Origin of the sequence: Kocuria rosea (genome assembly GCF_023715525.1) — a bacterium.
GTDB classification, from domain to species: Bacteria; Actinomycetota; Actinomycetes; order Actinomycetales; family Micrococcaceae; genus Kocuria; species Kocuria rosea_A.
Genome location: NZ_JAMBOG010000021.1, coordinates 1 through 57671 on the forward strand (window position 1 = coordinate 1; position 57671 = coordinate 57671).

The following is a 57671-nucleotide window of genomic DNA, read 5'->3' on the forward strand; positions in this document are numbered from 1 at the left end:
GGACATCGAGGGCCTCCTCGTCGGATGCGGAACCTAGACACTTCCACTCCAACGCAGGAGGCCCTCCTCATGCATCAACCAGCGCAGATAAGTCGCCGCACCTCAACCAACCACCCTGGGCAGTACAGCTAGTGCTCCGGCGGCCACATCCGGGGCATCACACCAGTAGGCGGCTCGTCCCCATCGCCCCACGGCACCTTGGGCGGAGTACTCCAGTCCCTGGGAGACTGGAAGTCGACGGTGCCGCCGTAGAACCCGACCCACATGATGTCGACGGTGCCGCCGGAGAATGTGGCTGCCGTGAAGTCGACGGTGCCGCCGGAGAACCCGGGACCCAAAAATTCGACGGTGCCGCCAGAGAAGGTGGCGCTCGTGAAGTCGACGGTGCTGCCGTCGAATCGAGCACCTTTGAAGCTGACGGTGCTGCCGTCAAATAGGACACCTTCGAAGCTGACGGTGCCACTGAAGAATCGGGCGCCCCCGAAGTGGACGATGCCGCCGGAGAACGTGGCGCCCGGGAATTGGATGGTGCCGCCGGAGCTGGAGAACGTGGCGCCCGGGAAGATAGTGCCACCCCGGAACTCAACGGTGCCACCGGAGAACGTCGCGGACACGAAGTAGACGGCGCCGCCGGAGAACGTGGCGCCCTGGAATTGGACGGTGCCGCCGGAGAACTCGGCACTCCCGAAGTCGACGGTGCCACCGGAGAACTGGGCACACGTGAAATCGACGGTGCCGCCGGAGAACGTGGCGCCCTGGAAGTCGACGGTGCCGCCGGAGAACGTGGCGCCCCGGAAGTCGAGGGTGCCGCCGGAGAACGTGGCGCCCCGGAAGTCGACGGTGCCCCCGACGAACCGAGCGCCTAGAAAGCCGGCGTGACCGGTAAAGACAGCTTGGCTGAAGTCGCCGTAGTCAAAGACAGCATGGGTGAAGTCCAGCTTCAGGTCGGACCAGCTGACCTTCGCGTCCTTGCGCAGGTGCTGGGTGATGGCGCTGATGATGGTTTCCCTGGTGTGCCGGTCGTGCGGACGGAAGAGGGTGCGCTCTTCCTCGACCTCACCGGTTTCAATTTGCATGGTCCGCTTGCGTTTGATGCTCTCCAACGCCTCTGGCTCGTGACCTGTCGGAGCAGGGGCGTAGGGCAAGCGGATGTAGGCGCAGAGCACGTCAACGCACTGCTGTCGCCGGTCTCGCCCCTCGGTGTCCGCCAGCCCGGCCAAGGCATAAATTCCGGCAGCCTGGACAGTGGGGTTCGGGTCCCCGAGCAACCGCGAGGCATCGGCCAACCGTTCCAGAAACCGGCCTTGTTCAGCGCTGTGCTGGCGACGGTAGGCCACAACGACGCCGATGACACCGACCGCCCCGGCGAGGATGAACAGCACCATCCGCATGACGGAGAACTCGGTCGTCTCGGAGTCGCCCAGTTCCCACGGAGGCTTGTCGACCAGCACTCGCGCTAGCCCAAACCACAGGGCCACGGCGAACACCGAGAGCACTGCTATCGCCAGCGCCGAGGCGGTGAAGAGGCTGGTGGGGTGCTCCTGGCGCCACCGGGAAAACCGCGTCGTCAGACGGCGCCGAGACACGTTGTCGCCACACCCTTGCCGCAAATCCTCGGTGCCGTTTCCTGAAGCTTCCATATCGCCATTCAAGTTCACCGTGGTCCCTGCCGGGGGTGCCGAGGCCCAGGTCACCCCATGTTTCACCGAGGCAGTACACGCCCAGGGCTGCTTCGGTGAGCGTCACCGCGGTGGCCGACACCCACCCTCGGGCAAGGGCCAGACTGCGCCTGGCCCTTGCCCTGTCTCTGCTCTGTTCAAGGTGGATCGGGTGTCACCATCACGCAGAGGCGCTTCGATGTCCTCGGGCAACGCCGGTCCTTTCCGAGTGGATGCTGCGTGGACCGAGGCTTGTCGGCGGGCATCCACGGACCTGGCAGCCCTCAGCGTAGGGTGGTTATTGCCGAAGTGCTCCGGTCGCTGGTCGAGGATCTGGTCGCCTTCCTCGACCGTCCCGGTGCCTGCCGCTACTGGGGTGTACCGTTCCGAACACATCCTTGGTGCTGCCTCGAGCATGCAAGAGCGTGTGGAGTTCGCGCGCCTGTCGGTTTTAGGTGACCTCGTGCCCCTGGGGCGATCGTGGGATACCCCGGGATGGGAGGACCTTACCCCCATGGGCGGTCCGATGCCCCGAGGTGGGCTGGAGCGGCGCCGTTCAGTAAGACCGTCACATCCCGACATCGCCTGTTACCGGCTCCTTTGGGCCGGTTATCACCAGGCCCTACCGCGTTCGTCCTCCACGTCGCAGAACTGGCCTCAGCAGACAGCGACGCAGTTCCCCGGTACGGCACCGTCCTGACGCACCCGCAGGCCTGGGCGGGTCAGGACGGTAGTCGCGGTGGGTCGTGGGGGTGGCTACCGGCGGGTGGAGTGGCGCCGGCCCAACAGCCAGCCGGCGCAAAAGGCCAACAGGACAGCCCCGGCGGCGACCGCGGCCCAGCCCGCGGCGGCCGTCCGGTTCAAGATGATCATGCCCGAGAACGTCTCGCCGTTGAGCGGGGCGTAGGCGAACCAACCGAACGTGGCCTCGGGCGGATTGAACACTACCGTCAGCGCCCCGGCCAGGATCGTGGCCACCGCCAAGGCGGCCACAAGCATCACCCACCGTGGGGTGCTGCGCGGTGGAACCGTTGCCGGTGTGGCCGGACCGGTGGCGTTCATAGGCCGAGACTAACGATCCTGCACGCCGCATCCACCAACACACCCCAGGGCACCGAGAACCGCTCGCTACGCCCCGGTGGCCGCTGAAGCCTCCCGGCCTATCGGTGCCTGCACCATCAAACGGAGCTCCGGACGGGCAAACGTGCCCCTTGGGTGCTGATTGCGGTGATGTTCTTGGCGGCACGGCTCCTGGATGCCCCCAGATGATCCCCGCTGTCCACGGGCTGTCCTGGCAGCTGAAGACCTGGGGGCAGGGGTTGGTGTGCTCACGCCCTCGTCTCCCGTGGCCGGCCTGCGCGTTCGGACGGCCAGGGCCTTGCGGGCTCCTTCCGTCATGGTGGTGCCGGCACGTCCACTCGGGCAACCGCATCCCCCGATGTGCCCGAGAGAGCGGGAACGTCATGACCGATTCCTCACCAACCGACACCCCATCACCAGAGAGCTCGTCGACCACCGCCGGTGGGTATGTGCTCACGGCCGGAGAGGGAACCCCGTTCTGGTTCCTCGGCAGCCTGGTGACCGTCAAGGTCAACGGGGCCCGCACCCGGGCCAAGCTCACCATCCTCGACTTCGTGAACCCGCCCGGGTTCGCCCCTCCGGTGCACCGTCACCTGGAAGAGGACGAGGTCTTCTACATCGTGTCCGGGCGGGCGCGCTTCGCCTGCGACGGCACCGTCTTCGATGCCGGGCCCCCGGACGTCGTGTTCCTCCCCGTCGGGTCAGCCCACACCTTCCTCGTCGCCCCACAGGAGCCGCTGCACACCGTGCAGATCACCGTGCCGGCCGGTTTCGAGGAGTTCACCGCCGAGGCCGGCACCCCGGCACTTCAGCGGGTGCTGCCGGATGCGGGGCCGGTGGACCCGGCCGCCCTGGCCGCTGGCTGAATCCGGGGATCACCGGCCCGGCCGCACGATCGCTGACCGTCTCAACCCTCATGCCTTCGGCCACGGCCTGCGACCGGTCTCCCCGGTGTGGCGCCGACCCCGGTCCCGGCCTTGGCGTGGCAGGGGTAGGCAAAAGCAGCGCCCACGAGTACGGTAAGCCTACTGTTAGATGCATTCCCCGATGGACGTGTCCCGGCGGCCCCACGGCTTTTTCAGGCGCCGTGGGCCAGCGCGCAGCGCACCTGGTCGCTGCGGCTGTGGGGGGCGTTGCCGTTGCGGGGGTGTGGGTGTGTTCCAGGAGGGAGAATCCGTGCGGGTGAGCCAGTTCCTCGGTGACCGCAGCCGGACCCGGATGCCTTCGGCTTCGGTGCGGGTCTTCGATGCGGTGGCGCCCATCCCGGCGAGCCCTGCCCCGCGGTGGTGGAACCACCCGGTGGTGGTCATGACGGCGGCGATGGTCTGTGCTGTCCCCTTGTTCAGCAATGCCTACCTGTCCCCGCTGTGGGGATTGCTGGCTGTTGTGGTGGGGGCCGCAGTGACGGGGGCGGCGACGGCCAGCCGTGAGCGGTGGTGGCCGGCCTCCAGAACCCAGGCCCTGGAGGAGGCCCGATGGGTGGCCGCCCAGTGCGGCTACCGGCTGGAGGTCGAGGGAGACCGGGTGGGTTGGGTCGATGCCGGTGGGGTGAAGGCCGCCGCCCTGGACCACTACGACGGCAGCTGGCGGCTGGCGTTGTACGACGCTCCCTTCCCGAAACGGTAGCGCAACCGCTGAACGGGCTGAGCCACGGCCCGGGGTGGGCGGTTGCCACTTGGATCCTCGCACCGGTGCTGTCCGGTCATCATCGCGTGCCGGGGTGGGCCGGCGGTCATGGTGGGTCATCCCTTGGCTTGAGGCACCTGCGTGGGGGACGCTGGGCGGGAGGGAACCACTCACCCTCGCACCAGGGCCGGGCTACGCCCGGCCCCTGTGCTGTCTCGCCCGGGGTGGGTCGATGCTCGCCGAGGCCCCGATCGGCCTCCGGTAGGCGGCGGTGGTACGGCCCGGTACCGGCTGGAGTCGTGGCCGCCGGCTGGAGGGCGGTTGGTGTGCCCGGTGGTGGTGAGGGGCTCCGGAAAGGAGGCCAGACCGGGGATGGAACGCCCCTCAGTACGCTCCATCCCCCGCCTCATCCCTGGGGCGACCGGTGGCGTGAGCACCAGAGGAACACCGTTGTCCGCCCGGTGCCACCAGCCCGAGGCGAACGACGGCCCTCGGGGGTGATGCCGGCTCCATTCCCGCCCCGCCGCCTTCTCTGCGCATCAGCATGGACGTAGCGGGAACGGGGGACACACCCGTGGGCAATGTTGCACGAGGTGGGCCGTGCCGGGGTGCGTGGCCGGGACCGCTGGCGCATCGTCCCGGTTCTGCCTCCCCGCAGCAGGCTCCTTTGCCCCCGCCGGTGTGCCCCGAAAGGACGCTTGAAACCCTGGTGAGTAATAGGTGGCCCCGGGAAGGGCCCTGTGGGGATACTGGGCACCACCACCGCGGGCTTTGCGGACGTGATTCTGGTGGTTGTTGGCTCCGGCCGGGCCGGGTGGTGGGTGTCAGTCGCTGCGAGGATCGGAACACTGATAATGAGCTCAACCGCTCCTGCTCCTACGGTGCTGGCCTGTGTCAGGGACGGGGCGGGACTGGTCCCGGCGCATGTCTCTTCCCGACTGCGTCGGGCCTTCAGCCTGGGCACCGATGCCGGCATGGACACCTGGGAGGAGGTCACCGGCCACCGCGCTGCCCAGGCCTGGGTGCACTGGCAGGTGCGGGCGGTGCTGTCCCGGCACGGGATGGTCGGCGCGGAAGGCAACCGCTACGCGGCAACGGTCGCCGGGCTGGTGGCACGGGAGGCCACCTGGGCAGTGGAGGCCGGGAATGATCCGCGTCGTGCGGTGCTCACCGCGATCCCCCGGGAGCCGTTCCAGGCCTCCCGGCTGTGGCCTGGTCTCTACCCCCTGGTGGGCCGGTGCGGGAACTGGGAGCAGTTCCTAGGGGCGGCACACATCTTCTACGCCCAGGCCAATGCCGACGCCGCCGCGGCGGTGGCCGCCTCGGACACCGCCACCACCTTCGGACCCATGGGCGCTGAGGAGCTGGGTGTCGAGACCGCCAAGATCGCCCGGTGGGTCTGGCAGACCTTCGCCCCCCACCCCGGTGCACGGTAATCGCCAGGACCTCTCCCGGGCCTCTGGTCCACGGTGGTTCTCACATGGTGACCGATCCCGAGGTGCCGCCCCAGCGGTAGCTATATTCACCAGCAGAGTGTTCGTGACGGTTGCGGTCACGGTGCCAACGTGGCCGATCTCAACGCTCACAGACACCTTGGAGGCGAAGATCACCCCCACCCCGACGCTGATGTCCAGTAATCCCTGATGATCGGTGCCGGTGCCGGGGCCCTCCGCCTCCCGCCGCCTGCGCAACGAGGGAGAGGTAGCCGGGCGTTTCACCGTGTTCGCCACCACCTCACCCCACCGGCCAGGACCCACCCACAATGTCTCCGCCCACGTACGCCTGGCCGTGCCCACCCATGAGCCTGGGCCTCTGGTGGCTGCGGCCCGCGCCGCCCTGGTGCCCAAGCTGCTGCACGGCATGTCCTACATGCGCGCCGGCATCCTCTGCCTGGATCTTGCCCCTGACGGCGCCGTACCACTGTTGCCCGGAGTGCTGGAGCAGCCGGCCCCGATCGGGGAGCTCATCGATGCGGTGAACGCCCGCTTCGGCACCGGCAGCCTCGCCTTGGGTTGGCTCGGCGCCCGCTCCCCCGCCCCCTGGCGAAACCGGCAAGCTGACCTGTCGCCCCGGTACACGACCGACTGGGCGGAGCTGCGCACCGTTAGCTGACCCACGACACAGGAGGGGCTGCCGCACGTTTCCTTGGCCCCGAGGGGCCTCCGAAACGCTTGCCAAGGAGAAACGGAAGCCACCTCTACGTAAGCTCAGGCAACACCGTAAGTAGGGCACTCTAACTGTCGCCTCATTCCATCCCTGGAGCCCAGATGAGAGCACGGGTTGTTTCTATATATCGTCTATTCAATCGCGCCATCACGTGCAGCGGGCAAAAACGGCCACGCTGTTCCCTCCGCCCCGGCGCGGCAGAGGGGCATGGTGCAAGCGCGGTGATCGTAGGGCCGACATGGAAGATGGAATCCGCAGCGCTAGGCCGGCCAGACCCTTCACATGGGAGAAGCGTGCTGGATACATCAGAGGTGCCTTAGTGAATGCATTGAATATAAGCAACTAAGTTGCGATAAGCATTGGATGGGACGCGCTGGCCTCCACTGGCCGAGAATTCCGTCAGGGTGGGACTCGGCGTTCCTGTGCTCGAGCGTTCCTGGGGTTTGTCCTGTGAATCAGCGGCCCTCCCTATGGCTACCGCTGGTGCCCGTGACGGCCGCTCCAGTTGCGCAAGGGGCTTCCCGCTCGTGTCGGGGCGGATGTTCACGACCGCGCCCGACGGCGGAGAACAAGGGCGAGGACCGTGGTTAGGACGAGCATGACCAGGGCGCTCCAGAAGATCCACGGTCCCGCCGGGTACATGTCGACGACGATCCACGGCTGCACTCCGTTCTGGTGGGGGTAGCTGCAGACGAACGTCGGCGGGAAGAACGTGCTCTCTCCCGCGATGGGCCCCAGGTCGCTTGCCCCGAGGGCTCGCGCGCTGTCCGGCATCTTCCGCGTCGCGCAGACGTACTGCGGGCCTCCGTGGGTGAGAGCCACGTGAACGGCCTGATTGGTAAGCCACAGCAGCAACGCGGCGGCTGCCAGGGTCGAGGCGACAAAGGCCCAATCGTTGAGCTCCATGCCGGTTCTGGAAGCAGCCGGGGTAGCCGGCACCCGGTGGGTCTGCGCAGGGGTGCTCATGGCTGGATCTTAGGCTCCGTGGGCCCGTTCCACCCGCCGCTCCATCAGGGGCGCTTAGTGATTCGCAGGACGGGACTAGTCTCCATGTCTCCCACGGTCATCGCACCGATCGTACCTTTGGTGTATTTAGCTCATCTATTCAATCCATAGTAAAAGACAGTTGTATTGAATAGATGTACTGGATGTACTGATGAAAGTGTGCCGGCTTCTGGGGTTGCGGATAGGGCGTACCTGGAGACATCGTCGCTGCGCGCCTTCGCGTTCCGCCGGACAATCGAGCGTGAACTGCGCCTGCCTGAAGGGGCATAGGGTCATGCGGTCGCCGCCAGTTGGGCAGTTCGGTAGCTCGCTGAGTCCATAAACCAGAGGTCGCAAGTTCAAGTCCTGTCCCCGCAACTACATAAAGCCCCTCGGACCCGCAGTGCGGTCTGGGGTTTTTGCGATGCGTGGGTGCGGACTCGGGTGGCGGGGTGGAGAGGGCCTCGCGGCCTCTCCGCACTGACGGCTTCATGGTGGAAGGTGGTAATCAAAGATTCTAGTGGCCCGTCTTTGAAGTCATTTGGCGGTTGGCTTTCTTGAGGATCTCGGTGCTGCTCTTGGTCCACACGAACGGGTGGCAGCGGTCGTTCCAGCCGGTGACGAAGGCGCGGAGCTTCTTATTGAGATCGGCGACGGAGGCGACGTCGGTACGGTGCAGGGCTTGGCGTTCGATGATGGAGAACCACACCTCCACGAGGTTCAGCCAGGATGCCGACGTCGGCGTGAAGTGCACCTGGAACCGTGGATTGGCCGCCAGCCACTCCTTCACCTCAGGGGTCTTGTGGGTGGCGTAGTTGTCCATCACCAGGTGCAGCTCCACCTCCGGGTAGGCCCGGGCGACCTGCTTGAGAAACGCCAGAAACTCCTGGCGCCGGTGTCTCGGTTTGCAGGCGGGCCTGACGTGGCCGGTGGCGATCTCCAGTGCAGCGAACAGCGTCGAGGTCCCGTGCCGCACATAGTCGTGGGTGCGTACCGCCGGCTTCCCCGGCTGCATCGGCAGAGAAGGTGCCGTGCGCTCCAGGGCCTGGATCTGGGACTTCTCATCCACGCACAGCACAACCGCGTTGGCCGGTGGAGCCAGGTAGAGCCCGACCACGTCGACGACCTTCGCCACGAGCTCGGGGTCGGTGGAGAACTGGAACGTTCCCTCCCGCCACGGGGCCACCCCGTACTCCCGCCAGGCCTTGGCCACCGTGGTGTGATCAAGCCCCAGCCGCCCCGCCAGCAGGCGCGAGGACCAATGCGTGACCCCGAGTTTTTTCGGCGGCGGTCTCAGGGTGGCGGCCACGATCGCCCGGTGGTCGATCCGCCGCGGCCAGCCCGACCGATCGGCATCGGCCAGCCCCTCGATCCCGGCCTGCTCGTAGCGAGCCCGCCACGCGATCACCGTGTTCCGGGTGGTTCCCACCTTCTCAGCAATCGCGGTGTTCGAGATGCCCTCGGCGGCCAGCAGCACGATCCGAGCCCGCTGCGCCAGACCGGCCCTTACCGAAGTCGATCGAGCCAGCCGGGTGAGCTCCTCCCGATCGTCCTGGCGTAACAGCAGCGGGGCCGCAGGATGATTCGCCATAACTCATGGTCCCACCCCAACAACCGCTGAAGGACTTCACCCCCTCGGCACTAGCCTCCATCCAATGGATTAAATAGATTGAATATACAAACTAAATTGTATAAGCGCAATAGCCTGCCATATCCCATTCTTCTGGACTGGGTCCCCTACTGTCCGGCGCAGGCACTCCCCTCCCAGTGCGATGGAAGGCGGAGGGGAGAAGCGTTCGGCCGACCTCAGTCGGGTGCCTTCGGGGCCAGTGGAGGGCCTTAGCGTGGCCGGTGCGCGCACACTGCGTCGGCGTGCCAACCCCTAGAAGACGGGACGGATGGCATTGACCAAGTGGCATGCACACCCCATAAGCACGAGACGCAAGGGTCGACAGTGACGCACCAAAGTAGTCAATTGCGATAGATTGAATACACGCAACAGTTTGGACACCTCCGGACTGCCGGTACCACCGAAAGGGGCACCCACGTATGACCGTCTACACCGTCGCCTTGTCCAAGGGCGGCTCCACCAAGACCACAACGGCTGCTGAGATCGCAGCCGCCCTGGCCGCGGCTGGGCGTCGAGTGTTGGCCATCGATCTTGATCAGCAGGGAAACCTCACCACCCGACTCGGGCTGACCGAGGACAGCGAGGTCCCTGCGGTGGCCGCTGAGGTGCTCACTGGGGAGGCCACTGCTGCCGAGGCCGCAGTGCCGAGTCCGACCGTTCCCGGTGTGCACGTGCTGGCCGGCACCCATGACCTGGCCGACATGGACACCCATCAGGTCCCGGATCTGGTGACTGCACTGCGTGATCACCTGCCCACGGTGGCGGAGCGTTTCGACGATGTGGTTATTGACACCCCGCCGGCACTGTCTGGGCTGACCCTGTCCGGGTTGGCCGCAGCTGATGTGGTGGTGGCGGCGGTGGCCTGTGAGGTCGAGGCCTTGGACCAGCTCACGAGGCTCTCCGATGTCATCGAGGCCCGGCTGGCTCGCCGGGCCCGTCCCGGGCTGGCGGTTTCCTGGGTGGTGCCCACCCGCTACGACGGGCGCCGGACCCTGGACAAGGAGGTGGTGGAGATGCTTGAGCAGATGCACCCGGGCAAGGTCACTACTCCGGTGCGTGAGGCGGTGTCCGTGCGCGATGCCTACACGGCCGGTATGCCGGTGTCCGTCTATGACCCGTCCTCCAAGGTGGCCGCCGACTACAGGGAAGCCGTGTCCCCGATCATCGCCGCCAGCACAGGAGCTCGTATCTGATGCCCGCCCGCCGATCCCTCAAAGACCGCAATAAGGCCGCCATCACCCGCCCTGTCGAGGCGCCCACTGTCGAGCCGGTCATCGCACCGGCCGCCAAGCCCACCGCTGAGGTGAGCCAGCAGTCCACCGCGACACCCGAAGGGGACGCATCGGCGGTGGGGGAGCAGGGCACCGCGCAGCCCGCCGTGCCCCAGGCAGCCGCGGAGCCGGCCATCACCGAGCGGGACGGGCCTGCTCGCCGGCCCCAGACCCTGCCGGCCGGCACCGCACGCCTGGGCCTGTACCTGCGCCAGGCCACCCTGGAAGGGGCGAAGTCCGCCTACGTGGCCGACCTGGACACCCTCACCAGCCCGCCCACCAGCTTCGCCCGCTGGATCGCCACCGCCCTGGACACCCACGCCGGCCGCACCTCTGCCGACCGGGCGAAGCTGGCCGAGGCTCACCCAGATCCCGAGGAGGGCAAGCGCGGAGTCAACCGCGCCTTCATCCTGCCCGTGGACACCATCGCGAGGATGGAGGAGACCACCGGCATCGACCGGCGGGCCGGGCGGATGCAGTCGGTGAGCCAGTTGGCTGCCGAGGCCCTGCGCATCGCCATCGAGGAGGCGAGGGTGCGTAACGGCGGGAGCCTGCCGGTCGCCCCGAAACGGCTGCCCAACAAACCCACCCGCTGACCGGTCGAATTGGTGTAATTAGCGCCTGCAGTGCATCCCGTAAGTAACGTAAATGTAGTGTGTCTATTCAATTTATTGCTGCTTGTCAGGGGAAGTTCCGCATCGGGAGACCGGTGCCGGCACGCTTCCCCGGGAGCGTAGAAGGCGGGGGAATCGCGGCGGGCGGACGACCGTGGCAAGGACATCGCCACCCAACCTTCGGGCTGGGTGGCGATTCCCTTCAACGGTGGCGCAGTATCAGAACCAGGTCACCGCGGATTCCAATGGGAAATCCATGAGGTCTTGTCAGGAGATGACGGTGATGTTCGCCGCCTGCAGGCCCTTCGGTCCCTGTTCGACGTCGAACTGCACCCGCTGGTTCTCCTCCAGGGAGCGGAAGCCTGCGGAGTTGATCGCGGAGAAGTGCGCGAACACGTCCGCGGAGCCGTCCTCGGGGGCGATGAAGCCGAAACCCTTGTCGGCTTTGAACCACTTGACCACACCAGTCGTCATCACTGAAGTACCTACTTCTGCTGTTGCGAACCACCGGGCCACCCCGAGAGCCGGGGGGCTCGTGCACGTCATTCCCGTGCATGCCCCACCCTGGCAGAACGGGTGCGGCTCGCACAGGACCGCCGCGCACCGGTGCCCTGTGCGTCACCACATGACCGCGGACGCCTTGGCTCTTGCCCCAGAACCGGACCAGCTGGGGCGCTCTGGCCGCAGCGCGGCTCATGGGGGTGTGGGGGAGGGCTGGGTCAGGGGGTGGTGTCGGTGGCCACGAGCTCGGCCTGGGCCGGTGGAACTCCGCCGGTGAGTCCGGAGACGGCCGTGGTGGTGGCCACCACCACGTGGTGGGCGGTCTGGGAGACCACGGTGGGGGCTGCGACCGTCACCCCGCCTAGCACCAGCACCACCCCGAGGGCCACCGCGGCGCGGTGCCGGCGGCTGGCCACGATCAGCACGCCGGCCACCAGGACCATGGTCCCGGCCAGGCCCATCAGCACGGGAAGGTACATCATCGCCGGCTCCCGGGCAGCGGCGGGCCGGGCAGGGTGGCGAGGTGGTGGGGGCAGGGGGAAGCGGGCACGGGGTTCCTCCAGGGAAGAGGGGGGCAGCGCGAGACGGGGAAGTGGGGGGTGCGCTGTCCTACCGCTAGTGTGTCTGGTCAACGCGGGAATCCCCGCAACGGCCCACTTTGTGTAGTGCCCCTGCTGTCTCTCGTGTCCCCGGGGTCCATCGGGTACTCAGCCCGTCACCTGCAGCAGCAGCGACCCCGGGGCATGGACGGGGCCGTGGTCGATGCGGGGGAGAGGCAATGGCGAGGCCTGTTCAGGCCCAGTGCCCCGTCCGGTCCCCGGTGCGGGCCAGGGTGACGACCAGGATGCCGGGCAGGAACGGGGCCTGAGCGGCCCCGGTGAGGCGCCAGCCGGCGGCTGCGGCCTCGGCGTGGATCTCCAGCACGGTGGTCTCTCCGGCACGTAGTGCCTGGGGTGTCCAGGCGGTCACCCCGGTGGCCTTGAGCGTGAGCTCGCACGACTGCCCGCTGAGGTTGAAGGAGGCCGGCAGCACCCCGTGGGGGCCGACGCGCTATCGGCGGACGCGCACGGCCCGGGCAATCGTCATCACCAGCCAGACGAGAAACACCACTGGAGCGACAAGCCAGGAGATCCCGACGACAGCGGCCCAGGTACTCTCCGGGACGCCCACCAGGCTCAGAAGGATGCCAGCGATGAGCATGCCCACGGTCAGGAAAAGGATGGTCGACCACATCACTACGTGGAACATCCACCGTCTTTCGGGTCTTGCGGACTGTGACGGCATCTGCTGCGCGGCAAGCGACGGGACGGTTGCCGAGGAGGATACGGGGTACTTCGGGGAGTGCATGGAGTGGGCAAGCCCTGCGGTGTACGTGGACTCCTGGTACTGCATGGGCTTCACGGGGTGAGATATCGCGGATCGGGCGGGGGATCGCTCCTGGTCGGTGGATGCTGGCACCTTGACCGGCTCCTTCGGCGGAGCAGCCGTCTCCGGTGTCTCGGAGGAGATCAGACGACTTTCCGCAGGAGCAGTCATCGACTCAGAGATCGCCTTCTCGGATGCCTGGTCAGTCGCTGCGTCGTCGGCGAGGATGACCTCATCCAGCGCCCTCGACGGGGCGATGTCCCCCGTGGTGGACACTCCAGACTCAGCGCGGTCCAACAGCTCCCGGAGCTCGGGCTCGCCGATCACTGCGATGCGTTGTCCTTCCTGGAGGCGCTCGACAGCCTTCTTTTCCTTGGTGGTGGCGCCGGTAAGGGGTGGGTTCCGCACGTCGGCGCCTGCGGCGATGACCAGGCAGGTCACCTTCTTGGTCGTGCTCTTCGCAACGATTGCTCCCGCTTCGCGCAGCCGTTCCTCGACGGTCTCGCGGTCGCCGAAGGTTAGTTCCCCGGTGATGACGATGACCTCCCCTTCCAGGGACGTCGGTGTGGGGATCAGCGGGTCGGCCAGGGACGGGCCGGCGGTCGGCCGGTCGATGTGCGTACGGAACACCGATTCGGGAACGCGCCGCGTGCTCGCTGGCCGCGCTGCCGAGGACCCGGTCGTCGACCGGCGCGGAGCACGCTCCCAGAGCTGCTCCACGGTAGAGGCGCCCGTGCGGCGCGCCAGCTCGATCGTGACCTGCGCGGCCGCCACGGCGTCGGCCTCGGCCTGGTGGTGCGGAAAGTCGTCGAGGCCGAGCTCACGGACCACGGTGGGGAGTTTGTAGTTCACCAGGTCCAAGTGGCCGCGGGAGAGCTGGAGGGTGCAGTGGAAGGTCGGCAGGGATGCAGTGACGTCGGATGCCCGATTGGCGGCTTCCCAGACGGAGCGGTCGAAGGAGGCATTGTGCGCGATAACGGGAAGGTCGGAGCACACCGTGCCCAGTCGCCGCGCAGTCTCAGGCCACGGGATGCCCTCGGCCATGCAGTCTTCCTTGGTGATGCCGTGAATGGCCGTGTTGGTCTTGTTGAACCAGCTGGCCGAGGCCGGAGGCTTGATGAGCCATGAGTCCGAGGAGACCACCTCGCCATTGCGCACGATTGCCACGCCCACCGCACATGCTGACTCTCGTTTCCCGTTGGCTGTTTCGAAGTCGACAGCGACGAAGTCCAGCCCGGACATGGTGGTCATACAAGATCTCCCCTGCGAGCAGGCCAGTTTTGCCGATGGGGGCGACACAACGATGGCCAGTGATGGTGTGAGGCCAGTCTACGGTTGCGGCGAGTGGCTCCCCGTTCGCCTATTTCAGCCGATGACAACCTGAACCTCGCGAACATTTGAATTAGCTCAGATGAGTTCACCTGCTGTGTTCGGCCTTCAGACGAGTGAACGTGCCGATGACCCGTCCGTGAGTCTGGCGAGGAAGTGACCTGACGCCGGGTTCACCGAACGGGGTACCGGGAGCAGCGGGGGAGTTCTGCAAGAGGTCGGCGACCTCATCGCGGGTCACCATAATTCAAACCCATAAGTTTTGATAATCGGATTTGGTAGGTGCATGCGCACCTCTCCAATTGTTGCAGTGCACATCGTGATGCTGTGTGGCGTGCACATCCAGATGGACATCTTGTACCCCAAATCTATCAAGAAACTTTAAAGTCACCAGCGAGACGGTGGGTGAGGTTTTCGTCGTGCAGTTGAATAAACGCTCCCGCGTGATTCAAACGATTCAAAAGGTCTTTGCGGCTGTCCCATTTGCCATCTAATTTTACCCAATTGAATCCCTCTATGTCCGAGATCGGACGAATGGGTTCCGACTGAATAAAAATAGTCCGGTTCCGTGCGTAGGCGAAGGCCATGCCGGCTTCCAGGAGAACATTTTGCCTAGGTTGCCCTTTGGGCTCTTCCTGCGCAACTCCGTTGGTGAGGGCAGGGTTGAGGCGCGCCTGATCGTCAGGAGAAAAGATCACAATGATTGCAGCGGCAGCATCCATGCCCGCCTTCACGATGTCGAAGGTGTGCGGTTGAGATTCTCTCGTGAGGTTGACCGCTTCCGTCCAGCTCAACATCTTGAGACCCGAGAATTGGAGAAACTGCTCAACGGCTTCGACAGGTCGCCGGTCGCGACCATGAACGACGAAGACAAGGTTGTTCTTTTTCTCAGCTGTCATGGCGACTGACCTTCCTAGGGTTGTGAAAGTGGTTGGTGTCGAAGCAGCACTCATAGTGGAAGGCGCGCCAAAACCGCTAAGGCCTGACCGCGGAGCCGATGAATTGATGGGCGTCCCTGAGTCGCCGACACCGGGGAATGTAAACCCAATACCTGAGTTGTTAGATCCACTGCTGGGTTTGGGCCACTGGGTATTCGCTGGGGGAACGGCAGATATGAAGGACTTTGGGGCTCCGTCAAGGACAAAGCCATCGTCTGTCAACTCCACTCCGCGAGGACGCAGCACCTCTGCCTGGAGCAGCTTGTACGTCTCGTCTCGATCCAAATGGATGCTCGAAGTGGACTCCACGTAGAGGTGATCGAGCATGTCGAGTATCGCCGCATCGCTCTCCTCGATGGACTCAAAAATGTGACGCACGATGCGCAGGGCGCGACCCTTCTTGGTGTCGCCGTCCTCTGTGTCGAGACCAAGGCGCGATTCGTACGAGCTCAAGCCGCCATGGGACAACGAGGACTCAAGCGCTAGCACGAAGTATCGCCGATCGGCCAATTTAAAGAATTTGGATGCCACAGCCCAAGAGCCTATAGAAGACCGACGAGCCTCGTGCTCACCGGGGACCTGTCGTAGGTGTCTGATAGTTGATCAACTACTGCCCACCGTGGATCTGTCCTGCTGTACCAGTTCCCGATGCTGATTGCGCGACCTTCCTCCTTGCCATTTTGGTGGCCCGTTTGTCCAGCAGGGTAGGGAAGCAGTGAAGAAGGTAACGGGATGCTTGCCATTGCGTCGGCGTTCAGGCGCCTATAGCGGCCTATTGTCACGCATCCCTAGGGTTTGAGGCATCGAGGATATGAGACGTTGGCGTAGCACGAATCTGCCGAGCGAAGGACTTTGGCGCCGTCTGTCTCAGCACCTGAACGGTTCTCGTCGCTGGAGATAGACCCTGTCTAAAGTTCCACTCTGAGAGATGCCCGTCTTGAGATGTGAGATGCCATGTCAGACCTCGATTTCCAGCACTTCCTGGATCCGTTTGTCAGTCCCACGTGGCTGGGGGAACACCGTTCGGAGGTAGTGCTCGCTGATGCTCGTTACTACCTGGATGGGCGTGACTCCTACGCCGCGTACCGGGCGGGGCACCTGCCGGGGGCGGTGTTCATCGATGTGGAGCACTGGCTCTCCGGGCCGCCCAGCGCTGAGGGCGGCCGTCATCCGCTGCCAGCCCCGGAGGTCTTCGCCGAGGGCATGGCGGCCGCCGGCATCGGTGACGACACCGTCGTGGTGGCCTACGACGACGCCGGCGGGGTGATTGCCGCCCGCCTGGTGTGGATGCTCCGGTCCACCGGTCACCGGGCCGCCCTGCTCGACGGTGGCCTCGACGCCTGGGGCGGGCCGCTGGAGCGCACCCGGACTATCCCGGACCGGGCGCGGTTCAGCCCTGTCCCGTGGCCGACCCAGTCGCTGGCCACGGTGGAGGACGCCCTGGACCCGGGGGTCGTCACCGTCGATGCCCGGCCCCGGGAACGCTACGACGGTCACCACCCGGACCCGGTGGACCCGCGGGCCGGGCACATCCCCGGAGCCCGCAGCCTGCCCTGCCGCCAGCACCTGGGCGCGGACAAAACCCTGCTGCCCGCCGCCCGGTTGCGCGAGGCCTTCCGCGCCGCAGGGGTGGCGGATGCCAAGGCCATGGTCTCCTACTGTGGGTCGGGCATCACCGCCTGCCACAACCTGCTGGTGGCCGAACATCTCGGGCTGGGTTCGGGCAGGCTCTATGTGGGCAGCTGGTCCCAGTACTCCCAGGACCCCACCCGCCCGGTAGAGACCACTCCCTGAACGGCGCCCTGGTGGTGGCCACCGCTCGCCCCGCTAGATGACCAGACCCTGCGCGCAAGACAGGCAGGGTCACGGTTTGGCGGAACCTGGAACGTAGAAGGCGTCGGGGATTCCACCGCTCGTCTTGCGAAAGCAAGGGTTGTGATACGCCTCATGGCTGGAGGTCGCTCGTCGGGGCAGGAACCCCGTCGCGATGGGCGTGGGGGAGGACCGTGGCGGTGCGCTGGGGTCTCATCGGGGGTGATCATGCCGGCGCGCACTATTGTGCGTTGCTGTTGACCGCCTCCAGCCTCCTCGACAGTTCCTGGACTCCTGGCCCGGAGAGGTCGGACAGGGCCAGCTGGCGGCCGGCGATCGTGGCCAACAAAGCCACAGCCGGCCCCGTGACAGTCTGTCCTGCCCCGTGGCGCCAGTCGGTGTCCGTGGCGACGAAGGCCAGATTCTCCAGCAGGCCGGGCGTGAGGGCTTTACGCCCGCGCGGGCCGGTCAGTTCCTCCAGGGCGATGGCAGCGTTGTGCGGGTCCGTGGGAGAGGGCACCCCGAGTGGCCGGTAGACGTCTTGGGCGTGGATGACCAGATGGCTCAGGGGCGCCTCGGGCGGGGCGCCGGGGACGTTGAACTTCCGGTGCGCGGTGTTGTCCAAGGCGGTGAGCACCTGTGGGGGTGTGCGCCGGTCGGTGGTGGCCCAGCGGTCGGCGGCGCGGTCGAAGTTGAACCGGGACCGCAGCATCAGCCCCAGGAACTGCGGCGTGGACAGCTCATAGGGCATCAGCAGGTGCACCACGAGGTCGCGCACCGACCACCCGGCGCACAGGCTCGGGGTGCGCCACTGCTCCTCATCCAGTGCCTGAAGGACGCCCACGAGGCGGGTGCGTTCGGTATCAACTCGTCCCTCGATGTCCCTGCCGTCACTGGTCATGCGAGCTTCCTCTCCTCGGTCTGGACGGCCCGTTCATTACGGATACGGCGTCAGAGCCTTGAAGCTACTCGCACGGGAGGGGGGAGACCAGAGCCCGTGTCAGCACACCCACCTCCGGCACGGCCCTGTGTATGGAGGGACGGTGAGATCCGCCGCGGGCCAGCTCAACGTCTCGGCGACAGCGTCGGACGTCTCTCAAGCCAAGGGTGATGAGGCAGTGTGGTTGCGAGTCATCGTGACGGCGTGGGTAGAGGTTAGATGCTGGGGTCTGTGGGGGGTGTTTTCTGCGGTGGGGAAGAAGCGCCTGGGCCGCAGCGGGTTCCTTCGTGGCCTGCCGTGCGGTGGTCCCGGCCGGCGGTATGCGGGAGGTCGAGCTGGGAGCGGTTCTCGAGTTCGCTGCTGTACGGGGCTCGGGGTGGTGGCAGGCGGGTGATCAGGGTGTTCGCGGCGTGGGCGAGCAGATCTCGTTGGGCCCGTGGTAGCTTCACGGCGCGGTGCAGGTAGGCGTCGATTTCCACCCGGTGAGCTGTGCCGCCCAGGTGGAGGTAGAACACCCACAGCTGCTCAACGGTGATGCCGGCCCGCGTCAGGGCCAGGTGCAGCAACCGGGCCTGTTCCTCACCCCAGGGGTCGTCCATGAACCGGTCCTTCTCCCTCGTGCCGATGTACACCCGTGCGCTGGCCCGGGCGGATACGTTCACCGACTGTTCCGCACTGTTCAGGGTCCTATCGTCACCAAGGGGCCTGATGTCTGCGGGTGCGCCGCGCCGAGGCGTCGTCGCACTGCTGCGCTCACCGGGCCCCGTTCGGGTGGCTGGTTCATCTGGTGTCACTGCGCAGCGGAGGAGGCTGAAGAACCCGTGCGGTGTATCCGGTATTCACCCACGTCGAGGAGCGTGCGGGCCCCGATCCCGTCTTCGCGGATCCAGATCACGCCCAGCTCGACCGCAACCGTCTCCACGGTGCCCGCATAGTGCAACACTTCCCCGACCCAGGCCCGCACCCGGTCCCCGGGTACCAGCTCCGCCACTGGAGTGGCGTGCGGGGGTGGTGGCTCCCCGGTGTTGGTGCTTGTCATGGTGGTGTGGCCTTTCATGCCCACCCGGGCAATGCCGGTGAGACACCATCATGACCGATCCAGGGCCACCCGTCCCCGCATCACTTGGGTTTTCGTGGCCAGCGCCTCAGATCAGGGCCCTCAGCGGGACGCACCAGCAGCTGGAGGGTTGGGCGCAGCGATGAGGCCGTCGTGCGCCGGCAATCCTCGACCTACTATCCGGTGCACGAGGTGGTAGGTGCCCCGTGCCCATGTATTAGCCCGTGGTGCAGTTTCCCGCCCATGGTGAAGCCCCCGTGCTGGTGTGTGAGCACAGGGGCTTCCTCCTCCGTGTCGCCAGGGTCCTGCGTGACATCGAGGTGGCGACGAGCCAGACACTACGTACCCGGTCCACCGGGGCAGGGCAACCACGCCGGAGCGGCTGCCGAGCTGGCAGTCCGAGGAACGCTGCCCATCGGTGGGGCGGGAACTACCGGTCGGTGCTGTGCTGTCCATCTGCGCCTGGGAGGACATGAAAGCAGCCCTTGCGCCTTCGATCCCACCGTGGGGGCTTGAGGACGCCGTGGCAAGGACTCGAGGGTCCAGGTGTGCTGGTCGAGCAATGACTGGGGGCGGGGCCGGCCCCCCAGCCAACCCCGCCCCCAGTGGTGCTTCGGCGCGGACCGGTCATTGGACCAGCACCCAGGATCCCCGCAGGGGCCGAGTGCGGTCGGTCGACGCAACCGAAGCCGGGGATTATCCGGCAGAGTCTCCAATCCCCCCAAGACCTAAGGATGGCCGTTGCCCCCCTCCCGCACAACGCCGCCCAAACACCGACGTTCACACCCGGACACAACTATGTGCGACCGCAAAAAATAGGGGTCAGAATGCCGGGGATGTCCTTAAGGACTTCCCTGATTGTGCGTGGCCCCACCTCAGGCCCTTGCCCATGATGACGCGCACGTCCTTGGTCATGCTTTGGTTTGCGGCCCTGATGACCATCGCCCGCAGACACCCGGTGAGCGCCCCCGGACCCGCCGCAGGGTTCCTGCTGAGGGTTCCACCGCGGCAGTGGTCTCGGGCGCTGCCCCTTCCCGCGGCGGCTTAAACGGCGGTGAATTCGGCGGCGGGGTGGTGGTGGGACAGTGGCCGTGGGAGCCGGTCATTACAGCGGTCGTCATAGGTGGAAGCGCCGGGGCGAAGCGGTGGCGCCCGGGGGACCGCCGTTGTCACTACGGGCGGCGGCGCGAAGGTGCCCGCCGACCTGTCATGCCGAGTGTGCCTTCAGCGTGCAGTCAGCGCCGGGCAGGTGCCTTCGTCGAGGTGCTGCTCGCCTCAGAGGGGGCCGTGGCGAGGACGAGGCGCTGGGCCTGCCGGCGGGCCTGCAGCACCGCCTCGGTCTGCGCGTCCCAGGAACGCCGCTGAGTCTCGAAGCGGGCCGCCAGCCCAATGACGGTAAGGATCAACCCGATCGCCACCACGGCAACCAGCACCTCGCGCAGGGCATGTCCTTCGATGGTCGTGCAGTACCACACCCCGGCCACGGCCGGAGCCGTGACCATCACCCCGAGGGCTGCCATCACATCACCCACATGCATTCTCATTCGTAACCCTCCTGGGGGGAGGGTAGACCTTTGTCCAGTTCTCCACCCAGAAGTAACAGAACGTGACAGGTCCACATCCATGAGAGTGCTCCCGACCGCCCTTTTTCGCCTCCTGAGCACCAATCTGCCTGTGTTGATGTCCTTCGGTCACGGGACAGTTCGTTGCCCCGCAGGTTGACTCTGCCGTGTCCGCCGGGAGTCGGGTGTGGTTGCAAGGGCTGCGGCCGCCGGCCGTGGGGAGACCCGGCTAAGCAGTGTTCGGCGTCCAGGTATGGGGTGGAGGGGGCGTGGTTCGGAAGGCGGGGTGAAGGTCCAGCGTTACGCGGGTGGCCTTCCCCTCAAGTGCCCCCGGCTCAGTAGTATCGGCTCACCACAGCTGACCACGGCAGACCCCGTCTGACTATCAGGGGGAACCAGGCTATGTCCGGGACGGGGGTGCTGTCCGCGCTCGAGCGTGCTGTCTTCGTGCCGTCGCAGAGCACCAAAGCTTTCAAGGCTACGGGTGACGGTGGAGTCGGTTTCACCGTCGTGGTCATCGCCTTTTAGGCCCTGAGCAGCTCAGGAGCCGGGACGAAAGGACTTCCCATGGAGCTGGATCCTCGCACCACCGCGGTGATCACTATCCACTGCCAAGGTGACATTGTCGGGTCCGACGGGGCTTTCGCTGCGATGTTCCACCAGCAGGTCCTCGCCCGTGATGTCATCGGCAATATCCAAACGCTCCATCAGGCCGCCCGGTCCGCCGGGGCGCTGGTGATCTACACCCGGGTGGCCTGGGCTGCGGACCACAGCGACCTGAAGGCCAACTCCCCGCTGCTGCAAGCAGTCCTCCACGCCGGGTGCCTCACCGAGGGCAGCCCTCAGGCGGAGATCATCGGCCCCTTGGCACCCCAGGAGGACGATGTGGTGATCACCAACCAGCAGGTGGGGGGCTGGAGCCGGGAGTTGGTCGCGGTGCTGGAGGAACGCGGTATCGACACCGTGCTCTTCTGCGGGGTGGCGACCAACCTCTCGGTGGAGAACACCGCTAGGGCCGCCAGTGACGCCGGGTACCGGGTCGTGCTGGTGGACGACGCCTGCTCGGCCGCCACGCCTCAGGCCCACCAGGCCACCGTGGAGTCCTTGGGTCTGCTGGGGGAGATCACCACGGTGGCCCAGGCCAGTCACGCCCTCACCCACCCCGACCGGAGGGCTGCTACCGGCAGCTGAGCCCGGTGCGCCTTATGACAGCCACCCCGGGCGCGGGTCCGGTCGGGGCCGGGCTGTGTGTGGTGAAGGCCTCAGGCGCTGGTGTCACCGTTGGGGGCGAGTGCGGGGCACCTGGATCTCGAACCAGGCTTGCAGCCACCGCTGCAGGTCATCGGCGTCCCAGTCGGGGGCGTTGACCACCAGGGCGTCGTGGGCGTCGCGCTGGACGGCGGTGACACCGTCCTGGGTAGTGAGTTCGGTGACCATCCGGTCCACCAGCTTCGAATGGGTGGTGGCGATGTCGGCGCGCAAGCCCACGTCGAAGAAGGTGGGTTCGGCTACGACCACCACCGGCGGGTCCGTCGGCGCCGCCGTGTGCGGGACTTCTCGCAGGGCGGTGATCACGGCGGTGGCGTAGTCGGTGAGCTCGGTGGGGCGCAGGGACTTCTCCCCGCGTTTGAGCCGTACCACCCCGACCATGGGCAGGGTGGGGATGAAGATCTGGTGGCCGGCTCCGGTGAGCACCGGGTAGTGGTGCAGATGATGCCGGGGGTCCTCGGGGGAGCCCAGCCGCCAGGAAGCGTGGGGGGCGTGCGTGGTGATGATTTCGGTGAGGTAGGAGACCAACCCGTCCAGCAGGGCGAACATCGTGGCCGAGGGCACCCGCATCCCGGTCACGGTGTGCCGCGCCCACGAAGGCCAGGACTGGCGAGGTTCCACCGGGGTGTCGGTGGCCGGGTCGGCGGCCAACTCCGCGCGCCTCTCGGTGATCCACCCCCACAGCGGGGTCAGGGATCCCGGGGTGTTATCGAGCATGGTCTCCGGGTCGATGCCGTGGGCGGTGAGCTCGGCGCGCAATCGTTGCAGCGCGGCGGGGCGTTCAGTGAGGAACTCGCCCAGGGCGGCGGTGGCCTGGGCACGGGTCATGCGCCGGTAGTGGGTCATCGGCATGGGCGGATCCTAGAGAAGGGTCGAGCTCAGTTGTGCAGAGCATGGACGTTGAGCCGGCGTCACGACTGGCTTGCGGTGATGAGTTGTGCGGCGGCGAGTACGGCGGTTGGATGCAGCGACACGGGCTCCGTGCTTTCCACCGTAGTGAGCCCGTTCCCGCCGAGGGCTTCATGACGGAGAAAGGTCACGAGGTGACCGGTGTTGCGGCGTCCCTGCCCGTCGTCGGCTTCCGGGGCGGCACCTGGGGGCATGGTGAGGTCGGTCCGCCGGGTGATGGAGGGGCGGTCGGGATATTCCTGAAGGCGTCCGGCGCCGGCTCACAGGGTGGCATCAATCCGCAGCGCCCCGTTCTCGGTGCCCCACAGTGCGTGTGGCCCGCTATGCGGTGAGTATTACCGGCCCACCATGCCCAGGGCGCTGACCACTGTCATATGTACACACTAACGTTCGTATGCGTAATCATGGGAATCCCCCCTTTGTGAAAGGCACCCCCCATGAGCGAGTACACAGCTCTCATCCCGCGCCCGGTCTGGGCCACGCACCAGGAAATCACCGATGCTGAGACGGTGGCCAACGTCCGGGAATTTCCTGCGTGGTCCATCGGTGGTGTTGCCCCCGTCGTTCTTCTGGATGTGTGGGAAGTGATCACCACACCTGAGGGCACCTATGTTCATCCTGATGGGCCCATACTGCACATTGGCCACGATGCGTGGACCCCGGAACAGGCCCGGGTGTTGCGGGACAGAATTACCGAAGCACTTGCGCTACTGGACTAATCATCGGGTGAGGGTCCCCGAGGCAGTTCTCCGGGGCCCTCACCCATGCATGATCACTCCTCGAAAAACCCGGAGCCCTTCTCGGCGCTGAACCATGTCACGGGTCCCTGCCAGGCCTTCTCATGCCAGTGCATTTTTCGGGCATGTGGGGTGGCGTCACTTCTGCTGCTGCGGTGCACCTTCCCCGTCGGCCCCGTTTCCCCTGCGGGCGGAAACGTAGCGGGCCGACGAGGTGCTGGGGCTGTCCTGGTGGCCGGGTGTGAACCCGTGCCGCCAGGGGAGTCGAGGGGTCAGTGGGCGGCGTAGTAGGCGTCCTTGACGGACTGGTGGATCCGGCCGCGGCTGGAGACCTCGTGGCCGTTGTCCTTGGCCCAGGCGCGGATCTTGGCGGTGTCCGGATCCGACTTGGAGGCCCGTGCCCCGGTGCTGCGGGCCGGGGTGCGGCCGGCTTTGCGGCCTGCGGCTGCGTAGGGGCGCAGGGCTTCGCGCAGCTGTTCGGCGTTGGCGTCGGACAGGTCGATCTCGTAATCCTTGCCGTCGAGGGAGAAGTGGACGGTCTCATCGGCTGCTCCGCCGTCGAGGTCGTCTTCCAGGATGATCTGCACGCTCTGGGCCATTCTGCTGCCTTTCCCTACTGCTAGTGTTTTCGCGCCGGAAATGCGCACACGATGGTGTGCGCACTGATATCGACCTTACCCCCATGGTGTCGAAGGGGAAAATTATCGGGGCGAACATCACCATTGCGGAGAATTCACAGGGAGGAAGAGGCAGGCGGCAGTGGATGCAGTACGTGGTCACTTGTTAGCTATGAATTCCCGCTGGGGTTTGCAGGAATGCGCAGCGAAATCCTTCTCATCAGGGGAAATCCTTCAGGGGCATCCGACCAAAAGGGGCGACTCGTCATGCCGAGAGGGCGTCCTACCGCATTCCGGGCCGGGGTGAGGAGCTCTGCGCTGCCCAGAAGGAGGGGCTGGGGGTAGCTCATTCTCGGCATGGCCGGGGACGTTCTGGAAGCAGCTGCCATGTGCGCCAGGGGGCCCGGGGAGCAACGCAGGTCAGTCCTCTTCAGCGGCTGCTGTGTCCTCGTCGTCCGGGGTCGTGTCGGCGTCTTGGATGGGGGAGGGGGTGGCCTCGAAGGCGTGGGGTCGGCCCCGATCTCAGGGGTGCTCTGGGTGCGGTTCTTGGTGCGGTTGCCGTCGATGACGGTGCCGGGTTCGGTGAGGTCGATGCACAGCATCGCCTCTTCCACGAAGGGCCGCCACCGCCGGGTGAGCGTGGTGTCGATCCCGTAGTGCTGGGTGAGCGCCGTGGTTGCGACACAGTCGAGTGCGCTGGACGGTGACTCGCAAGCCAAGGATTGCGAGGCCTTCCGAGCTGAACGTTGTCGTGAGAGCCTCCGAACGGTCGAGTCAGGTTGTGTTCAGTCGTCGGTGTGGAGGTGGCGGTGCAGCCACAGGGTGCACCACAGCTTCAGCCGGGTCTCGTCCCAGTCCGGGGCGTTGACGACCAACGCTTCGGACCCGTACCGGTAGACCGACTCCACCCCGTCGCGGTCGGTGAGCTCGCTGACCATCCGCTCCACCAGCTCCGGGTGCTGGGCGGCGAGGTCGGGGCGCAGTCCGACGTCGAAGCAGTCGATCTCGGCGACCACCGTCACCAGCGGCTCCTCGACCGTCTCGGCCACCGGACCGTGACCGTGCAGTCCGGTGATGGTCCGCCGGGTGTGGGCCAGCATTTCGGTGCCGCTCATCGGGTCGCGGCCGTGGGCGGACTGGTAGGCGCTGTAGAGCGGCATGGCCGGCAGGAAGACCTGGTGGTGGTCAGTAGCCAGCACGGGGTAGTTGAGCATGGCGTAGTTGCCGATGCGGTGCTCCCCGACCAGCCACTGCGCCTCGGGCACCGCGGTGGTGATGATCCGGGTGAGGTAGGAGGTGAACCCGTCGACCAGCGCCAGGGTCTGGGCCGGGGGGTGGGGGTCCACCAGCATGCCGTGGCGGGCCCAGCTGGGCCAGGTGGGACGGGTTGGGTCCGCGGTGAGCAACCTGGGGTCCACCCCGAGCTGCCGAGCCTGGGTGGAGATCCACTCCCACGCCGGGGCCACCGACTCAGGCGTGCCGTCGAGCCACCGGTCCGGGTGAAGGCCGTGGCCGGCCAGGGTCGAACGCAGGCCCTCCAGGGCCGGGGAGCGTTCGTCGAGGAACTCGTCCAGGGCATCAGCAGCCTGGGCCGGGCTCATGTCCTCGTACAGCGGCTCTTCCATGGCGTCACTGTAGTGGGCTCCCACTGCGGCTGTGTCGAGGCCACGGGGCAGGGGTGGAAGATCCTGGTGCTCTGGGCGCGGTGGAGGCGCAGGATCACCCGTGGAGGTCGGAGGCCTCCTCCTGGAGGTCGGCGAGCACCCACTCCGCCAGCTGCCCGGCCGGAACCACGACCGTGGCTTCTCGAAGCTCCTGCGCCTGCTGGGATGACAGGGAGTCCTCGGTGGCCTCGGTGTGGTAGGTGGCCAGGGCTGCGGTGTAGCCGGCGGCCAACTGGGTGGCCCAGGGTCGGTGGCCGGCGTAGCCGGGGTGGGCGGGGTCGGGGCTGCGCAGGTCCAGCCACCGGGCCGGCTCGCGCACACCATCGGTGGCCGGTATCAGGCACTGGTGCAGCACCCAGGTCACGTCGGCCCAGCGGCCGGCCGGGGTGAGCACCAGGGGGTAGAAGGTAGCGGCCCAGTGGGTGGAGGAGTGGGGGTGCAGCTCGACTGCCAGAGCCCCGAAGGCAGAGGGGGTCATGCTCGCTTCCTCTTCACGGTTCAAGGAGCGTGGCGGCCTGGGGCTAGACCGCACCGCCGGGTCGTCAAAAAGGTCAACGGCGATGCTCCAGAGTAGGCGCTGGGTCGATCACCGTGGAAGCACGCGGAGCAGTGAGAAGACTGGGGATCGTGGACGCCGATGGCGACGGGACGTCGTGGTTGTAAGGCATCCGGTGGCACAAGATGGTGGCAGGTCCAGGGGCCCAGTGTGCTGGCCGGGGGATGGACCTCCGGGGTGCTGCGGGACGGATCCTCCTGGGCGGTGCTGCCCCTGCGCGTTCGCCTATCGGTTCTGGTGCATGGCCCGTGGTGGGGCCAGAGGGCAACCGTGGCATCGGCCAGGGTCGGGTCTGGGTGGAGCGGCCGGTGGTGCGGGCACGCGGTGGGCTTCGCGGCCCGGGGTGGTGTCGTGAACTGAAGGGTGGATGGACGGCTGTGGTGGCACTGTGACGCCTGAGGTGGGGTGAGCTATAACGATCGTGCCTTGTCCGGCGGGGATTCCGTGGGCTTTGGTCGCTCCTGCGGGGACACTGGGGGTACGGGCCGCGTAGCAAGTGCTCCGGTTCCGGAAGGGCAGTACCGATCGCAGTCCCCGGGGGTTCGTGGGGGCCGCTACCGCCCGGGGTTCCTCGTGGACGGGTGCTCCGTGGCCATGAGCTGCAGTTCACTTCGCGCCGCGGGGCCGTCGCCGGACCCTGTTCTAGGTTCTCCTGGCTGGCCTTCCCTCGGTGTCCAGCACGAAGGGCCCCATCATGTTCACTGTTCATCGCCTGGCCGGCGCCGGTGCTGTCCTCCTCCTCGGTCTGGTCGCCCCGGTAGCCTCCGGGGCTGCGGCCGAGGCCGACCCGCAGGAGCAGTGGCCCCCGCCCAGCACCCACGGGCAGTTCCGTGCTCTGCCGGCCGCGTTGTCGGAACCGGTGACCCTCCCGGCGTGTGGCTCCGAGGTGACGCGCTCGATCGGGGACGTCGACACCACCCAGTACCGTGCGCTGGTCACCGCTGAGGGCGACACCGTGGTGGAGTACCGGGGTGGGTTCACGGTCGACATCACCCGGGCCTCCGACGGGGCGAGGCTGGAGGAGCTGGCCCTGGCCGAGTCAGGGTTCGAGACCTACTCCGCCGACGGGAAGAGCGTGACCTACGACTGGCCCGGCACGTGGCTGGTGGCGCCCTTCGATGAGGTCGAGGCCGCGGCCTTCGCCGAGGCGGGCTTGCCGGAGGCGTTCGTGTACCTGTCCGGGCGCCTGACCGAGACGGTGACCTTCGCCTCCGCGCCGCAGCCCGGAGAAGAGTTTCCGCCGGTGACCTCGGTACAGATCACCGAGAACTCCACCGAGTATGTCTTCGACCTGTGCGACCTGCTCGACCAAGCCGCCCAGGACACCACCGAGGAGGCCACCTCCGCCACTACCGCGCCCTGATCCGCTTCCCCACTTTCTCGGCTGTGACCAGCCCATCCCGGCGGAAGCCGAACACCTCAAGGGGGGACCGAACAACCAGTCCTCCCTCACGTGTGGTTAGTTCTGGGCGGTGTAGTAGGCGTCCTTGACGGACTGGTGGATGCGGCTGCGGTCGGAGACCGCGTGGCCGTTGTCCTTCGCCCAAGCCCGGATCTTGGTGGTGTCGGGGTCGCTGCTCGAGGCGCGGGTGCTGCGGGTGCCGGTGCTACGGGTGGTCTTGCGGGCGGCGGCCACGAAGGGGCGCAACGCCTCGCGCAGCTTCTCGGCGTTGGCCTCGGAAAGGTCGATCTCGTAGTCACGCCCGTCCAGGGCAAAGGCGAGGGTGGTGTCGGCGGGGCCGCCGTCGAGGTCGTCCTCGAGATGAACTTCGACTTTCTGGGCCATGGGGCAGGGGTCCTGATCAGTAAGCGGGTCGTAGAACAGGGCGGTGCTGGCGTAAGGGGGGTCAGGAATCGTCGGTGGTGTCATCGCCAACCGGGTCCTCCTGCACGGCGACGGCGTCGAGGTCCTCCGCCGCTTCGGCGTCCTGGGCCGTGGGCTTGGTGCGGTTGCCGGTGATGACGGTGCCGGCCTGGGTGAGGTCCACGCAGAGCATGCCGTCCTCGATGAACGGTTTCCATCGCCGGGTGGCGGTGGTGTCGATCCCGTAGTGCTGGGTGAACGCGGTGGCCGAGACAATGGCCTGCCCGGGTCCGCGTTTGGAGCCGTTGCGGACTGCATAGGCGTGGGGGGAGGAGTCATCGGCGGCGCGCAGGGCCATGACCTGCCGATCGCGGTCAAAGAGCAGCTCCACCGTCTCGGCATTGCCCACGAGGTCGTGGGCGGCCTTGTTCAGGGAGATCACCCCCCGTTTCTGGATAGTCACACTGGGAGCCTTCGCCAGCGGGGTCATCCTCTTGTCGAACACCTCGAAAGGCAAGCTTCCTCCTACGGTTAATCATTTCTCTACGCAGTATGCATTGTATTCATTGCAAGCGACGCATACGTGTTTGCGAAGCCGCGGAGGAGAGGCGTCTCGGAAGGCAAGGGATGCGAGACGTCTCATCAAACTTTTTTGCCCCCGCAGAAATCCGCGGCGGAGTGTGTCTCGCAGCTATGTGCTTTATCCATAGGTCCCGAACTGGATACTCAACGTTAGTTGCGAGACACATAGGGGTTGACGTGGGCAAGTTCATTGGGTATGCGCGTGTATCGATGTGACAATAGGACGCGGATGGTCCAGTGCATGACTTGCCAAAGGCGGGCGTGAAGCGCGATGGCCTGTACGTCGACCATGGAGTATCTGGTGGACGTGGTTCCCGTCAGTCTTCGACAAAGTGATTGCCTCGGTCGAGGAGCATGACACGCATGTCATCACTACGCTGAGCCGTCTGGGACGGTCGACGCAAGACATGCTCACTTTCGCCGAGCAGCTACGAAGTAGGGAGTGAGTCTGCGGGCGCTGTACCTGGGTGGGAAAGACGTGGACTCAGCAACGTCGATGGGCTCGGTGGTATTTACTGTGATGGTCGCCCTGCACAAGATGGAGCTGGAGACCAACCAAAAGCGCATCCCCGACTCGGTGGGCCATCGGAGGGCGGCCGGCAAGGACCTGGGTGGGCGGCGGCAGACCTTCACCGACTCCCACATCCACAACGCCCTGAGGCTAATCAATGCTGGGAGCTGGCCACCCAAGTGGCACGTGATTTTAGGATGTCGAGGGCCACCCTGTACCGGCGCATCCGAGAGATTCCGATGGTGACTGCCTGATTCGTCGACAACCGAAAAGTCTGGTGATGCAGTAACCACCTCTGCAGCGGACATGTCATCGTGCCGGTATTGCTCCCCTTCTATAAACGTGCCTTTCCGTGGCACACATCAGAGCACTTGTCCGCCCGTCGAGAATCACTCGAACGTGCATCCCTTGTGCCTGTGAGCAGCATAAGTAGACGATGGGAAAGGGTGTACGGGGATTACGCCTACGCACCGAGCTGGTCGAGGACGCCGCCGAGCTGAACATCAGGCTCTCTGTCAGACATATCAGTGCCACTAACGATTAAGACGAATTAAATACGCCCTAAATTGATGAAAGTCTGGTAAGGCGAGTCATCACAAATGGATTTTTTGGCGCCACCTGCAACTACTGCAGCAGATCCCTGTCGGGGCCCAGCCTTTTCCAGCCCATTAAATTCTCTGTGATTATCAAAAGGTAATCCATCACGACTCGGCAATACAACCGTGGCCGCATGGTATGCCCGTCAGACGCCCGGTGGCCGTGAAAATTAACCCTTAACGCAGCGTCAGATATGACAACTAAATCATCAGGGCCGCATTCTCCTCCCTAAGCCAGGCCAGTGCAGGGACTTAGGATTGGGAAGCCCCAAACATTGAAAAGAACTACGTCAGTACCGAGCACGCGCGGGCCCTCTGCTCTTGAAAACCGTGTGTCACGCTTTATCTTACGGTACCAAATTTGTAACTAAATTTGAATTCTCAAGGTTTCCACCACCGTTTATGGTATCCCATGGTCATGACTCATGGGATGCGGACCATTTACCCAACATTCCGGTAAGCAATTGACACATCGCCGGGCACTCCTATGGGCGATTTCCTATTAACATAGGCTAAAAGCAAATAATCCGCCCCAAAATAATAAAAGACCGGTGAGCAAATATGCGAAAAAGTGCGCTATGTTCATCCATATTTCTGCTCTTAGCCCTTATGGGCTCGATGATTCTCAGCGGTTATGCGGGTGACAACCTGCCCGGGTACGTATTGCCTGAGGATGATGTCAACACATCGGACGAGAGGATAATAGATTCGTTAACGCAACCCAATCTTGAAGGTAAAAGGACCTTGCGAATCTCCGTAACGGACCATATCGAAATAATACACGAATTCACAGTGACAACCAATCATCCAATAGTCAGTGATTTATCGGCAGGAAAAATTGATGACCATCCGTCGTCTATTTTAAGCATGCTCTCCGGATACCTTGAAGTGGAGTCTGCATCTGAAGATTATATTGAAATTTTTTGGAATAATCCGACTTTGCTGCGAAGCGACAATGGGGACACGACTATAGTCATCAGCGGAGTAAGCGAAGCCAGTCTGGATCTTCCACTCACTATACAATATCGCCACCACCCTTATTGTGCGTCGGAAAAATGCACGATTACTGCAATTGTAACAACCGCCAACAATAAGCTCGTCACCTCGGCCGAGCCCTCAGATACCATAACGAGTCAGTCCCCGATGACTACAATTATGCGTGACCTTACGGATGATTTTACGTTGGTCGTAGGGGATAAGCGCGCGTCTGGCCGTGCGGAACGATGGGAATTTCCTAAACCAATCGTCTCTCATTTTCCACAAATTTGGCGAACGGTACTCCTTGTGGGTCCGTGGTTCGTGGCGTACTACGTGTTCCACCGGAGCGTGTCGAGGGGAGCCCTGACTAGGCACGATGGTAGCGCGAATTTTGACGATTTAATCCGACCCTCTGTCAATATGTTGCTGACGGCATCCGCAGTACTTGTCGTTGGACAAATGTTTAGCCTTTTAGAAGTGACGGTGTTCGAGTGGCGTGAACGCCAGTATGATTTATATGATTTAGGACAACGGCCGTGGTTTGTGCCCCCCGGGATGTTGAGAGTAACACCGGTTATCATTGGCGTATTGGCTCTATGGGCGTGGAATGAGGGACCTCGCTTGGGTGCTATCCAAAAGCGGTTCCTCAATCCATTCAAATTAATTTCTATAATGGTAGGATTGCCGCTGGTTGTCTTCTTGGTTCTCGATTTGTGGCCATACTGGTCCCAGCTTAGAATTTTAGGCGTCTTGTTATTGGCTATACTATTTGGTTTGATTGGGTTGGCCAAGCAGTTGGGCATGTCTTTCCCCCGGGCTATGTTCAATGGTTCATGTGCAGCTTTTCTAGTTATAACCATCTCTCTAGTGGGGACAAGGCACACGCAAAATGCTGAGATTATAAATGGAGTGCTGACTGCGCTGACAATGGTCGGTTTCATGACTTCTCTTATTCTTGGTGTTTACTTAATATGTAAAATTCCAGGACCTAATAAAGATGTTATACCAAATTGGGTTATTGCTCTGAGTGTCACCTTCTCTATTGTTTTTTCCGTTCCTGCAGAAATATATGATTTTCAACTTTTTCCCATTTCACCATCTGATGTAATCGCAATGATTTATGGGTTGGAGCCATTTATTAGATTTGGACTCACGGCTTTGGTTTTTGTTGTACTTTACGCTTGGCCTCATTTTGATCTGCCGGACAGGTGTATCCGCGGCGCAGGTGTCGCAGTAGTTGCCCTTTTTACTGTGAGTTCTGATACGTCTTGGATGGGGATTCCTGTTGCGTTCATTGCGGGATTTTTATTAATTACAGTTATTCTTATTCCGCGGACTGCAGGCGCGGCTTTACTGCATCCAGATATGGTGTCGCGCGGATTGGATCTCTCCGGTTCGGACAAAGGGTCGAGCAAGTCCGCCGCAAAAGCCCGTAACTTTTTGTCTCACTTAAAGTCGGCACGACTTCAACGAGAAGCAAATTATGGCTTGAGGAAGAAGGTGGTGACGGGGGATATCGCACTTGAAAAGGAGTCCGAGGCGCGTTCAGAAATCGCGAAACTGCTTCACGCTCCTATAAAAATATCGTCTTCGGATAGACATGAAGTGCTGGGATGGGGAGGCGTTGGTGATCCATGGGCGCGTGGGTTGCGGGGCGCGGCAACTTCTTCTACAGTCGGCCTTATTTTTTTCATACCCCAACTCGCAGATATTTTTTCTATATTAGGGGACATTAGGGGTACCTCCCCTTGGGTGGGGGCATTAAACATAGCGTTGGGATTTGGTTATCCTCTCTATGGATTTGCATTTGGTTATTTTATGCCGATCATTCGTGGAAGCATGGGTATTGCAAAGGCTGCGCATTTTTTCGTGGTGTTGGCCGTATCCCATATTGTGGCATTGGTATGTCAACCAAGTTTGCCCGAAGACATTTCTCAAACTGTATTTTTGCTGTGTTTTCAGTTCGCTGTTTTGTGTGTGGCCTTGGGTGTAGGGGCTGACTTAGGTTCTCTTCGACACGCTGGTGCTGGCGTGGACCAGTTGGCGGAGCTTTATCATGTGAACCGCCTTACTCTCTGGTCGTCGGGCGTGGCCGTCGCGGCGGTGTCCGCGCTTATTACAGGTCTCGTGGGTTCAGCGCTTCCTGTATTGATGCAGCCAGTGCTTCCGCCGTCGCCACCCGCTATATCCAGCGAGCCTTAGTGCTTCGTTCCTCAAAGGCGATATTCAAAGCGGCGGCGCAGCCGGCGATGTGGTGGCGCAGGCCGGCCCCAGACCCAGGGTTTTGCCCTGGTGTTGAGCTGTGCGGTGGCCAGGGCGGTGGCGGCCTCGATCTCGGCCGGGTCGGCGAAGGACTGCCCCGCCAGGGCCGCCTTGCGGTAGATCCGCCACCAGCCCTCCTGCAGGTTGAGCCAGGCGGCCCCCACCGGGATGAAGACGTGGGTAATGCGCGGGTGGTCCTCCAGCCAGGTACGCGTGGCCGCGCTGTGGTGGGAGGAGAGGTTGTCGGTGACCACCACGATCTTCCCGCCCGGGTTCGCCTGCTCCACCGCGTGCAGGAACCGTTGGTAGTTGGCGCTGTTGCGGGAGGCTGCCGTCATGGTGAGCTCCTGGCCGTCGGCCGGTCGCAGCGCCCCGTAAACCCAGGTCTTCTCCGGGCCCCGGCCGTAGTCCACCTCGTTCTTGATCCGGTGCCCGCCCGGTGACCACCCCGGTGCCGGCGGAAACGTGCGCGGGATTACCGGCCCGAGCTCGTCGATGCACAGGACCGTCGCTCCCTCAGGTGGGTAGGTGTAGAGGGAAGACTCCGCGTCCTTTTCCCGCGACGTCCGGGTCCTTGCTGGTCGTCCAGGTGCGGGTACGGCGCCAGCGCACGCCCTCGGCCAGCAGGATCCGCCTCACCTGACTGCGATGCACCTGGATGCCTTCGGCCTGAGCGGCGGTAGTAAGAGCGTCCAGGGTCCACTCCGGTGGGCCGGTCTCCTCGGTAGCGGTCAGCTCCCCCGCCTCATCGCGCACCGGCCGACCCGGCGGAGGCTTTTTCACGAGTCCGATCAAACGGGAGCGTTCGGCCTCCGTGAGCCGCCGTTTCCGGCCCTGCCCACCCCGGTCGGCCAGCCCGTCCACCCCGGCGGTGTTGAACCGGACCAACCAGCGGCGCACCGTCTGCTCATGACACCCCAGCCGCCTGGCAATCACCGGTACGCGCAGCCCCTCCCAGCTCAGCGATACGATCCTCGCCCGTAGGATCCAGTTCGCCGGGGCGTGTCGGGCCCCGGCCAACTTGCGGATGCTCTTCTCCTCGGCCGCATCCGCGGCCGGGCGTGCGCGCAGGATCTTCGGCATACGGACCGCCCCTCAGGACGCCCAACCAGAGGCCTACTAATTTACGCCCCCAAAGAGGAACGGAGCATTAGTGCTCCGTTCCCTAAAGGAATGGTGGACCCGTGCTGGTTCGGGGCGGATCATGGTGGTGGAGGTTCTGCCATGGCCGCACCGTTGTATGCCCGTCCACCGCGGGATGCGGAGGAGGAGCGCAAGACCCGCAAGCTGGCCGGGGCCCGTCATGCTCCGGCGGACTGGGTGCTGCGGGCCCGGATGATCACCGCCTCCTGGGCCGGGAAGACCGTCAGCGCCATCGCCGAGGAACTGGGGTGCAATCCCAAGACGGTGCGGGTGCGGCTGCACCGCTTCAACGCCGAGGGCCTCGACGGGCTGGGGGATCAGTCGATCCCCGGGCGCCCGCCCCGGCTCAGCGAGGCCGACCGGTCCCGCCTGGTCGCCCTGGTGGCCCAGCCCCCGCCGGGCCGTCCGGTCCGTGATGAGGCTGGGGAGCTGAGCGCCGCGGAGGAGACCGGCGCGCCCGAGTGGACCCTGGATGCCCTCGCGGCCGCCGCCCAGGCGGAGGGGATCGAGGTGCACCGCAGCCAGGTGAGGCGGATCCTGCTGGCCGAAGGCGTGCGGTGGCGCCGTACGCGGTCCTGGATCAGGAGCAAGGACCCGGACTTCGCGGGAAAAGGACGAGGATCGTCACCCTCTACACCCAGCCACCGGCCGGGGCGACGGTCCTCTGCATCGACGAGCTCGGGCCGGTGATCCCGAGGACATTTCCGCCGGCGCCGGGGTGGTCGGTGGGTGGGCACCGGATCAAGAACGAAGTGGACTACGGCCGCGGACCGGAGAAGACCTGGATCTACGGGGCCCTGCGCCCGGTGGACGGTCACGAGTTCACGATGACGGCCTCGAGTCGCAATAGTGCCGCCTATCAGCGGTTCCTGCAGGTGGTGGAGGACGCGAACCCGGGCGGGGAGATCGTGGTGGTCACCGACAACCTCTCCTCCCACCACAGCGTGGCCACCCGCACCTGGCTGGAGGGCCATCCTCGGATCACCCAGGTCTTCATCCCGGTGGGGGCCGCGTGGTTGAACCTGCAGGAGGGCTGGTGGCGGATCTACCGCAAAGCGGCCCTGGCCGGGCAGTCCTTCGCCGGCCCGGTGGAGATCGAGACCGCCACCGCTCTGGCCACCGCCCAGCTCAACGCCCGGGCGAAACCCTGGGTCTGGGGACGACCAACGCCACCACACCGCCGACTCCGCCGGAAGTTCACCTACCTCCTTTAGGGAACGGAGCATTAGTACTACAGTCGCGCTTGTGGAGCTCTCGTTCCGGGCTGATCCTGGTGTGATGAGCAACGATGTGGCGGTGGCGGACGTTGCGCAGTGGGCTGAGGGTCTGGCTGAGGTCGCGGAGCTGATCGGGGGCCGGTTCGCGAGGGCGGAACCTGGGGCCAACGCAATGGCCTACCTGCAGGGGCTGCTCTCCGGGGCTGAGCGGAAGAACTCCTGGACCCTCTCCGAGCAGGCCGGCCACGCCACACCCGATGCGATGCAGCGGCTGCTGTCGACCACGGACTGGGACCCGGACGCACTGCGCGATGACCTGCGGGCCTACGTGGTGAGCACGATCGGGGATCCGGGCGGGGTGCTGGTGGTGGACGAGACCGGGTTCCTCAAGAAGGGCACCCGCTCGGCCGGAGTCGCCCGGCAGTACTGAAGGCACCGCGGGGCGGACGGAGAACTGCCAGGTCACCGGTGTTCCTCACCTACGCCACCGGGCACGGGCGCACCTTCCTGGACCGGGAGCTGTACCTGCCCAAGGCCTGGACCGATGACCCCCACCGGTGCCGAGCCGCCGGCATCCCGGCCGGCCGTCGCTTCGCCACGAAGCCGGAGCTGGCCGCGGCCATGATCGCCCGCGCCGTTGCCGGCCACGTACCGGCCAAATGGGTGACCGCCGATACCGTCTACGGCCAGGCCTGGACCTTCCGCCGGGCCGTAGAAGACCAGGGTTTGCACTACGTGGTCGGTGTGCCGGCCAGCCAGGCCGTGTGGCCGAAGACCGGGCCCCTGGCCTTCCACCAGGTGCGCGCCGAGCAGCTCATCGCGTCCTTACCGGGGCAGGCCTGGCGGGTGCGCGCAGCCGGGGACGAGGCCAAGGGGCAGCGCCGCTACGGATGGGCCCGGGTGCGGGTCACCGGAATGCTCGAGCCCGAGGGCGAGTACTGGTTGCTGGCCCGCCGATCCCTGACGGATCCGACCGAGATCGCCTATTACCTGTGCTTCGCGCCCCCACGGGTGGGCCTGGCCGAACTGGCCCGGATCGCCGGGACCCGGTGGTCGATCGAGGAGACGTTCCAGACCGCCAAGGGTCAGACCGGCCTGGACCAGTACCAGGTGCGTCAGTACACCGGGTGGTACCGCCACATCACCTTGGCGATGCTCGCCCACGCCTTCCTCACCGCGACCCGCGCCCGGGCGGCGGCAAAAAGGGGGGCCACCCCGAAGGTGGCAGCGAGCTCATCGCGCTGAGCCTGCCCGAGATCCGGCACCTGCTCGTGCTGCTGATCTGGGCCACGCCACCAACACCCCAAATCGTGCTGGAGCGATCCCGCTGGCCCCTGCGCCTCATCGGGGTCGGGGACCGGAGCACCCAAGTTGTCGGGGACCGGGAGATGTGCCAGGTAGCCCGCTACCGGCGCATCGGAGAACTCCCGCAACCGGCGATTTGAGCACGCTGCGGCACGGGATGTGTTCGTCCTCCGGGGGGAGTGGCGCTGTCCTGGTCATCCCGGATGAGCAGGGCATGAGGCGGCAACGGCCATTCTCTCGCGCGAAGTTCCGTGCCCAGGTGCCCGCGTGTCTTCTGGCATGCGGTGATGTTCGGGAAACGTGACATCTACCAGCACATGCTGGCGTCAGGTCCATGCACTCGGGTTCACTGGGTGCCAGTGATCGAGATCCGCGCCGCCCCCAGTGACCGATGAGGGTGTCGCTTCGCCGGGCCTGCCGGGAGTGCCAGGCCCTCGACAGGACCAGCGGCACGAGAGCACTGGTGACTTCCCGGCAGTGCCCCGAGGGGGACAACGGCCATGGACAGTCTCGTCGAGTTTTCCACAGGTACCGGGGACAGCGTGCTGGTGCAGGTCAGTAGTGGTCCGGGTGTGCCGGTCACCCGCGGGGCAGGATCTGCTGCGCTGGTGCAACAGGCCCAGCGCACGTTCGAGGAGGCAGTCGGGCGTATCCGGCCGGCGGTCCAGGGGCTGATCGAGCAACTGGTGGCGTTGCCCCATCGACCGTCGGAGGTGTCGGTGGAGTTCGGGATCAATCTCCACGCCGAGGCCGGGGCGTTCATCGCCCAGGCCGGCACGAGCGCTAACTTCACCGTCAAGCTCACCTGGGAGGGTCCCGACCGGGACTGAGGGCCGGGACGGGCGCGGGGAACGTGGTGTAGGGCGGGCTCGAGGTTCGGGGGAATCGATGAGCGTGTTGAAAGTGTCCATCGACCGGGCCGGGGCCGCCGGTCGGTACGACGTGGAGATCGTGCAGTCCCCGGTGGGGGAGGCTGCGGCCACCGTGAGCCTCGACAGCGATCGGTTGCTCCAGGAGCGGGAGGGCTGGCAACAGGCGGTCCTGTTGTCCTCCATCGGCACCCGGCGGATCGTGTCCCAGCTGGAGACGGTGGTCCGGGAGGTCGGCCAGGAGCTGTTCGAGGCGGTGTTCGGGGACCCGGCCATGGCCGCCCGTTATCGCTCCAGTGTGGACTACGCCGCCGATCACGGGGAGTCGCTGCAGGTGGTCCTGCGGATCTCCGCCCCCGAGCTGGCCGGATTGCCGTGGGAGGCGATGTACGACCCTCACGCCGGCACCTACATTTGCCGGGTGGAGCCTTTGGTGCGTCATGTCCCGGTGGCCTCGGCGCTACGTCCGTTGCGGGTGCAGTACCCGGTGCGGATCCTGGGCATCACCGCCTCCCCCCGCGGGCTCCCCGCCCTGGATGTGGAGGCCGAGGAGGAACACCTCACCCAAGCGCTGGAGGAGCAGGTGCGGCAGGGCCGGGTGGAGGTGCACTGGGTGCGTAACGCCACCTGGGACCGCATTCACGACACGTTGCTGAGCGAGCCGTGGCACGTGCTGCACTTCATCGGTCACGGTGACTTCGACGCCGAGGGTGATGAGGGGGTCCTGGCGCTGGAGAACGCCTCCGGGCGGGCTCATCATGTGGAGGCGAGCCGGTTCGCGGACCTGTTGCACGAGGCCAGCCCCATGCCGCGGTTGATGGTGCTCAACTCCTGCAAGTCCGGGCAAGCCGGTACCACGGATCTGTTCTCCGGCACCGCCTCGGCCTTGGTGCGTGGTGGGGTGAGCGCGGTGGTGGCCATGCAGTTCGAGATCACTGATCCGGCCGCGGCCGCCTTCGCCCGCGGGTTCTACTCCGCGATCGCCGTGGGTCGTCCGGTGGACCAGGCGGTGCGCAGTGGGCGGGTGTCCATCCTGGGGCTCAACGGTCACACCTTGGAATGGGCCACCCCCGTGCTCTATGTGAGAGGGCAGGACACCCGCCTGTTCACCATCCGGAAGACCCGCGGACCCGCCCCGGGCCAGGAAACAGCCCACCACACTTCCCCACCCCTCAAAGAGCAGGATGAACCACCCACCGGCGCTGACGAGCAGACGGACCGAGCGGACAACACGGCCTCGGCGGAGGCCGAACGCGAGCAAGCCCAACGAGCCGAGGCCGAACGCGAGCAAGCCCGCCGAGCCGAAGCCGAACGGGCCGAAGCCGAACGGGCCGAGGCCGAACGGGCCGAGGCCGAACGGGAACAGGCTCAACGGGCGGAGGCCGAACGCGAGCAGGCCCGACGAGCGGAAGCTGTCCGGTGGGCAGAGGCCGAGCGGGCAGCGTTCAAGCAGGCGGAAGCCGAACGGGAACAGGCGGAACGCCGACAGGCTGAACGGGAGCAGGCCCAGCGTGCGCAAGCCGAACGCGAGCAAACCCGACGAGCCGAAGTCGAACGACAACAGGTTCAACGGGCGGAAGCCGAACAGGCCGAAGCCGACAGGAAAAAAGCCCGGTTCCGTGCAAATCAGCATCCAGCTCGGAAGACGCCTTTTGTCGCGATTCCCCACAGCAAAGTTGGAAGTAGCTCTGGTAATCCCGAGAAGGAACATCCGCCGGATCACGTGCCACAACAGCGTATCGGTCCGGTCTCCGCCCCGCCGGAGCACCGCAGACTGCTGAAGCTGACTTTGATTTCGGCCGGGCTATTCCTGCTCTACAACATCGGCTTCCTAATCAGTAACGCCACTCATTACCCGGCCGGCTGGGAAGCGTGGGAGGCAGCGGGAGAGGGGGTGTTCACGCCGGAACACCAGCGTGCCGTAGCTAACGAAGTGCGCATTATAGCAACCATCCACCTCGTTCTGCTGGCATTCGCCATGCTCCTATACGGGGCCACGTACCTTCGTTTGAAGGAAGGAGACAGACAGGCTCGGATCAACGGCATCATCCTGGCCATCGTGGGCACCATAGTCACGGTAATAACCTCACTGGCTATCTTCAGTGAGGTGTTCCTATATCTCAAAGAATACGGAACCCTAGTTGTCGAGGTATGGGCCCAAGTGGTGATCGCCATCGGTGTCGCCTGCGGTATCGCTCTCCTTGTCGTCAACATCCTGTGGCTGATCACGGCGTTCAAAAATCCGGTGGCTCGCTGGTTCGCCCAACAGTCTTAGTGCTTCGTTCCGCTTTGGGGGCGTAGATTGGTGGGAGCTGATCCGGTTCCCTGGGGGCGATCCATATGCCGAAGATCTTGCGCGCGAGGCCGGCCGCGGACGCGGCCGAGGAGAAGGCCATCCGGAAGCTGGCCGGGGCCCGTCACGCCCCAGCCGATTGGATCCTCCGGGCGAGGATCGTGTCCTTGAGTTGGGAAGGGCTGTGCGTACCGGTGATCGCCGAGCAGCTGGGCTGTCACGAGCAGACGGTGCGCCGGTGGCTGGAGCGCTCCAACGCCGCCGGGGTGGACGGGCTGGCCGACTGGGGTGGGCAGGGCCGCAAGCGGCGGCTCACGGAAGAGGAACGCTCCCGCCTGATCGCTCTGGTCGCCCAGCCCCCGCCGGGTCGGCCGGTGCGCGATGAGGCGGGGGAGCTGACCGCTACCGAGGAGACCGGCCCACCGGAGTGGACCCTGGACGCTCTTACTACCGCCGCTCAGGCCGAAGGCATCCAGGTGCATCGCAGTCAGGTGAGGCGGATCCTGCTGGCCGAGGGCGTGCGCTGGCGCCGTACCCGCACCTGGACGACCAGCAAGGACCCGGACGTCGCGGGAAAAGGACGCGGAGTCTTCCCTCTACACCTACCCACCTGAGGGAGCGACGGTCCTGTGCATCGACGAGCTCGGGCCGGTAATCCCGCGCACGTTTCCGCCGGCACCGGGGTGGTCACCGGGCGGGCACCGGATCAAGAACGAGGTGGACTACGGCCGGGGCCCGGAGAAGACCTGGGTCTACGGGGCGCTGCGACCGGCCGACGGCCAGGAGCTCACCATGACGGCAGCCTCCCGCAACAGCGCCAACTACCAACGGTTCCTGCACGCGGTGGAGCAGGCGAACCCGGGCGGGAAGATCGTGGTGGTCACCGACAACCTCTCCTCCCACCACAGCGCGGCCACGCGTACCTGGCTGGAGGACCACCCGCGCATTACCCACGTCTTCATCCCGGTGGGGGCCGCCTGGCTCAACCTGCAGGAGGGCTGGTGGCGGATCTACCGCAAGGCGGCCCTGGCGGGGCAGTCCTTCGCCGACCCGGCCGAGATCGAGGCCGCCACCGCCCTGGCCACCGCCCAGCTCAATGCCCGGGCGAAACCGTGGGTCTGGGGACGGCCCCAGCCACCACATCGCCGGCTGCGCCGCCGCTTTGTATATCGCCTTTGAGGAACGAAGCACTAAGTGTGCGGCGATCGACGGTGAATGTGTCACGCGTGCTCCGCCTGATCCGCGCGTAGCATTTTTAAGCTACTAATTTCAGTGCGTTGACCGATCATACGTTGGGAAAGGCCCGATCATGATCCGTTGGTGAATTTATATATAGACCGAAACGGGTGGCGAGGCGGTGCGTTCTCCCAGATGAAGCTGGCTCTGGAACATCTTACGCTCGTCATCGTAACGTCGTATAGTGTATGCACGAAGCGCGATAAATCTACTGCTGGAGTGTTTATGCCGCTGGAAGAAGTCAATGCCGAAATCGGCCTTCCGTGGGGGCTGGGCAAGGTGGGTGGCACGTGGCGTCCGGATGACGCGGAGCGTGCGGCTGCCTGGGAGATGCTGGTCGAGCTCTCCACCCGCGTCGCCCTGGCAGAGTTGCGACCGGGAGAGGGGCTGCTCCGGGAAGCGCTGTCATCGCACTACGCCCTTTTCGGCGTGACGCGTGACCTCCTTCGACGGCACGGGGTGGCGACGGCACGCCCTAACTTCGTCCAGGAGGGTACGGTTTCTTTCGCTGCGCTTTCGATTTCGATGCTGAATGGTGCTATCAGGCCCCTGCTCGCATACTGGCACCCGGTGCTGCGTGACTATGAGGAGCGTAAACCCTGGGAAGTCAGTTCCATTGACTGGGAGCGGCAGTGGGACAAAGCCGAGGTGCTGCGTAAGGAACTCGCTGATGTCCGCAGCACACTCATGGCTTATGCCGGCCTGATTGCGGACGTGTGCGACGCCCGACCCGTCTTAGGCGCAATCAATTTCAATCCGCCGTGCCCACCCGGCCAGGCCGGGGAATGATTCATGAGCTGGCCCCTGTGGGTTATTGAGTATTAAGTCATTCACAGCAACCCAGTATCCTGACCAACGTCCGCAGCTGCCTGCTGCTGGAGCTCTTGATAGTGGCGTTGCTCGTCCGCGCGGCCCAGTAAGCCGAAGGATGCTGCGAGGTCGCCTAGCGCTTCGGCGTAGAAAGCGCTGTGCTCGCCGGCATGATCGCGCCAATATGCAGCAAGGTCTTGCTGGCCTGGAATAGCTTCCTGCGCGGCGCCACTTCGGGCCAACATAATGAGTTGCTGACGGCGTGCCCGAAGCGTCAACCGGTGTTGTGAGCCGAGTGCATGGCTCATCCGCGGGACCAGGTCGTCGAAGAGGGCTGTGGCCTTCCCCGGTGCTCCCGCTGTCCCTATGAGCGCCGCGCGATTGTGCTCGGCCAGAAGCGCCGCGCTGTCATCTGCCGGCAGCCGAGCCGCGGCCGTCTTGCAAGCCAACTCAAGCAGGTCGAGCGCGCGATCGTGCCGCCCCGCGCGACGCAGCATCTCTCCTGCTGTCGCAAGTGCGTTGACCATGGGCTGGGCGTCTACTGAGTCCAGAATTGAGCCAAGAGCAACTAGTTGACTGCCGATTTCGTCGTCTGGTGAATCAGGCAAGCCTGCCAGTACGTTTAGCAAGCGCATTCTAGCCTTCCAGGTGACCTCATGGTCCGTGCCGTACAGGGCGTTGTATCGTTCCACGAGTTCACGTGCCAACGGTAGTGCCTCTGCCGGGTTTCCGGTTCTAGTTAGTCGATCGATAAAATTGCCGAGGCTCGCTAGCGTCGTAGTGTGGTTTTTCCCAAGCACGCGGGTGCGGCGGGCAATAAGGTCAGTGTATGCCGCGATTGCGTCTGGGTACGGGCTGGGAGTAACACCCTGGGAGAGCAAGCTGTGTAACGAGAAAAGGGTGTGCGGATGATCGGGACCCAGCACCCGAAGCCGACGCTCATAAGCGTCAAGATGAAGTCGTCGTGAACGTTCCGGATCAACGGCGAATACGGCGTTCGCTAAGTTATGTTCGAGGGTCAGCGTGTCGCGATCATCCGGCCCCAAAAGACACGTCATAGCATCGAATATTTCCTCAAGATCATTTATCTGGGAACCGGGATTAACTTTTCCGCGATCAAGCGCCAAATCTGCTGCCACGGTGAGCGATTCCCGCGTTTGCTCCTCGAGGCTCACCAAGCGGACCTTTTCAACCGCCAAGGCATGGATTTGCGCGGCTTCGGAGTAACGTTGCTCGACATGCAAGAAGCGACCCAGAGCGCGCAATGCGTTAATGTTAAAGGTATCCTCTGGTGATGGTGCCTGGAGCGCAAGGGCTGCGCCGAAAGCGGCAAGTCGGCGATTATTGCGATGCGTAGCGATGTCTTCGACGTCCCCGATGTCGTCAAGTATCTGGACAGACACGTCCTCAACGACAGTGGCGTGGAAGTCCTCAGGATCCTGGACGTACTGTAGTGCTGAGAAACCGACTAAACCATGCAGCTCGATAGTGTCTGAATCCAAAGTGCGGACCAAGGAGAGATTGAGCAACTCGCCCAGCGCTTGACGAGCCCCGGAAGTTGCTAGGTCCCCGCTCGTGAAGTGCCGCAATACCGGCATCAAAGTTCGCACGGGCAACGGTCCTACATTAACCGTTGCTGCGATCGCGAGCAGGATGAAAGCTGCCTCCGTAAGGCGATGTATGCTCGGCCCAAACGTGGCCACCGCGCTACTCACATGGCCAGTCGGAGAGACAGAAGTCCAGGCATTGGTTGCCGCCTCCTCAACCAGGGTCAATTCGTCTCCCGGCTTATCGAGTTCGGCCAGCAGAGAGCCTGCGGAAGAGCCGGGCATGGCAACGAGTGCGCCGACGACGTCGAGTGCCAGGGGTAGGTGACCTAGTTTGGCAACCAATCCGAGAGCGTCATTCTTGTCCACTTCTTCCGAATGAGTCATCTGGGACAGGAGTAGCCCAACAGCCTCTTCATCGTTCATGACCCTGAGCGGCAGATTGGGCACGTGCCGATAGGCGGTTCCTTGGGTTGTTACAACAGTGCGGCCACCTTTGACCGGGGGCAGCACGGAAGCGAACTCGGCGGCGGATAGCCCTGGTGGGAGGTCGTCGACCACCCATAGGAAGGGCCGGTCGAGTGAGACGAGATGACCGGTGATGACATCGTTTTGATTCGGAGACGGGGCGGTCAGGTCGGTGTCACCCGGACGGATCTGGAGAGGGCGCAACTGACGCGCAATAAGTCCGAGCTGGGTCTCGAGGACAGATTGGACGTGCTGTGGTCTCTGCCCAGCCTCGACGGGGGCGCTGAGCCGCAGCCAGAAGATCCCGCCGGGGTAAGCGGCGGCGAAGCGACTGGCGTATTCGCGTACCAGTGCAGTCTTGCCTAATCCACCCATGCCCTGAACGACGACAGCAGGAGGCACGGGGTCGCCACCGGCCACCGCAGGCGGTGGCCGTAGTAGCTCGTCCAGTCTCCACAGGTCCGACGCACGGCCCACGAACCGCTGGAACCTTGACGGCGGGTCACCGTACCAAGGCACCGCATCCGCATCGACAATCTGTGCAAACGTGCCATGTGTCGCGTGAGCACGATCAGCGATGCGACGGGCCAGCGCAGCCCAACCCTCGGTGTCCTCCGACTGCGGCGCGTCCGCGATCAGATTAGCGCGCAGTGACGTGGGCAAGATATGTTCGATGCCCGGCTCGGGATTGATAACGAAGACGCGTGAGGGATCGACGGCTATCGCAGCCGTGAGCTCCCAGTGGCACGCTCTCCGGCTGGCGTAGGCGTCGGAGTACCAACACAAGAACAAGGCCGACTCAGCCATTCCCGCCCTGACACGATCTTCGATCGCGTCGAAATCCTCAATGTCGGCATCGTCAAAGAAAACCTTGACACCAAGTTTTAGGAGGCTGTCGCGCAACATCGGCGCCAGTCCACGACGCGGGTTCTCCGCCATGCGTTGGGAACTTTGATCGAGCCAGGCGTGACTGAGGAACACGGCACCAGATCCAGCCATGCCACCCCTCTCAATACCGGGGGTTGCTGAAGCAATCAGTCCAAGACGTCAACTCCAGTAAAGCACGGTCGACCATGCCAATCGAAGGGCCCGTTGACCCGAACCGCACTGGATCTATCAGAGATGTTGAATGCTGCTGGCGAAGGCCCGCCTGCAGGACGGCCAGTAGGCCAATGTCCCACCTGAAAGCGGGCATAGGGCCAGTAAGAGACGGACTTTACATATGACCGGTTAGAGAACCCCAATTCACGGAAGCTGTTGAAAGTTGATCACCGTTGAGTCGGGCGACACTCAGGTGATCGCTATCCTGCACCGGATGGTCCGTTCGATGCAGAACATGCTGGCCTTCGCCGAAGCGCTGCAGAGCAGGGGCGCCGGGTTGCGGGTGATGAACCTGGTTGGGAAGACGTGGACACCCACACTCGATGGGCTCGATGCTCTTCACCGTCATGGCCGCCCTGGCCCAGATAGAACTGGAGATCAAACGCGAACACATTACCGACTCGTGGCCAAACGCAGAGCGGCCGGCAAGGACTTGGGCGGAGGCCGCCCTCTCGCCGACTCTCACATCCGCAACGCCCTGCGGCTGATAGAGACAGGGAATTTGGCCCTCATGTTGCCCGCAATATCGGCACGTCGCGGGCCCCTGTACCGGCGACTCCGGGAGCTCCTGACCGCCGCCGCATGAAGGGGCCCGTGTCATGGATCTTGGTGCTGTATGTCCCGCGATGGGTTGGGTAGGACCTTTCTGTGTAAGGACCTTGCGTGAGGCTGGGGAGAGATCCTCGCACATGGTGCGGTAGGTAAGGTTTCTCAGCAAGCATTCGCAGGCTCTACGGGCCCCTTCGAGGAGCGGTGGGCCGGTGAGGGCGCCGAGGCGGCGAAATTTTTACTGCCGTTCAGCAACCCTTTGGGAAATCAGACATTCCTGATGCCCGGCGAGCATGATGTCAGTGAGTGCCACTGCGGGAAGGCAGGTCGCCCATGTCCAGATCGAGCGCTTTGGCGGGGTCCTTGGCCACGGTGGCGATCGCGGCACTGGGTGGCCCGCTAGCCATGGGCGGCGCTGCTTTGGAGGAAGTGGTCAAGTACGCCCAAGCGCGGTACGAGGAGGGCGACCAGTCACGGCAGGTGCGCAAAAAGGTTACAGAAGCCATCACGCGGTGGGCGCGCACCGAAGGCTTCACCGATGAGGAGGTCGAGCGCGGGTTGACGCTGGCGACCGAGACGGTTGCACGGTTCGGGCTCTCCAACAAAGTTCTTGCCGAACTGCGGTTCGACCCGGCACGAGCGGCTAACCAGGTCGTGGCCTCAGCGAGGGAAAAGGACCGGCATTGGGGGACGGAGAACCACTATGAGGTCGCCGCCCGCAGCATTCAGGAGACCTACGAGGCGTTGATCAACCAGCTGCAGGCCGACCACGACGTGTTGATTGCAGTGTCCCAGGCGTTCCACGATCGCTTCGATGCCCACGCAGCGGCAGCCAAGAACCTAGCCGAGACCACCCACGGTCAGCTCGGCGATCTACTCGAGGCCCTAGTAGCAGTGAGCCCCGTATCGGAGGTGACGTCCTACCTGCGAACGAGGATCGCCGATTGGAACGTGTCCGTCTGGTACCACGACCGGCAGGCAGCAGCGTTGGAGAGACCGCTGAGGGTGCGCAATCAGGCGAATCCAGCAACAGGCGGAGACTATCTGACAGCTGAAGAGGCGCTGGCACACCAGCAGATGTTAGTGGTGCTGGGCGGACCCGGTGCGGGCAAGACCTGGCTGGCCCGCCGCTATGCCCGCCAGGCCGCGCAGACAGCCCTGTCTCAGCTGGAGAACGGGGCCGGCCTGGAGGAGGTGGAGCTGCCGCTGCTGACCACCTGGGCGCAGTGGGTCAAGGCGCCAAGTGGCTCGCCGCGGGAGTCACTGGTGGCGGCATCGTTCGCTTCTGGTCTAGGGCACAGCGATCCCGGCGGTGGCGACATTGTCGGTCGACTTCGTCGCGTGTTTTTGCAACCTCGGGCCAGGGTGCTATTGGTGGTGGACTCCTTGGACGAAGCCGCCGACCAAACCGCCCAAGCTTCCCGGCTGAATGAGCTCCGGGGACTGCTGACAGGCTGGCGAATCGTGGTGACCAGCCGCCCGGCTGCCTGGGACGCCACCTACCGCGGCGGCTCAGGCCGAGCTTCCATGGGCTCAGGCCAACTTCCCACGCCGCGGGTGGTGACGCTGTGCGACCTCACCTACCCGGAGGACGTGGAAGCCTTCATCCGCGACTGGTTCGCCCACGCCGCAGACCCCGCCCGCGGGGAGGCGCTGATCCGGGAGATCCGCGACCGTGCTGACTTGGCCCGGGTCGCGGTCGTGCCGTTGATGCTGACGTTCTACTGCCTGTTGGCTGAGAAATCAGAATCCGGGGCCGAACCGCTGCCGGCTCGGCGCCGAAAGCTCTACCGCCGTCTGGCACGGCAGCTGCTCCGGGCTGAGTGGACCGCCGATCACCCCGGACCCGACGCGGCCCCCGACTGGGATTACTGCGAAGAACTCCTCAGGAACTGGGCATGGCAGGCCGTCCGCGATCGCACCAATGCCGTCGGCCTGGGCGTGTGGGAAGACAGCTTCACTCCGCCCACCAGGGTGCGCAAGGCAGAGGCCCGTGCCATCGACCATATCGCGCCGAAGACAGCCGTAGACGACGAAGAAAACGACACCCGCCGTTTCGTGCACCGGACATTCCTGGAACACTTCGTCGCCGAGCACATCGCCACCCTGCCCGCCGGAGAAGCAGCCGACCTGCTGCTCCCGCACCTGTGGTTCGATCCCGACTGGAAGGTCGCAGCCCCCTCGGCGATCATCGCCCACAACCAGCAGCAACCAGGAACCCTCCTCCAGCACCTGCTGGATCGGGCTGTCCACCCCGCACCGGACCCGGCCAGACAATGGGCGCGCGACCAGCTCGACCAGCTCCTTCTGACCATCGCCCAGGAGTCCGATCCCGGCGAATGGAGCCCGGAGCACCAAGACGTGCTTCACCAGTGCCGTACACGCAACGCGGCCAAGTACCCTGACCTCGTCATAAGATCCGCGCACTGGACGCGCTCCAACCCAGACGCCCGCACCGTGGTGCTGCAGGCCCTGCACACCGCCAATTGGGGCCACTTTCCCAAATTCGGTTGGATGTACTTCGAATTCCTGGTGGCGGCGCTGATGAGGCTGGGGCCTACCGAGGCCCAGCGGGCCCAAGCCCGCACTGAGGTGCTGCAGGACCTGTCCTTCGCCAGCCTCCTGATGCACCCCCGTCCCCGGGGCCTGGTGGAGGCGCTGGTGGCGCTTGGGCCGACCAAGGCCGAGCGGGCCCAGGCCCGCACTGAGGTGCTGCAGGTCCTGCGCTTCGTCGGCCTGCAGGGCCCCAGGGACCTGGTGGGGGCGCTGATGAGGCTGGTGCCCACCGAGGCCGAGCGGGCCGAAGCCCGCACCGCGGCGCTGGAAGCCCTGCCCACCACCATTAACTCCCGGGGCCTGATGGAGGTACTGGTTGGGTTGGGGTCCACCGAGGCGGAGCGGGACCAGGCCCGCACCGTGATGCTGGAAGCCCTGGCCACCGCCAGCCCGTGGGATCTCCGACCCCTGGTGGAGGTGCTGGTGGGGTTGGGTCTCACCGCGGCCGAGCGCACCCAAGCCCGTACCGTGGTGCTGGGGACCCTGTCTGCCGGCAACCCGGGGTGCGCCAAAGACATGGTGGAGGCACTGGTGGGGTTGGTGCCCACCGAGGCGGAGCAGACCCAGGCCCGCACCGAGGTGCTGCAGGCTCTACCCACCGCCCTTCTGCGGGACCCCCGGGGCCTGGTGGAGGCACTGGTGGAGCTGGGGGCCACCGAGGACGAACGGGGTCGGGCCCGCGCCGTGGTGCTGCAGGCCCTACCTAACACTAACTCGGGGGACGTCACCGACCTGGTGGAGGCGCTGATGGGACTGGGGCCCACCGAGGCCGAGCGGGGCCGGGCCCGTACCGCGGTGCTGCAAGCCCTGCTTGCCCCCGACCCACAGAACGACCTATACCTGGTGGAGGCGCTGGTGAGGCTGGGGCCCACCGAGGCCGAGCGGGCCCAGGCCCGCACCGCGGTGCTGCAGACCCTGCCCACCGCCGACCCGGGGGGCTCCAGCAGGCTCGTGGTAACGCTGGTGGAGCTGGTGCCCACCGAGGCTGAGCGGACCCAGGCCCGCACCGCGGTGCTGCAAGCCCTGCTTGCCCCCGACCCACAGAACGTCCCATACCTGGTGGAGGCGCTGGTGGGACTGGGGCCCACCGAGGCCCAGCGGGCCCAGGCCCGCACCGTGGTGCTGCAGGCCCTGCTTGCCGACGGCCCGTGGCACGTCTCATACCTGGTGAAGACGCTGATGGTGCTGGGGCCCACCGAGGCCGAGCGGGCCCAGGCCCGCACCGTGGTGCTGCAGGCCCTGCTTGCCGACGGCCCGGGGAGCGTCGCCGACTTGGTGGAGACGCTGGTGGGGTTGGTGCCCACCGAGCCTGAGCGGGATCAGGCCCGCAGCGCGGTCTTGCGGGCCCTGCCCCACGGCGACCCGAGGGGCCCCCGAGGCCTGGTAGAGGCGCTGAGAGTTGTTTCATCCGTTGAGTCCTGGCTGGCTTGGCTGAGTGGCGGCCCAGCCGACCAGGGACGGTGAGCGCACGCCCGGACCAGGTCGCAGAACAAGCGTTGCGCGGACTGCTCGTGCTCGTGGCGGCGAACGGGACTGCCTCGAACTATGGCAGTGATTGGCGGCGCAGTCGGACTCGCCAAGTATCTTGGCACCGTTGCTTGCACGGCTGCCCGTTGCCCTAAGGATGTGCACCACAGCACGCCCCAAGCGTCCAGGGCCGTAGCTGCTGAGCATGTCTATGGGGTTTCAACCAGGAAGAAGAATCAAGAGATGAGTTCAAGAGCAGACCAGATATGGGAGGCTCCCCACGGTAAGCATGGGCAAGCCCTCGCCCATTTGTGGCAGACGGGACAGATCGCCACTGATGAGCTCGCCGAGGTGATTTGGTCGGCGTGGCGGAACCAGATCGACCACACGACCGACCCGACCTACGACGTCTGGCGGGAGATGTTCCAAGCCGTGGGCTATCAACATGACGGGCGTGTTGCGCGACGCCCGTTGCTGTCCCGTCGGCTTTATCGCGGGGCACCGGAGGATAAAGCCCTCGGTATGTCCTGGACGACTAATCCCGGTGTTGCCCGCCATTTCCTCACCCGCCACTATGAAACCGCCGTGGTCTGGACCACGGTGGCAGCTCCCTGGCGATTCCTGGCCTCCGGCAACGACGAACGAGAGTATGTGCTCAATACTGACGGGTTGGCTGTCGAACCGTACGACGTAGCCAGAATCAAACCCGGATGGGTGAAGCACCCCGTGCTTCCGCACCGGTGGCCAGGAAACTAGTCGCAGCAAATAGCCAGACATGCATGGATGCCCCGAGCGGGTGAGGAGAACCAATTGTGCTACGTCTCCTGATCCCATACACCGTGTTCTGAGTTCGCCTCGGGTGCCGCATCTGGCACGGTGTCGCCTACTGGTTGTTGCGCCTCGTCCCGATGCCTCCCTGTGGCGGCATCACCTGGCCGGAACCGTGGCGTTGATCCCGTACCTTCTGCTCGTGTGGGGCTTCACCTTCGCCTTCGACGTCACCTGGCGCCCCGACGCGGTCGCCGTCCTGATCAGTGCGGGGATGCTCCTGGCCGTGCACCGGGTGGAGGTGGCCCGTGCAGGCATCCGACGTTGAGCGCTTCTACTCCCACGTGCTGAAGGGCCCGGATCCGGATTCGTGCTGGTTGTGGCTCGGGGCGATCAGCGACGACGGGTACGGCCGCTTCTGGATCGGCACCGCCGGTGGTCAACGGGCCGTGGCCGCCCACCGCTTCGCCCTGGCCACCGTCCACGGCGGGCTGGGCGCCATTGAGGGGTCGATCGCGATGCACTGGTGCGACGTGCCGCTGTGCGTGCGCGCCACCCTGGGCCCGTCCACGCACCTGCTGCTGGGCACTGCCTCGGAGAACATGGCCGATCGGGCGCTGAAGAAGCGGATGCCCTCCCCCAATGCGGTGAAGTGGCGGCGACTGTCGAGGGCGGAACGCTCGGCCCGCTCCCGCCGGCTGCGCGATGCGCTCAAAGCGCACGGGTGGGACGAGGAACTGGTCCGCGAGCTGGTGCACGGCATCGACCCGCAGCACCCGACCCTCTTCTAGGACGTCACCGGCACCGCAGGTGGGCTACACGCTCACGGCCTCCAGTGCAGCTGCCTCAACGGCGTCGTGAGCGGCGGGGTCGCCGTCGAGGGACTCGTCTGCGGCATCGGCGGATGCACGAGGAGGATGCTCCTTGAGCAGGGTGCGCACCTCGGCGGCAGACAGCTCGAGCCGCTGGGCGATCTCGGACACCGCGACCTGTTCCCCCTGCATGGCCGCGGCCACCCGCGCCTGTGCTTCCCTCGCCTGGGCGGCGTCCTGCTCTGCTTTGGTGCGGATCTGCCTGATGCGCTGCTCGGCCGCCGCCCGGATCTGCTCGGCCTCCCCGGCGGCGAGGAAGTACTCCTCCCCCAGTTCCAACAGCCGCTGCTCCCGGGCCATGGATTCCGCAGCGGCTCGGCGGGCCCGCTCCCTCGCCTCGGTCTTGGTCGCACTCCTGCGTGGCGCCATTTCACCCTCCCGTCGTTGAACATGTTCATCACCATTCAATCACCCCTCCCCTTTCCATCCCTACCGGACCGCGCATGCGGGCGCGCCGCGGGGCGGCGCGGCAGCGCCGTGAGCCAACGCGGGCGCGGTGTGGACCGGCTCCGGGATAAGCCTTGCGGTCCCTCCGCCGGCCCCACACCGCACCCGCGTTACCTCGTCCCCGGCTGTCCACCCGACACCGCGCGCGTGGACAAGCCGGTGCGGTGGTACCCAGTCGACCTGCCGTGGGGACAGCTGATGCCCCGCTTCTCCGTGCTCGTTCCTCGCACTGCTCATCGGCATCACCTGCCCCCACTTCCCAGGTCTCGTGGGCACCACCGCCTCCCCTGCGGGGACGGACAGCCCGGCTCTGGACCCCGCTCCTTCGCCGGCGCTCAGTCGACGGTGCCTTACGAGCCTCATGGACTGTCACACCTCTTGCATCATTGATCAATGAGGATGAACATGTTCAAATTGCGTGCGTGATGACCGTCCACAAGCTGTCCGCCGGGGACGGGTATGCCTACTACACCTCCGAGGTCGCCTCCGCTGATGAGCTGCGGGCCGGGGACCGGGAACTGGGTGACTACTACACCGTGGCCGGGATGCCCCCGGGCCAGTGGGTGGGCCACTCGCAAGCCCTGCTGGGGGTGTCCGGGGAGGTGGCGGAGGCGCAGATGGCGGCCCTGTTCGGGGAGGGCCTTCACCCCGAGGCCGACCGCATCCTCGCCGCCGGCGGCACCAGCTCAGACGTGGCGTTGGGCCAGAAGTACCGCCGGTATGCCACCGCTGACACGGAGCTCACCCGGCGCCTGAAGGAAGAAATCGCCCGGCACGAGCGCACTACCGGCACCACCCCGACCAAGGAGGAAGCGCGGAGGATCCGGGGCCGGGTCGCCGGCCAACTCTTCCGCCAGATGCACGGCCGCGACGCCAGGGACACCAGTGAGCTGGGCCGGTTCATCACGGCCCAGACGACCCCGCGGCAGCAGACCGTGGCCGGCTACGACCTGGTCTTTTCTCCCACTAAGTCGGTGTCCCTGCTCTGGGCCCTGGGCGGGGATCAGGCTCGCACAGCGGTGGAGGCGGCGCACACGGAGGCCATCGCCGAGACCCTCACCTTCCTCGAGCAGCAGGCGACCTACACCCGGCGGGGGCGCAACGGGGTCCGCCAGATCGACGTCGAAGGTGGGCTGGTGGCCACCCAGTTCCGCCACTACGACTCCCGCACCGGGGACCCGCACCTGCACGACCACGTGGTGATCGCCAACAAGGTCAAAGGGGTGGACGGGAAGTGGTCGTCCCTGGACGGGCGCACTCTGTACCGCATGGGCGTGGCGGCCTCGGAGACCTACAACGCCAAGGTCATGGAGAAGGTCTGCGCGTCCCTGGGCGTGGCCGCCGTCCCGAGAAAGGCCAGCGGGGATGAGCCGATCTTCGAGATCGCCGGGGTGGATTTGGACGCCATCCACCACGCCTCCTCCCGCCGCACCGACATCACCGGCACGTGTGCCCGGTTGGAGGCGGAGTTCACCGACCGACACGGCTACGCCCCCTCAGTGAAGCAGCGCATCGCCCTGGCCCAGCAAGCCACGCTGGAGTCGCGCCCCGTCAAGAAGTCGGCCCGTCGCCTGTCCGAACTGGTGGAGCAGTGGTCAGCCGAGTACGCCGAACAGGTGAAGATGCCGGTCGGGGACGACCTGCTGGCCCACGTCCGGGCGGCGGCCACCGGCCTTCCGACCGGACCAGACGCGGCGCAGATCAACGTCAGTGAGCACGCCCGGCTGGTGGTGCACGAGCTGTCCCAAAAACGGGCGACCTGGAGTGTGAACCACGTCCACGCCCAGACCCGCCGCCACCTGAAAGAGGCCATGATCGGGCGCACCGTGCCCGACGAGTTGGTCTCTGCTGTGGTGCGTGAGGCCGCCACCACGTACAGCCTGTCCGTCACCCCGGCCGCGGATGTGCCCCGGTTGGCGGAGTTCACCCGGGCCGATGGCACCAGCCAGTTCGTGCGCGCCGACGCCCACGTCTACACCTCCCGGGAGGTGCTGGCCGCCGAGCACCGGGTGCTGGCAGCGGCTCAGCGCACCGTCATCCCCGCCGTCTCCACCGAGGTCTTCGAGCAGGTACTGGCTGCCCACACCGGACCCTTGAGTGCCGGGCAGGTGGCCCTGGCCCGCGCCTTCGCCACCGACGAGAAACTCCTGAGCTTGGGGATCGGGCCGGCTGGGGCCGGCAAGACCACCAGCCTCTCGCTGGCCGCTCAGGCCGTGCGCGCCTCAGGCGGCAGCGTCGTCGGTTTGGCGCCCACGGCGGCCGCGGCCGCGGTCATGTCTGAGGACATTGGGGCGCAGGCCACGACCATTGACGCCTTCCTCCTGGCCCACCGAGCGGGGCGCACGACCACGCCCCCCCTGCAGGCTGGGGATGTGGTGATCGTCGATGAGGTGGGCATGGTCACCACCGGCAAACTGGCCGAACTCGTGGCCGTGGCAGCCCGGCACGGGGCCGTAGTGCGCGCGATCGGCGACGACCGCCAGCTCGGGGCGATCGGCTCCGGCGGAGCCCTGCGCCTGCTCGACACCCAGGTCGGGGCGACCCGCCTGGAGACCGTCCACCGCTTCCACACGCACGGCGAAGCCGAGGCCTCGCTGGCGTTGCGCGAGCCCCCGGCCACCGGGGCCGACACACCCTTCGCCTGGTACACCGAACATCGTCGCGTGGTGGCTGGGGATCGTGAGGCGATGGTCGACGCCGCGCTGCGGACCTGGCTCACCGACACCCAAGCGGGCAAACGGTCCCTGCTGATCGCCACCGACAACACGACCGTCACCGAGCTCAACGCCCGCGCCCAGGCCGCCCGCATCGCCACCGGCCAACTCGACGCCAGCGGTTCGTCTGTCGTGCTGCGGGACGGGCTGATGGCGCACACCGGGGACGTGGTGGTGACCCGCCGCAACGACCGCACCCTGGCGCTCAACGGCGGCAAGGACTTCGTGAAGAACAACGATGTCTGGACCGTCCACACCATCACCGGGGTTCAGAGCCGGGAGCGGGTGACGCTGCGCCACACGATCCACGCCGGGTTGATCACCCTGGACGCCGGCTACCTCGCCCAACACGCCCAACTGGGGTATGCGGCCACGGTGCACCGGGCCCAGGGCGCGACCGAGGACTCTACCCACGCCATCCTGGATGCGGCCACCGATCGGGCCGCCGCCTACGTGGCCGCCACCCGGGGCCAGGACACCAATCAGCTCTACGTGGCCCTGGCCGACGGCGAGACCCGGGACGAGGTGCTGGAGGCCATTGCCGGCGCCTACGACCGCAACCTCTCGGCGCATGAGACGGTGGCGGTTGAGGCCACCCGGACCGGGGATGTCGCCGCCCTGGGCGAGGTGTACCGCGAAACCTATGAGGCCGCCTGGACGGCCAAGGCCCGCGCGATGGCCATCGAGACTCTGGGTGCCGACACCGCCGCCCGGTTCACCGGAACGGAGGCCTGGGGGGCGGTGGCCACCCACCTGCATCAAGCCCAGGAAGCCGGCCTGGACCCGGCCGCCCTGCTCACCCGCGCAGTTCAGCAACGTGGGTTCGGCGACGCTGACGACCCGGCCGCGGTGCTGGCCTGGCGGCTGGAGCACCAGATCAAAACCGCGCAAGCCATCCTCGACACCACCGACCACCGCCCCCTCGGCTCGGTGACCGATGAGCACCTGGAGAAGCTGGCCGAACGCACCCGAGTGCTCCAGGGACAGCATGTGCTCGAGGATCCGCAGTGGATGGAGCGGCCCTTCGCGCTCATGCCCTCCACCGAGTTGGATGAGACCCGCCGACTCGGTTTGGCCCAACTGGAGGCCATGCCCCCGGACCGGTGGACCTCCACCACCGCGTCCAAACTGGACTGGATGACGCGCACGATAGGCGCCGAGCAGGAGCGCCGCGCGGGCCTGCCCCCCACCCAATCAGCGGTCGAGCAGAGCGCCCGTGGAGAGCGCCCCAGCACCGACACGGGAGTGTCGATCGGTGCGGCGATTGCCGCCGAGCAGCAGGTGCGCGCGGTGGCCGCCACGACCCCGGCACCGGCCCCCGTGGCAGACGGGCGCCGGGTGAGCGAGGACCTGGCCCCGACGCCGCTGATCACCGACCGGCAGGTGCCGGTGCAGTATCGGGAGCAGCTTCAGCGGCTGCGCATCCGGATGGAGGCCCGCATTATGGTGCGCGGGGCCGAGCTGGCCGAGACCCGCCCGGAGTGGACGTCCGTCCTGGGGCCGGTGCCGGCCAAGCCCGCTAAGGCGGCCGAGTGGCACCAGGTGGCGGCGGAGGTCGAGGCTTACCGCAACCGCTACAACATCGCCGCCCACGTGACGGCGCTGATCCCCAAGGCTCACCAGCAGGACCCGGTGGCGGCCGCACTCATTGCCCGTGCCACGGCACTGCACAAGCACTCCGCGCTCACGACCGCGGCCCCGCAAACGCCCGAGCAGATCCGTGACTGCGTCGATGAGGCGCACGTGGCTGAGCGGGTGCGCACCACCCCGTCCCGGGCCCAGGAGGTTGTCGAGGCGCTGCGCGCCACCCGCGCCCAGACCGCCGATCCGCTGCCGGCCCTCCAAGCACGGGAGGCCGCGGTCACCGAAGCCGCCACGGCCTCGGTAGCCGAACAACCCCGGCGGGTGCTGACCACGGAGGAGCTGATCGCCCACGCGGTAGCCCAGCACCGGGCCCAGACCCAACAGGCCGCCCCCACCACCGAGGCATCTGCCCCCCAAAACCCGGCGCCCACCGCACCGGAGCCGCAGAAGCAGAAGAAGGAGAGCCCCGTGTCCGAGAACGCCCAGAACGACGCCGCCAGGAAGCCCATCAAGTCGGACCTGGAACGCTCCCAGGCCGAGGTCATCAAGCGCTACAAGGCCGCGAATCGTGTCGAGCAGAAATCCCGCCGGCAGGAGGACACCGCCGCAGCAACCCGCCGGGCTGCGCAAAACATTCGCCGCAACGGAGGCCGCAGCCTTTGAGATCCGCCTCTGGCTGCGGAGCCTGTGAAGCCTAGACTTGGTTGCCACATATGTTCGCTCATGCGACTATATGTGGCATGGAAGTGACCATCGCCGAAGCCGCCACCCGTCTGGGGGTCTCGCCCCGTCAGGCCCAACGACTGGCCCAACAGGGGCAACTGCAGATCGTGCGGCGGGTGGGTCGGACGCTTCTCGTCGAGGACACCGCCATCACCCAGCGGCACCAGACGGGCAGAGGCCCGGGACGGCGATGGAACAGCAACACCGCCTGGGCCGCGATTGAGTTGCTCGAACATGGGTGGACCACCCGGGCGGCGGCCCGGACGCTGTTCCGCCTCAAGGGCCGCCTCGCCAGCCTGAGCGTGGAGGAGTTCGTCCGCTTGGCGGCCGGGCGGGCCCAGACCCAGCGGATGACCCAGACCCGGCGACGACCCGCGGCTTTGAAAGACGCACTGATGCTCTCCGGGCGCTCCGCCCTGGACAACCCTCAGGTGGCAGCACGGTTTGGCCTGGCTGGTGGCGAGTCCCAGATCATCGAGGGCTACCTGCACCAAGACGAGCTCGAGGAGGTGCTCACCCGGTTCGGACTGGTCGCCGATGCCGAAGGAGAGGTCTTCCTCCACATCAGCGAGGAGGTACCGGTGGACTCGATCATCACCACCGCCCTGGACCTCGTGGAACGTGGCACCACCCGCGAACGGGCCGCGGCCCACGGGCTGCTGCAGGCGGCACTGGACCAGTGAGCGCCGACAAGTCCGGCGCTTCACCGGAGCGTCCTACCTGGCAACTGGAGGAGCCGGCCGGAGGCTTCGCCCCGCCGTGGCAGCTGGCGCTGGAACTGGCAGAGGCCATGCCACCGGGATCGTGGACGCTCGTCGGTGGTCTGATGGTCCAGTTGCACGCGATGCACGCCGGCATGGTCCCCCAGCGCTCAACCACTGACGTCGACATCGTCGTCCACATCGAGACCACCATGTCCTGGGCCCGCACCACCCAGGCGCTGCACCAGTGCGGCTACCGGCTGCAGCGCCCGAACAACCCCAA

At 65.6% G+C, this 57671-nt stretch carries 47 protein-coding genes and 3 pseudogenes (1 of these 50 running past the window's edge); 27 read left to right on the forward strand and 23 right to left on the reverse strand.

Going from position 1 to position 57671, the window contains the following annotated elements; genetic code table 11:
• Positions 1-128 precede the first annotated feature (128 nt).
• Together M3185_RS13525 and M3185_RS13530 are read right to left on the reverse strand one after the other, a co-directional pair.
• Positions 129-1640 carry a pentapeptide repeat-containing protein gene (locus M3185_RS13525; RefSeq protein WP_251334206.1) on the reverse strand — a complete coding sequence of 504 codons (1512 nt, stop codon included), beginning with the start codon at positions 1638-1640 and terminating at the stop codon, positions 129-131.
• A 774-nt stretch (positions 1641-2414) separates the two neighbouring features.
• The gene (locus M3185_RS13530; RefSeq protein WP_251334207.1) at positions 2415-2660 is read right to left on the reverse strand and encodes a hypothetical protein; all 246 of its coding nucleotides are present in this window, start codon (positions 2658-2660) and stop codon (positions 2415-2417) included.
• A 461-nt stretch (positions 2661-3121) separates the two neighbouring features.
• Here M3185_RS13530 and M3185_RS13535 point away from each other — a divergent pair, with 461 nt between their 5' ends.
• The 4 genes from M3185_RS13535 (at position 3122) to M3185_RS13550 (ending at position 6476) form a co-directional block, all read left to right on the forward strand.
• The gene (locus tag M3185_RS13535; RefSeq protein WP_251334208.1) at positions 3122-3604 is read left to right on the forward strand and encodes a cupin domain-containing protein; all 483 of its coding nucleotides are present in this window, start codon (positions 3122-3124) and stop codon (positions 3602-3604) included.
• Between the two features lie 316 nt (positions 3605-3920).
• Positions 3921-4364 carry a hypothetical protein gene (locus M3185_RS13540; RefSeq protein WP_251334209.1) on the forward strand — a complete coding sequence of 148 codons (444 nt, stop codon included), beginning with the start codon at positions 3921-3923 and terminating at the stop codon, positions 4362-4364.
• A gap of 974 nt (positions 4365-5338) precedes the next feature.
• Complete coding sequence (locus M3185_RS13545) at positions 5339-5800, forward strand: hypothetical protein (protein ID WP_251334210.1); 462 nt, start codon at positions 5339-5341, stop codon at positions 5798-5800.
• A 220-nt stretch (positions 5801-6020) separates the two neighbouring features.
• On the forward strand, positions 6021-6476 hold the full coding sequence (locus M3185_RS13550; RefSeq protein ID WP_374238517.1) for a DUF4113 domain-containing protein: 456 nt from the start codon (positions 6021-6023) through the stop codon (positions 6474-6476).
• A 597-nt stretch (positions 6477-7073) separates the two neighbouring features.
• On the opposite strand, the gene M3185_RS13555 is transcribed toward M3185_RS13550, so the two are convergent.
• Together M3185_RS13555 and M3185_RS13560 are read right to left on the reverse strand one after the other, a co-directional pair.
• Positions 7074-7496, reverse strand: coding sequence for a hypothetical protein (locus M3185_RS13555; protein ID WP_251334212.1), 423 nt, complete (start codon positions 7494-7496; stop codon positions 7074-7076).
• Positions 7497-8031: 535 nt separating this feature from the next.
• On the reverse strand, positions 8032-9105 hold the full coding sequence (locus tag M3185_RS13560) for an IS630 family transposase (RefSeq protein WP_251334213.1): 1074 nt from the start codon (positions 9103-9105) through the stop codon (positions 8032-8034).
• Positions 9106-9563: 458 nt separating this feature from the next.
• Here M3185_RS13560 and M3185_RS13565 point away from each other — a divergent pair, with 458 nt between their 5' ends.
• Together M3185_RS13565 and M3185_RS13570 are read left to right on the forward strand one after the other, a co-directional pair.
• A complete protein-coding gene (locus tag M3185_RS13565; protein WP_251334214.1) occupies positions 9564-10337 on the forward strand; it encodes a ParA family protein in 774 nt (257 codons plus the stop codon).
• Positions 10337-11011, forward strand: a complete 675-nt coding sequence (locus M3185_RS13570) for a hypothetical protein (RefSeq protein WP_251334215.1) — start codon at positions 10337-10339, stop codon at positions 11009-11011. The genes M3185_RS13565 and M3185_RS13570 overlap by 1 nt, the downstream gene beginning before the upstream one ends.
• Before the next feature lie 285 nt (positions 11012-11296).
• On the opposite strand, the gene M3185_RS13575 is transcribed toward M3185_RS13570, so the two are convergent.
• From M3185_RS13575 to M3185_RS13595, 5 genes are all read right to left on the reverse strand, one after another.
• Positions 11297-11503, reverse strand: coding sequence for a cold-shock protein (locus M3185_RS13575; RefSeq protein ID WP_251334216.1), 207 nt, complete (start codon positions 11501-11503; stop codon positions 11297-11299).
• Positions 11504-11748: 245 nt separating this feature from the next.
• Positions 11749-12012, reverse strand: coding sequence for a hypothetical protein (locus M3185_RS13580; RefSeq protein ID WP_251334217.1), 264 nt, complete (start codon positions 12010-12012; stop codon positions 11749-11751).
• Between the two features lie 310 nt (positions 12013-12322).
• Complete coding sequence (locus M3185_RS13585; protein ID WP_251334218.1) at positions 12323-12562, reverse strand: hypothetical protein; 240 nt, start codon at positions 12560-12562, stop codon at positions 12323-12325.
• Positions 12563-12580: 18 nt separating this feature from the next.
• The gene (locus M3185_RS13590) at positions 12581-14146 is read right to left on the reverse strand and encodes an exonuclease domain-containing protein (RefSeq protein ID WP_251334219.1); all 1566 of its coding nucleotides are present in this window, start codon (positions 14144-14146) and stop codon (positions 12581-12583) included.
• Positions 14147-14595: 449 nt separating this feature from the next.
• A complete protein-coding gene (locus M3185_RS13595; protein ID WP_251334220.1) occupies positions 14596-15615 on the reverse strand; it encodes a TIR domain-containing protein in 1020 nt (339 codons plus the stop codon).
• A gap of 501 nt (positions 15616-16116) precedes the next feature.
• On the opposite strand from M3185_RS13595, the gene M3185_RS13600 reads away from it, so the two are divergent.
• Positions 16117-16956 carry a sulfurtransferase gene (locus M3185_RS13600; protein WP_251334221.1) on the forward strand — a complete coding sequence of 280 codons (840 nt, stop codon included), beginning with the start codon at positions 16117-16119 and terminating at the stop codon, positions 16954-16956.
• 259 nt (positions 16957-17215) lie between these two features.
• On the opposite strand, the gene M3185_RS13605 is transcribed toward M3185_RS13600, so the two are convergent.
• The 4 genes from M3185_RS13605 to M3185_RS13620 form a co-directional block, all read right to left on the reverse strand.
• Entirely contained in the window at positions 17216-17875 is a 660-nt protein-coding gene (locus tag M3185_RS13605; RefSeq protein ID WP_251334222.1) for a maleylpyruvate isomerase family mycothiol-dependent enzyme, read from the reverse strand.
• Between the two features lie 254 nt (positions 17876-18129).
• Positions 18130-18513 carry a hypothetical protein gene (locus M3185_RS13610; protein WP_251334223.1) on the reverse strand — a complete coding sequence of 128 codons (384 nt, stop codon included), beginning with the start codon at positions 18511-18513 and terminating at the stop codon, positions 18130-18132.
• Between the two features lie 191 nt (positions 18514-18704).
• Positions 18705-18971, reverse strand: a complete 267-nt coding sequence (locus M3185_RS13615) for a hypothetical protein (protein ID WP_251334224.1) — start codon at positions 18969-18971, stop codon at positions 18705-18707.
• 1235 nt (positions 18972-20206) lie between these two features.
• Positions 20207-20515: a hypothetical protein gene (locus tag M3185_RS13620; protein WP_251334225.1), complete on the reverse strand. Its 309-nt coding sequence runs from the start codon at positions 20513-20515 to the stop codon at positions 20207-20209.
• Positions 20516-21100: 585 nt separating this feature from the next.
• Between M3185_RS13620 and M3185_RS13625 the strand changes: the two genes are divergently transcribed.
• The gene (locus tag M3185_RS13625; protein WP_251334226.1) at positions 21101-21724 is read left to right on the forward strand and encodes a cysteine hydrolase family protein; all 624 of its coding nucleotides are present in this window, start codon (positions 21101-21103) and stop codon (positions 21722-21724) included.
• 84 nt (positions 21725-21808) lie between these two features.
• On the opposite strand, the gene M3185_RS13630 is transcribed toward M3185_RS13625, so the two are convergent.
• Positions 21809-22654, reverse strand: coding sequence for a hypothetical protein (locus tag M3185_RS13630; protein WP_251334227.1), 846 nt, complete (start codon positions 22652-22654; stop codon positions 21809-21811).
• Between the two features lie 494 nt (positions 22655-23148).
• On the opposite strand from M3185_RS13630, the gene M3185_RS13635 reads away from it, so the two are divergent.
• Positions 23149-23430: a hypothetical protein gene (locus M3185_RS13635; protein ID WP_251334228.1), complete on the forward strand. Its 282-nt coding sequence runs from the start codon at positions 23149-23151 to the stop codon at positions 23428-23430.
• A gap of 290 nt (positions 23431-23720) precedes the next feature.
• Here the strand turns inward: M3185_RS13635 and M3185_RS13640 are convergent, their stop codons facing one another.
• The 3 genes from M3185_RS13640 to M3185_RS13650 form a co-directional block, all read right to left on the reverse strand.
• A complete protein-coding gene (locus tag M3185_RS13640) occupies positions 23721-24047 on the reverse strand; it encodes a histone-like nucleoid-structuring protein Lsr2 (RefSeq protein WP_251334229.1) in 327 nt (108 codons plus the stop codon).
• Positions 24048-24850: 803 nt separating this feature from the next.
• Positions 24851-25690, reverse strand: coding sequence for a hypothetical protein (locus tag M3185_RS13645; protein ID WP_251334230.1), 840 nt, complete (start codon positions 25688-25690; stop codon positions 24851-24853).
• A gap of 94 nt (positions 25691-25784) precedes the next feature.
• Positions 25785-26207 carry a hypothetical protein gene (locus M3185_RS13650; protein ID WP_251334231.1) on the reverse strand — a complete coding sequence of 141 codons (423 nt, stop codon included), beginning with the start codon at positions 26205-26207 and terminating at the stop codon, positions 25785-25787.
• A gap of 772 nt (positions 26208-26979) precedes the next feature.
• Between M3185_RS13650 and M3185_RS13655 the strand changes: the two genes are divergently transcribed.
• Positions 26980-27648: a hypothetical protein gene (locus M3185_RS13655; RefSeq protein ID WP_251334232.1), complete on the forward strand. Its 669-nt coding sequence runs from the start codon at positions 26980-26982 to the stop codon at positions 27646-27648.
• 96 nt (positions 27649-27744) lie between these two features.
• Here M3185_RS13655 and M3185_RS13660 read toward each other — a convergent pair whose 3' ends face one another.
• Both M3185_RS13660 and M3185_RS13665 read right to left on the reverse strand, forming a co-directional pair.
• A complete protein-coding gene (locus M3185_RS13660) occupies positions 27745-28071 on the reverse strand; it encodes a histone-like nucleoid-structuring protein Lsr2 (protein ID WP_251334233.1) in 327 nt (108 codons plus the stop codon).
• A 61-nt stretch (positions 28072-28132) separates the two neighbouring features.
• The gene (locus tag M3185_RS13665; RefSeq protein WP_251334234.1) at positions 28133-28552 is read right to left on the reverse strand and encodes a hypothetical protein; all 420 of its coding nucleotides are present in this window, start codon (positions 28550-28552) and stop codon (positions 28133-28135) included.
• A 451-nt stretch (positions 28553-29003) separates the two neighbouring features.
• Here M3185_RS13665 and M3185_RS17560 point away from each other — a divergent pair, with 451 nt between their 5' ends.
• A complete protein-coding gene (locus tag M3185_RS17560) occupies positions 29004-29117 on the forward strand; it encodes a recombinase family protein (protein ID WP_374238518.1) in 114 nt (37 codons plus the stop codon).
• A gap of 1279 nt (positions 29118-30396) precedes the next feature.
• On the forward strand, positions 30397-32958 hold the full coding sequence (locus M3185_RS13675; protein ID WP_251334235.1) for a hypothetical protein: 2562 nt from the start codon (positions 30397-30399) through the stop codon (positions 32956-32958).
• Between the two features lie 11 nt (positions 32959-32969).
• Here M3185_RS13675 and M3185_RS13680 read toward each other — a convergent pair.
• Together M3185_RS13680 and M3185_RS13685 are read right to left on the reverse strand one after the other, a co-directional pair.
• Positions 32970-33533, reverse strand: a pseudogene (locus M3185_RS13680) (IS630 family transposase); the annotation flags it as partial.
• 1 nt (position 33534) lies between these two features.
• Entirely contained in the window at positions 33535-34101 is a 567-nt protein-coding gene (locus tag M3185_RS13685) for a helix-turn-helix domain-containing protein (RefSeq protein ID WP_251334236.1), read from the reverse strand.
• A gap of 141 nt (positions 34102-34242) precedes the next feature.
• On the opposite strand from M3185_RS13685, the gene M3185_RS13690 reads away from it, so the two are divergent.
• The 8 genes and pseudogenes from M3185_RS13690 to M3185_RS13725 all read left to right on the forward strand — a co-directional run bounded on the left by M3185_RS13690 (position 34243) and on the right by M3185_RS13725 (position 41870).
• Entirely contained in the window at positions 34243-34851 is a 609-nt protein-coding gene (locus M3185_RS13690) for a helix-turn-helix domain-containing protein (protein WP_251334237.1), read from the forward strand.
• A complete protein-coding gene (locus tag M3185_RS13695) occupies positions 34830-35375 on the forward strand; it encodes a transposase (RefSeq protein WP_251334257.1) in 546 nt (181 codons plus the stop codon). The genes M3185_RS13690 and M3185_RS13695 overlap by 22 nt, the downstream gene beginning before the upstream one ends.
• Positions 35376-35439: 64 nt before the next feature.
• A pseudogene (locus M3185_RS13700) lies at positions 35440-36572 on the forward strand (IS701 family transposase); the annotation flags it as partial.
• A 611-nt stretch (positions 36573-37183) separates the two neighbouring features.
• Positions 37184-37513 (forward strand): CU044_2847 family protein, encoded by a 330-nt coding sequence (locus tag M3185_RS13705; protein WP_251334238.1) that lies wholly within the window; start codon positions 37184-37186, stop codon positions 37511-37513.
• 58 nt (positions 37514-37571) lie between these two features.
• On the forward strand, positions 37572-39827 hold the full coding sequence (locus tag M3185_RS13710) for a CHAT domain-containing protein (RefSeq protein ID WP_251334239.1): 2256 nt from the start codon (positions 37572-37574) through the stop codon (positions 39825-39827).
• A 65-nt stretch (positions 39828-39892) separates the two neighbouring features.
• Positions 39893-40459 carry a helix-turn-helix domain-containing protein gene (locus M3185_RS13715; protein ID WP_285859899.1) on the forward strand — a complete coding sequence of 189 codons (567 nt, stop codon included), beginning with the start codon at positions 39893-39895 and terminating at the stop codon, positions 40457-40459.
• A 1-nt stretch (position 40460) separates the two neighbouring features.
• Positions 40461-41024: pseudogene (locus M3185_RS13720) on the forward strand (IS630 family transposase); the annotation flags it as partial.
• Between the two features lie 282 nt (positions 41025-41306).
• A complete protein-coding gene (locus M3185_RS13725) occupies positions 41307-41870 on the forward strand; it encodes a hypothetical protein (RefSeq protein WP_251334241.1) in 564 nt (187 codons plus the stop codon).
• Between the two features lie 41 nt (positions 41871-41911).
• Here M3185_RS13725 and M3185_RS13730 read toward each other — a convergent pair whose 3' ends face one another.
• A complete protein-coding gene (locus M3185_RS13730) occupies positions 41912-44905 on the reverse strand; it encodes a tetratricopeptide repeat protein (RefSeq protein ID WP_285859900.1) in 2994 nt (997 codons plus the stop codon).
• Positions 44906-45889: 984 nt separating this feature from the next.
• Here M3185_RS13730 and M3185_RS13740 point away from each other — a divergent pair.
• The 4 genes from M3185_RS13740 (at position 45890) to M3185_RS13755 (ending at position 51138) form a co-directional block, all read left to right on the forward strand.
• Positions 45890-49576, forward strand: coding sequence for an NACHT domain-containing protein (locus M3185_RS13740; protein ID WP_251334243.1), 3687 nt, complete (start codon positions 45890-45892; stop codon positions 49574-49576).
• A gap of 246 nt (positions 49577-49822) precedes the next feature.
• A complete protein-coding gene (locus tag M3185_RS13745) occupies positions 49823-50335 on the forward strand; it encodes a hypothetical protein (RefSeq protein ID WP_251334244.1) in 513 nt (170 codons plus the stop codon).
• Between the two features lie 193 nt (positions 50336-50528).
• The gene (locus M3185_RS13750) at positions 50529-50675 is read left to right on the forward strand and encodes a hypothetical protein (RefSeq protein WP_251334245.1); all 147 of its coding nucleotides are present in this window, start codon (positions 50529-50531) and stop codon (positions 50673-50675) included.
• The gene (locus M3185_RS13755) at positions 50656-51138 is read left to right on the forward strand and encodes a hypothetical protein (RefSeq protein ID WP_251334246.1); all 483 of its coding nucleotides are present in this window, start codon (positions 50656-50658) and stop codon (positions 51136-51138) included. Before M3185_RS13750 ends, M3185_RS13755 begins: the two co-directional genes overlap by 20 nt.
• Positions 51139-51162: 24 nt before the next feature.
• Here M3185_RS13755 and M3185_RS13760 read toward each other — a convergent pair whose 3' ends face one another.
• Positions 51163-51519, reverse strand: coding sequence for a hypothetical protein (locus M3185_RS13760; RefSeq protein ID WP_251334247.1), 357 nt, complete (start codon positions 51517-51519; stop codon positions 51163-51165).
• 572 nt (positions 51520-52091) lie between these two features.
• Here M3185_RS13760 and mobF point away from each other — a divergent pair.
• The 3 genes from mobF to M3185_RS13775 form a co-directional block, all read left to right on the forward strand.
• A complete protein-coding gene (mobF, locus tag M3185_RS13765; RefSeq protein ID WP_251334248.1) occupies positions 52092-56627 on the forward strand; it encodes a MobF family relaxase in 4536 nt (1511 codons plus the stop codon).
• Between the two features lie 77 nt (positions 56628-56704).
• Entirely contained in the window at positions 56705-57370 is a 666-nt protein-coding gene (locus M3185_RS13770) for a helix-turn-helix domain-containing protein (RefSeq protein WP_251334249.1), read from the forward strand.
• Positions 57367-57671 carry the 5' end (the start) of a hypothetical protein gene (locus M3185_RS13775; protein ID WP_251334250.1) on the forward strand. 493 nt of this gene lie beyond the right edge of the window, so 305 of the gene's 798 nt are visible here — the first part of the coding sequence; it begins with the start codon at positions 57367-57369; its stop codon lies beyond the right edge, outside the window. The genes M3185_RS13770 and M3185_RS13775 overlap by 4 nt, the downstream gene beginning before the upstream one ends.

Bases quoted from the DNA above. Each gene is read 5' to 3' on its own strand.
- M3185_RS13545 (WP_251334210.1), top strand. From the start codon at position 5,339: ATGGACACCTGGGAGGAGGTCACCGGCCACCGCGCTGCCCAGGCCTGG.
- M3185_RS13625 (WP_251334226.1), top strand. From the start codon at position 21,101: ATGGAGCTGGATCCTCGCACCACCGCGGTGATCACTATCCACTGCCAA.
- M3185_RS13620 (WP_251334225.1), bottom strand. From the start codon at position 20,515: ATGAGAATGCATGTGGGTGATGTGATGGCAGCCCTCGGGGTGATGGTC.
- M3185_RS13760 (WP_251334247.1), bottom strand. From the start codon at position 51,519: ATGGCCCGGGAGCAGCGGCTGTTGGAACTGGGGGAGGAGTACTTCCTC.
- M3185_RS13610 (WP_251334223.1), bottom strand. From the start codon at position 18,513: ATGGACGACCCCTGGGGTGAGGAACAGGCCCGGTTGCTGCACCTGGCC.
- mobF (WP_251334248.1), top strand. From the start codon at position 52,092: ATGACCGTCCACAAGCTGTCCGCCGGGGACGGGTATGCCTACTACACC.
- M3185_RS13675 (WP_251334235.1), top strand. From the start codon at position 30,397: ATGATTCTCAGCGGTTATGCGGGTGACAACCTGCCCGGGTACGTATTG.
- M3185_RS13630 (WP_251334227.1), bottom strand. From the start codon at position 22,654: ATGCCGATGACCCACTACCGGCGCATGACCCGTGCCCAGGCCACCGCC.
- M3185_RS13560 (WP_251334213.1), bottom strand. From the start codon at position 9,105: ATGGCGAATCATCCTGCGGCCCCGCTGCTGTTACGCCAGGACGATCGG.
- M3185_RS13525 (WP_251334206.1), bottom strand. From the start codon at position 1,640: ATGGAAGCTTCAGGAAACGGCACCGAGGATTTGCGGCAAGGGTGTGGC.
- M3185_RS13730 (WP_285859900.1), bottom strand. From the start codon at position 44,905: ATGGCTGGATCTGGTGCCGTGTTCCTCAGTCACGCCTGGCTCGATCAA.
- M3185_RS13770 (WP_251334249.1), top strand. From the start codon at position 56,705: ATGGAAGTGACCATCGCCGAAGCCGCCACCCGTCTGGGGGTCTCGCCC.
- M3185_RS13555 (WP_251334212.1), bottom strand. From the start codon at position 7,496: ATGAGCACCCCTGCGCAGACCCACCGGGTGCCGGCTACCCCGGCTGCT.
- M3185_RS13570 (WP_251334215.1), top strand. From the start codon at position 10,337: ATGCCCGCCCGCCGATCCCTCAAAGACCGCAATAAGGCCGCCATCACC.
- M3185_RS13535 (WP_251334208.1), top strand. From the start codon at position 3,122: ATGACCGATTCCTCACCAACCGACACCCCATCACCAGAGAGCTCGTCG.
- M3185_RS13580 (WP_251334217.1), bottom strand. From the start codon at position 12,012: ATGATGTACCTTCCCGTGCTGATGGGCCTGGCCGGGACCATGGTCCTG.
- M3185_RS13660 (WP_251334233.1), bottom strand. From the start codon at position 28,071: ATGGCCCAGAAAGTCGAAGTTCATCTCGAGGACGACCTCGACGGCGGC.
- M3185_RS13655 (WP_251334232.1), top strand. From the start codon at position 26,980: ATGTTCACTGTTCATCGCCTGGCCGGCGCCGGTGCTGTCCTCCTCCTC.
- M3185_RS13690 (WP_251334237.1), top strand. From the start codon at position 34,243: ATGGCCGCACCGTTGTATGCCCGTCCACCGCGGGATGCGGAGGAGGAG.
- M3185_RS13600 (WP_251334221.1), top strand. From the start codon at position 16,117: ATGTCAGACCTCGATTTCCAGCACTTCCTGGATCCGTTTGTCAGTCCC.
- M3185_RS13725 (WP_251334241.1), top strand. From the start codon at position 41,307: ATGCCGCTGGAAGAAGTCAATGCCGAAATCGGCCTTCCGTGGGGGCTG.
- M3185_RS13740 (WP_251334243.1), top strand. From the start codon at position 45,890: ATGTCCAGATCGAGCGCTTTGGCGGGGTCCTTGGCCACGGTGGCGATC.
- M3185_RS13640 (WP_251334229.1), bottom strand. From the start codon at position 24,047: ATGGCCCAGAGCGTGCAGATCATCCTGGAAGACGACCTCGACGGCGGA.
- M3185_RS13605 (WP_251334222.1), bottom strand. From the start codon at position 17,875: ATGACCAGTGACGGCAGGGACATCGAGGGACGAGTTGATACCGAACGC.
- M3185_RS13715 (WP_285859899.1), top strand. From the start codon at position 39,893: ATGCCGAAGATCTTGCGCGCGAGGCCGGCCGCGGACGCGGCCGAGGAG.
- M3185_RS13565 (WP_251334214.1), top strand. From the start codon at position 9,564: ATGACCGTCTACACCGTCGCCTTGTCCAAGGGCGGCTCCACCAAGACC.
- M3185_RS13710 (WP_251334239.1), top strand. From the start codon at position 37,572: ATGAGCGTGTTGAAAGTGTCCATCGACCGGGCCGGGGCCGCCGGTCGG.
- M3185_RS13635 (WP_251334228.1), top strand. From the start codon at position 23,149: ATGAGCGAGTACACAGCTCTCATCCCGCGCCCGGTCTGGGCCACGCAC.
- M3185_RS13590 (WP_251334219.1), bottom strand. From the start codon at position 14,146: ATGACCACCATGTCCGGGCTGGACTTCGTCGCTGTCGACTTCGAAACA.
- M3185_RS13615 (WP_251334224.1), bottom strand. From the start codon at position 18,971: ATGAAAGGCCACACCACCATGACAAGCACCAACACCGGGGAGCCACCA.
- M3185_RS13705 (WP_251334238.1), top strand. From the start codon at position 37,184: ATGGACAGTCTCGTCGAGTTTTCCACAGGTACCGGGGACAGCGTGCTG.
- M3185_RS13650 (WP_251334231.1), bottom strand. From the start codon at position 26,207: ATGACCCCCTCTGCCTTCGGGGCTCTGGCAGTCGAGCTGCACCCCCAC.
- M3185_RS13745 (WP_251334244.1), top strand. From the start codon at position 49,823: ATGAGTTCAAGAGCAGACCAGATATGGGAGGCTCCCCACGGTAAGCAT.
- M3185_RS13645 (WP_251334230.1), bottom strand. From the start codon at position 25,690: ATGGAAGAGCCGCTGTACGAGGACATGAGCCCGGCCCAGGCTGCTGAT.
- M3185_RS13685 (WP_251334236.1), bottom strand. From the start codon at position 34,101: ATGCCGAAGATCCTGCGCGCACGCCCGGCCGCGGATGCGGCCGAGGAG.
- M3185_RS13575 (WP_251334216.1), bottom strand. From the start codon at position 11,503: ATGACGACTGGTGTGGTCAAGTGGTTCAAAGCCGACAAGGGTTTCGGC.